Below are 57,671 nucleotides of genomic sequence, written 5' to 3' on the forward strand. Positions count from 1 at the left end.
TCCAATTTCTCTCACTAAAATATTTTGGTGTCAGGCGGGTATAAGCATTAAAAGAATAGATGTAAGTTTTAAATCCATCCAAAATTTTTTCTGCAACCTGAAAATCAATGGTTTTGTCCATTCTTGAGAATAAATTCCTACTGTTTCAGGTCACAAGGTAATACGGATAAAATTTTTTAAGATTTTTTAGAGATTATTTATCCTGATTTTTAGGGGATTAACATAAAAAAAAGGTAGGGAAATAAAATTTTGAAAATCTTTCGCAATCGATTGTTTGGAGGAAATAAAAACATTTTCTACTTTTCGCAAGTATTCATGAATTGAATATCTACAATAGGTTTAATAGGTTTGAGAGCAGGAAAAGGCCAGGATTTTATCCAGGCCTTTTTTGTTTTTTATTGCCGCTAGATTAGTTTCATCTTTTGCTAATAGATTTCCATGAGAGCAAACCATTCTTCCAGCATTTACATTTGTTTGATTTTCGCACTTGCCTTGGCATTTATCTCCTGCGAAAGTTCAGATACTTCCTCAGAAAATCAGGAGGGAACTATCAATGCTTCTGAGGAAGAAGCCAGAAGAATCAAAAGCTTTTTGGAAATGGGCTTAGGTCAGAAATCTGATTGGAAATCTCATTGGGCAGGGGAACTTGGACCTTTTGAAGGAGTGGATTTTACTTTGATACAAACCGATTCCATTGATCCAATGGAAATGCCAGAAACTAATCCGATTCTTCCTGATGATCCTTTGTTCCCATATCAAATAAAGCATCCGGAAGGCAATGGCACGATGGATATTTACAGCTACAAAATAGAAGCTCAAGATGCTGTGGCATCTCCTTTTTTCAATCCCGACTCAGAAGTAATCTGGTATAGGGAAGATGGAATGAGGGAAAGACTTCTTTTTATGGGGCCTTCAGGTATGTTTGAAGAAGGGCTCTGGTTGAATAATGAAACCTTTGTGGTCTTTGGATATTTTCAGGAGGAGGTAGGATACAGACCCATGGCATGGATTATTGATTTGGGAAATCATCTAGTTCATAAATTCCAACACTCCTCCACTTCAAGTACCTACCAGCCTGAGTCTTACATCAATGAAAAGATCAAAAAAGTAGATTTGAGTATGAATGGAGTTTCATAATGCAATTACTATTTTAAAAAATGGGCTTCAAAAGCCTTTACCAGGAGTTGATGCACATCTTGCGATGTCTCCGACTCCATTTGATATGAGGAGGTTTAGTCTAGAGCGACCAAAAAACCACCGGAAAGGGGCAGTACTTCTGATGCTTTATCCAGATGAACAAGGACAGGCATTTTTTCCCTTGATTAAAAGACCGGAATATGATGGAGTCCATAGTGGACAGATAGCTTTACCTGGCGGGAAAATGGAACCGAGTGATCCGGATTTAATTTTCACTGCCCTTAGAGAAGCTTCTGAAGAGGTAGGTGTGAATCCAGATGAGGTCGAAATTCTTGGGCAAATGACGGATTTGTTTATTACTCCAAGTAATTTTTTGGTAACTCCTGTGATTGGTCTGGCCCATTCAAAACCTGATTTTATTCCAGAAGAAAATGAAGTCGATAGAATTATCCTGACCACTATCAGTCATTTGAGTAGACCGGAATTTAAGAAGCGAAAGTTCTTAGAGCTGGGTGAAAATTTTCGATTGGATACACCTTATTTCGAAATTGAGCAAGAAGTAGTCTGGGGTGCCACCGCAATGATTTTGGGAGAGTTTCTTCAGATTATGGAGAACGGAAAATAATCCAGATTACATTTTCTGGACTTTTTATTGGTATTATAGCAATTCACAACGTATTTCGAGCCATGGAAGAACACAGCCCTCTTTTTACCAATGATGCCGTAGTTTTCGGGATTTTGATGGCCATTTTGGCTTTTGTTTTTGCCACCTCGGCAAGTTCAAATTCCTTTTGGAAGAAATTTTACAAAGTGGTTCCGACCGTTCTGCTTTGCTATTTTATTCCCGCATTGTTCAATTCTTTTGGGTTGATTTCTGGTGAAACTTCTGGAATTTATCAAGTCGCAAGCCGGTACTTACTACCTGCTTCTTTGGTTCTTTTTACTATAAGTATAGATCTAAAAAGCATTTTGAAATTAGGGCCAAAGGCATTGACGATGTTTTTGGCAGGTACAATTGGGATCATGTTGGGAGGTCCTTTGGCTTTGGCCACAGTCGGTTTTATCCAACCAGAATTATTGGGTGGAAGTGGGCCAGATGAGGTTTGGAGAGGATTAGCTACTATTGCGGGATCTTGGATTGGTGGTGGAGCAAATCAAACTGCCATGCTTCAAGTATTCGGAGCAAGCACTTCCTTGTTTAGCCAGATGATTGCTGTGGATGTTTTGATCGCCAGTTTATGGATGGCTGTATTGCTTTATTGGGCTGCAAAACCCGAAATCATAGATAATAAATTTAAAGCAGACAGTTCGGCTATCTATGCTCTAAGAGATAAAATTGAAAAGTTTAGGGAAGGAATCATGAGAATTCCCAGCCTTTCTGATACGATGATTATCCTCGGGGTTGGATTTGGGGTTACAGGATTGGCGCACTGGATGGCAGATGGTATTGCACCTTGGATTGGTGAGAATTATCCCAATTTGAGCCAATATTCATTGGATTCAGCCTTTTTCTGGATAGTTGTTATTGCTACCACTGCTGGCTTATTGCTATCATTTACCAAAGCAAGGAATCTAGAAGGAGCTGGAGCATCTCGAATGGGTAGCGTTTTATTATATGTGTTAGTCGCATCCATTGGGATGCAGATGGATTTATTGGCAATTTTTGAATCCCCAATTCTATTCTTGATAGGTATTCTATGGATGTTTTTTCATATACTCATTATGCTTGTGGTAGCATATTTGATCAAAGCCCCTTTCTTCTATGTGGCTGTGGGGTCTCAGGCAAATGTAGGCGGAGCAGCATCTGCTCCAATTGTAGCATCTGCATTTGATCCATCATTGGCTCCAGTAGGTGTGCTTTTAGCGGTCTTGGGTTATGCTGCGGGAACTTATGGTGCCTATCTTTGTGGTTTGATGATGCAGGCAATTTCAGGAGGTTAAATGAATTCTAATCGGAAACTTATATTTATCTGTGGTGGATCGGATTGTAAAAAATGCGGTTCCAAAGAGCTTAGAAAAGAAATTCAAAGAGAAACAAAGACTGGAGAGCTTAAAGGTTCTTGTAAAATCATTCGAACCAAATGCATGGATTTTTGTAAAAGTGGTCCAGTCGTTATAGTAGGGGAGCAAATTATTAAAAAAGCAACAAGCCAAAAGGTATTCACTCAACTAAAAAAGTCCTGATTTCTCAGGACTTTCATTTTATATTTTCGAAATTTTTACTGCGGTTCCGCTTACCGTTACCATTAACATTCCGTCTCGAATCGTCTCATAGTCTAGGTCAATTCCTACTACTGCAGTCGCTCCAAAAGTTCTTGCCTGCATTTCCATTTCTGTCATGGCTGTCGCTTTTGCCTCTCTCAAAACTTGCTCATATGCAGAGGACCTTCCTCCAACAATATCTGTGATACTGGCGAAAAAGTCTTTAAAGACATTAGCTCCAATAATGGTTTCTCCGGAAACAACTCCTAAATAACTGTCAATGCGGTAACCGTCTAGGCTGGGTGTAGTTGAAATAATCATAAAGTGGTTTTTGAATTTTGAATAAATTAATTTCCAAGATATCACGGATTTCATAGAATGATGGTTTTGATTTTCTTTTTTTGGGTCACCAACTTTAGAACTATCGATTAAATTTTATTTTGATGAGTCGGAAATAAGACTTGGTTATTAAAGTTACTTTTGGCCATATTAGCTGTCATTTTATAACTTTAGTGTAAAACATTGGAGTCATAAAAGTGGATTCCCAGCTATGACAAAGTTTCAACAATTCGATATTTCTGATTTCTTCGATCAAATGAGCGAACCGCTTTTTTTGATTGATTCTGAGGAAATACTTTTTTTTAATAAGCACTTCAGGTCGAATTTTGAGCTTTTGGAAGATGATTGGAAGCTTTTTATTGATAATCCCTCTGTGCAGGAAAACATGGAGAGATATTTTAAAGGTGAAGAGCTCAAACAAATATCTTTTTACAAATCATTAAAAACCCATGCTTCAGAATTCCACCTTTTTGAGTGGAGTTTTGTGCCTTTGCCATCAAGCTACTCCGATAGATTTTTAATCCTTAAAGGTGTTAGATCCAAGTTCTATGCAGAATACATGCAGGCTGATCAGCCGGGTAATACCTTAGAGCAAGCAAATTATAACCTAAGGTATTTAGAGAGTATTCTGAATAATACCCATGATTTGATTACTGTCTTAGACAAGGATGGAAATTATAAATTCATCGGTCCATCTGTGGGTCAAAAGCTTGGGTATAAAGTAGAGGATATCGTAGGTAAGAATTTCAAGGATTTTATTCAGGCGGGAATCATAAAAGTTGTAAAAGGTAGTTTTGAGGAGGTCCTGCAAACAGATCAAGAAGTCAATATTGATTTTTGGATCATGAAGGAAAATGGCACCAAATTATACATCGAGTGCTACGCCAAAAATCTACTCAATCACCAGCATATCAAAGGTATAATATTCAGTGCCAGAGATGTTACAGAATATAAGGAAACAGATCTATCGCTACAAAGACGCTATGAGCTTGAGAATTTAATCAATAAAATTTCGTCTCATCTTATTAATGAAAACCCCAAAGAGCTGAAGAAAAACTTGGGAGAGGCATTGTCTTATGTAAGTGGTTTTTTGAATGCGAGTTGGTCAAAGATCTTGATTAGAAGCTCCGAAACTGGAAAGTTTGAAGCTTTAAATGAATGGAAATCTGAATCATTCGAAAAAGGTGATGTTCCAAAATCGGAAAGTTTAGAAACGGCGATTTCTGAAAAATTTGAATCCGATAATTATGAAAAAGTAAAATTGCTTCGATGGTCTGAAGACCTCTCGATTTTGTTTATTCCCATGATTTCTTCCCAGCGACTGAAAGGAGTTGTTTTGTTGGGTATAAAACAAGAGGATTTAAAGCAAGAAGAAAGTCAGTTTCAGGTTTTAAGACAGTTAGGTGATGTTTTGTCTGGTTCTTACCAAGGCAATCAGCTGCTCAGGAAGATTGAACGAAATGAGAATCTTCTGGCTACTACAGAGCTTTTAGCTAAGTCAGGTTCTTGGAGATATAGCCAGCACAGAGGACGTTTTCATTTTTCGGGTGGTCTGGCACATATGTTTGGCTTAGGTTCCAGTCCCACATATGCCAAGTTTTCTACTATGATTTATAGTATAGATAAGCCATTCAGGGCAGAGTTTATACAGAATCTGAAAACCACTATCGCTACTCAGAAATCTACCTCTGGAGAATTCACAATGCTTTCTCCAGATAAAAAGAAAGCGATAATCAGCTATGAAATTGATGCCAGAACTCATTTTTTCAATAAGAGTCTGGAGGTCTTTGGCTTCTGTACGGATATCACCCATAAACGAGCCTCTGAAGAATACTTATTGCTACAATCCCAGATTCTTGCCCAAGTATCTGATCCTATTGCAGTGACTGACTTAGATTTGAATTTTATCTATGTGAACGAGGCTGCAATGAAGCTTTGTAAGATTGATGAAAAGGAAGAATTTCAGGGAAGTATTTATAAGTTTTTTGAATTTGAAAATCTGGAAAGTTCCCTTGAGGAAATTATCCGACATCAGGAAATTGGAGCTTTATGGGAAAAAGAGATTTTCATCAAAATCTGTGGCAATCAGGCAGAGCCATTTGATGTTTCCGTTCAGGCGATTCATTCTGATAAAAATGAGAAGATCGGCTACTCTTTTGTGCTGAGGAATTTAAAGGAAAAATATGCCTCTGAACAATTAGCCAATAGGGCTAAAATGATTGTCGAAAATAGCCCGGCGGTACTTTTCCGGGTGAATCCAAACGAGGATTTTCAAATAGTTTATATTTCTGAAAACATCAGCCGATTTGGATATAATTCAAAAGAACTGATGGAGTCCAAGAAATCATTTTTGGATTTATTATATCCTGAAGATGCCAGAATGATCCGTGAGAAGTCAAAGTTGATTAAGACTTCGCAGGGTGTTCATTCCTTCTCTGGATCCTATCGCATGAGAAAATCAGATGGGACTTATGTGTGGATAGAAGATCAAACCCAAGATGTAAAAGATGAAACCGGCAAAATTATCCTTCATGAAGGATTAATGCAGGATATCAATGACAGGAAAAACCTGGAAGTGATCAATGAAGAACGGGATCGACAGTATAGAATTCTGGCTTCAAATATTCCCGGGACTAACATCTTTTTACTGGACAAAGAGCGAAAGTATATCGTAGCAGAAGGAACCAATTTTGAAAATTGGGGTATGAAACGAGAGGACTTCGAAGGGAAGTTTTTGTGGGAAGTTCATCTAACACCGTACGAAGAAGTTACTCTTTTGCTTGATCGGGTTTATTACGAAAGGGAGATTATTGATTCTGAATTTGAGATCAATGGGAGATATTACTCCAGAACATTCAGGCCTATTGTCATTCAGGATCAGGTAGAGTTTGTGCTAAGTATCATTCGTGATATCACAGATGAACATCAGGCCAAACTTGACTTGCTTCAATCAGAAGCCAAATACAGAACTTTGGTAGAGGAATCTACTGAAATCATATTCTCACTAACGGAGACATTCATTTTACAATATGTTTCTCCAAATGTGCATCAATTTTTAGGGTATCATGCAGAAGATGTAATCGGTAGGAGCATCTTTGAATTTTTGAATCCAGATGATATGGGCGAGTTCCAGAAAATACTGGAAACTACCTCTGATTTCCTTGCGCAAAACCAATTCTTGGAATTTAGACTAATGCATAAGAATGGGGAATATAAAGTGTTTAATTCCAATGGAAAGCTAATCCATGATAATTCTGGTAAAGCAAAATACTACACCGGAATAGCTAGGGATATTTCTAAACTGAAAGAGGCACAGCGGGAATTGCTGAAGGCAAAAGAAAATGCAGAACAAGCGTCTTTGATCAAATCTCAATTCCTATCTGTGATGAGTCATGAGATCCGAACACCGATGAATGCGGTTATTGGTCTTTCTCATTTATTGGTGGAGGAAAATCCTAGGCCGGATCAATTGGAAAACCTGAAAACTTTGCAGTTTTCGGCAGAGAATCTCATGGCTCTGATTAATGATATTTTAGATTATAACAAAATCGATTCGGGTAAGCTTGAATTGGAGTTGCTCCCATTTGATCTGAAGAATGTAATCAATAGAATCGTCCATTCCCATAGCTTCCAGGCCAGTGAAAAATCATTGAAAGTTTCCTGTGAATTTGATCCGAATACACCAAAACTGGTTTTGGGGGATCAGGTCAGATTAGGTCAGATTATCAATAACCTTGTTTCCAATGCTATCAAATTTACTGATAAGGGTTATGTGAAAATCAGCCTTAGCGAGCTGAAAAGGGAAGAGGGTTATTCTACTATGAAATTTGTTTTTGAGGATTCTGGTATCGGAATTCCAGAGGATAAGATCAATAGTATTTTTGAGGCGTTTACCCAAGCTTCCTCATCAACTACTAGAAAATATGGTGGCACAGGTTTGGGACTTGCTATTGTAAAGAGGCTTGTAGAATTGTTTGGTGGAACAATATCAGTTAGACCGAATCCATCAGGTGGAAGTATTTTTGAATTTTCAGTCAAATTCAAAGTTGAGGAGGATGATAAAAAAGCTGAAAAGGGAGTAACCTACGCCTCCTCAAAATCCCTAAAGGATGCCTCAATATTAGTTGCTGAAGACAATTATGTCAATCAGATCCTGATCCAGAAATTCCTTAAGAAATGGCATGCCGGAAATTTGGTCATAGCTTCTGATGGAGAAGAAGCGCTTGAAGCTTTCAAAAATGGATCATTTAATTTGGTTTTGCTTGATTTGCAAATGCCAGTAATGGATGGCTTTTCTGTTGCTAAAATGATCAGGTCGCTTCCGGATAAGAAAAAACGAAAAGTTCCGATTTTGGCTCTGACGGCTACTTCATTGCATGAAATCAAGGAAGAGCTGAAATCCATTGGTTTTGATGATTTTGTGCCCAAGCCTTTTGTCCCGGAGGTACTCTATGATAAATTAATCAAGCACCTTAACAGGAAAGATCACTCTGATATTTCGTTTTAGCATTAATTTTGCCTGCAAGGAAGCTTGTCTGTAGACTGGTTTCAAACAGAGTAAATTCATGCCCTTTTTTTTACGTATTTCTTTCATCACCTTATTTCTAGGCTTCACTTTAAGTCTTTCTGCTCAGCAACTTGTGACCAAAAGGTCTGCATTTTATGTGATGGCTGGAACTTCGGGTGCCAAATTGAGGCAACTTGACCAGCTGCTGGAGGATAGGGGATTGACGGGGTTGAGAAATAAATACCATACGATTGGTTTGGGATATCAGGCCCGTTACAATGATTTTGTAATTGGAATGGAATTGTACCACAACAGGGGATCAAAAAGTGAATTTGATGATTATGCTTTGAACTACAGGACTTCCAGAGCTTTGCTTAATGTGGGGTATGCTTTTATAGAGGAGTCCAAATTCCAATTGATTCATTACATGTCGATTGGAGCAGGTTTTTTGAACTTCCAGATGTTGCCAAAGCATCATACAGACAACTTAGACGCTTTTTTATCAGATCCCGCTGAGGGATTTTTACTTCGGAAAAAAGACATCCAAAAAGGCTCACAATATTATGGCAACCTATTGACCGAAACTGGTTTTCAACTGAGTTACGATTTTGATTTGCCAGGAAGAAAAGAAGCATTGGAAATATTGCTTAAGCTTGGTTATTCTTTCAGTCCTTTTGAGGGAAAATGGAATCTAAATGGAGTTTCATTTGACAATGCCCAAAGTGGAGCTTTTGTCAGAGTTGGAGCTGGTTTGACTTTGCCGGATAGAAATTTCTTTTACAAAGACGCAACAGTTGGTATTTACCTCCTGAGAGGGATCCATTTTACCTCACCAGATCGATTCAATGAGAAATTAGAAGAAGCTGGTTTAAATCCTTTGGATGGATCACCTTCGAATTGGGGATTGAGAATCTTGGGAGAAACCGGGTCCTTTTTATACGGAGCGGATATCTTCAATTTGGCGATGAGTGGTTCTGCCAATAATCTCAGAAACCATTCACTAAATAGCCTTCGTGTTTATGGAAATATGGGGATGAAATTTATCCAGTTTAAAAATATTGCAATCGGTGGATTGGCTGGCTTTGGATATGGAAATATCAGATATACATTGTCGAAAAAAGACAAACCAGATTTTCCAGAATTGTTCGAAGAAAGAAAGTTTGACGGATACCTCAAAAACAGTGGTTTGATGGCTAAACCAGAGCTCTTTGTCGAGTATGGAATCCCAATGGGAAAAAGGAATCTTTTCGATCTGGTTTTAAATACCTCTGTAGGCTACGAACTTCCTTTAGCAAACTATAAATTAGGTGATTTGAGCATGTCAAGTTACATGGCTGCTCCTTATTTAAGTTTTGGAATAGGCTTGAGGCCTTAATACTTTTTTAAGATTAGCTCCTTTTACTTGTCAAATTTGCGCTATCCCACTGTTTTATTGGTAAAATGATATTACCTTTGGTCAGCTTATCGAGAAAGACCGAGGGAAGGGCCCGACGACGTCTTAGCAACCTGAACCAAGGTGCTAATTCCCATCCCGAAATTTCGGGAACAGATGAGCGGATGAGTCTTTGTACTTTTTTCCGTGGTTTGCTCGATAGGTTATAGATTAAAACTGACGATGCAAAACAGAACAGAACTCTTACTTCAGCAAATTTCAAATCGTATCTTGATTCTTGATGGTGCCATGGGTACCATGATTCAGCGATATACGCTGACAGAAGAGGATTTTAGAACTCCAGAGCTTGCCGATCACCCCAAATCCTTGAAGGGAAACAATGATTTGCTGTCTTTGAGCAGACCAGATATAATTCAGGCTATTCATAGAGAGTATTTTGAAGCTGGGGCTGATATTATCGAGACCAATACATTTTCAGGTACTACGATTGCACAGGAAGACTATGGTTTGGCGCATTTGGCGTATGCAATCAATTTTGAGTCGGCTAAACTAGCCAAAGCAGTAGCTGAAGAGTACTCGGCAAAAACTCCTGATAAACCACGTTTTGTAGCAGGTGCTATTGGCCCAACAAATCGAACAGCTTCTCTTTCTCCAGATGTAAATGACCCTGGCTATAGAGCAATTACATTTGATCAATTGGCTACTGCTTATGCAGAGCAGGTGAGAGGTTTGTTGGATGGTGGGTCAGATATTTTATTGGTAGAAACTATTTTCGATACCTTAAATGCAAAAGCGGCCTTGTATGCAATCCAAGATGTTTTTGAAGAAAGAAATATACCTTTAGATCCCAAAGATGGTGGGATTCCAATCATGATTTCCGGGACTATTACGGATGCCTCCGGAAGAACACTTTCCGGACAAACTACAGAAGCTTTCTTGATTTCCATTTCACATGTGCCTTTGCTTTCCGTTGGTTTAAATTGTGCTTTAGGGGCAAAGGAATTAAGACCTTACCTTAAAGTTTTGGCTCAAAAAGCACCATTTTATGTGAGTGCTTATCCTAATGCAGGCCTGCCGAATGAGTTTGGGGCCTACGATCAAGGAGCAAATGAGATGGCGGATCAAGTCAGAGATTTTTTAAAAGAAGGAATGCTGAATATTCTTGGGGGCTGCTGTGGCACCACTCCAGAACATATTTCAGCATTGGCTAAGCTATCCGCAGGTTTTCAGCCAAGAAAAATTAATCAAGAAGAAGTAGAAGAAACACTGGACTGAGGCGATGGAAAATAGAAATTACATGAAATTATCAGGGCTAGAGCCCTTGGTACTGACTCCTGAGATAAATTTTGTCAACATAGGTGAGCGAACCAATATTACTGGTTCCAAAAAATTTGCACGATTGATCCTAAATGGCCAATACGATGAGGCTTTAGAAGTCGCTTTGGATCAAGTTAGAGGGGGAGCACAGGTACTTGATGTCTGCATGGATGAAGGTATGCTTGATGGCGAATTTGCCATGGTCAAGTATCTGAATCTTTTGGCTTCAGAACCTGAGATAAGCAGAATTCCAATTATGATTGATAGCTCCAAATGGGCGATCATTTTGGCAGGTTTGAAATGCATCCAAGGCAAAGGCATCGTGAATTCAATCTCTCTCAAAAACGGAGAAGAGGAATTTATCCATCAGGCAAAAACTATTAAAAAGTTTGGCGCCGCGGTGGTTGTGATGGCTTTTGATGAAGATGGGCAAGCGGATACCTATGAGAGAAGAATAGAAATCTGCGAAAGGAGTTACCGAATTCTGGTTGATGTTGTAAAATTCAATCCACAGGATATCATTTTCGATCCAAATATTTTCCCAGTGGCAACAGGGATGGACGAGCACAAAAAGAATGCACTTGATTTTTTCCTAGCTACAAAATGGATCAAAGAAAATCTTCCTGGAGCCAAAGTTAGTGGAGGTGTAAGTAATGTCAGCTTTTCATTTAGAGGAAACAATCCTGTAAGGGAAGCGATGCATGCAGCATTTTTATACCATGCCATCCATCATGGAATGGACATGGGGATCGTCAATCCAACCATGCTGGAAGTGTATGATGATATCCCAAAAGACTTGCTAGAGCGCGTAGAAGATGTGTTGTTTGATAGGAGAGAGGATGCGACTGAGCGATTACTTGACTTTGCTGAGACGGTAAAATCATCTGGCAAAAAGGAAATTGTCAATGAAGCATGGAGATCCGATCCAGTTTCCAAAAGAATTGAACATGCTTTGGTAAAAGGGATTTTGGATTTTATTGTTGAAGATACCGAAGAAGCCAGACAAGAACTTCAAAACCCTCTGAAGGTGATTGAAGGACCGTTGATGGATGGGATGAATGTGGTGGGGGACCTATTTGGAGAGGGAAAAATGTTTCTTCCTCAAGTGGTGAAGTCTGCCCGGGTGATGAAAAAGGCTGTGGCCTATTTAGAACCATTTATGCCTCTGCCTGAAGAAGGCCAAGAGGAGAGTTCCTTGAAAAAAATCCTGATGGCAACTGTCAAAGGGGATGTTCATGATATTGGAAAAAACATTGTAGGTGTTGTTTTGGCTTGCAATAGTTACCAGATCATTGATTTGGGTGTAATGGTGGATGCTCAGAGAATCATAGATGAAGCCATTAAAAACAAGGTGGATATCATCGGATTGAGTGGTTTGATTACACCGTCATTGGATGAAATGGTCAATGTAGCTTCAGAAATGGAGCGACAGGGATTAAAGATTCCTTTATTGATTGGTGGAGCTACTACTTCCAGAATCCATACTGCGGTAAAAATAGACCCTGTCTATAGTGGAACTGTGGTGCATGTCACTGATGCGAGTAAATCAGTTCCAATTGCCGGAGAGGCAATTTCTGAGGAAACGAAGGAAACTTACCGCTTAAAAATCAAGGAGACTTATGCACAACTTCGAGTTGAACATGAATCCAAGCAGACCTTAAAGCAGCTAGTTTCCTACGAGGAAGCAAAGGCAAATCCTGTATCAATTGACTGGGAGAATTTCACACCTGTGAAACCAAAAACTCTAGGAAATACGGTTTTGGAAAACCTTGATCTCTCAATTTTAAGGAAATACATAGACTGGACTCCATTCTTTAGCACTTGGATGCTAAGTGGGAGATATCCAAAGATTTTAGAAGATCCGATAGTGGGTGGTGAGGCCAAAAAGCTTTTTGATGACGCAAATCAAATGTTAGATCGGCTGATTTCTGAAAAGTGGCTTTCTGCGAATGCAGTTTTTGGAATTTATCCTGTGAAAAGAGTGGAGGATGATGCTATGGTGCTGGATGAAAATGGAAATACCATTGACAAATTCCATTTCCTGCGTCAACAAGGCAAGAAAGGAAAAGGAGTTCCTAACCGATCTTTGGCGGATTATATCCATCCAGAAAAGGTGGACTTTCTTGGATGTTTTGCAGTGACAGCTGGTACTGGAATGGAAGCAAAATTGGCTGAATTCCAAGCTGCAGGAGATGATTACAACGATATTTTGTTTAAAGCTTTGGCAGATAGATTAGCTGAGGCAGCTGCAGAGTATGTTCATGAGATCGTCAGAAAGGATTATTGGGGCTATGCCTCTCAGGAGTCATTGGACAATGATTCATTAATTAGAGAAGAATATCTGGGGATTCGTCCTGCGCCAGGCTATCCTGCTTGCCCAGAACATTCTGAGAAAATCACCATTTCAAAATTATTGGAAATGGAAAAAAATACCGGGATTCAACTTACCTCTAGCTTTGCGATGTATCCGACCTCTTCAGTTTCTGGTTTCTATTTTGCCAACCCTGAAAGTAAATATTTTGGCCTTGGAAAAATCGGAGAAGATCAAGTGGCAAGCTATGCATCCAGAAAAGGCATCTCCTTAAAAGATGCAGAGAAATTGCTATCTCCAAATTTAGCTTATCAGCCCCAAATTAACCTCGCTACTCAACCTATATGAAAATAACTGAACACCTGGAAAACGCGAAAGAAACGCTTTTTTCATTTGAAATTTTGCCTCCTCTAAAGGGACAAAGTCTGAAAGAATTGCTTGAAGGAATTTCTCCTTTAATGGAATTCAAGCCGCCATTTGTGGATGTGACATATCATAGAGAGGAATACATTTACAAAAAACATCCCAACGGGCTTTTAGAGAAAATCAGCACTAAAAAACGACCAGGAACGGTTGGGATCTGTGCTGCGATCATGAATAGGTTTCAGATTGATGCAGTCCCTCATTTGTTATGTGGAGGTTTCACCAAAGAAGAGACTGAAAACGCTTTGATTGACTTGAACTTCATTGGAGTTGAAAATGTATTGGCTTTGAGAGGAGATGCTCCCAAGACTGAAGGAAAGTTTATTCCCGAGCCAGATGGGCATCATTTCGCTAGCGAATTGGTAGAGCAGATCGTCAGGATGAATAATGGAAAGTACCTTCATGAAGAAACTGAGACTAGTTTCCATACAGACTTTTGTGTGGGAGTAGCAGGATATCCAGAAAAACATTTTGAAGCCCCTTCGATGAAGTTTGATCTGAAGAGACTGAAAGAAAAAGTTGACAAAGGAGCGGAATACGTTGTAACCCAAATGTTTTTTGACAATCAAAAGTATTTTGAGTTTGTCGATCAAGTAAGAGAAGCTGGAATCAATGTTCCTATCATTCCAGGAATCAAACCAATCACAACAATTGGACAGATTACGATGTTGCCTAGGACTTTCTTTTTGGATCTTCCGGATGCTTTGATGGATGAGTTGGAAAAATGTAAAACAAATGCAGAAGTAAGAGAAGTGGGGATTGAATGGTCTATCAATCAGTGTAAAGAATTGGTTAAAGCAAAAGTGCCATCCTTACACTTCTATACCATGAGCAAGGCTAGCACTACTTATGCAATTGCCAAGGAAGTATTTTAAAGTCTCCATTGCTTAAAAATAAAGAAACCCACCAAAATTGGCGGGTTTCTTAGTTTAGAGGGGAATATGGTGATTAATCCTTCTCTAACTCTATTCGAATTTCTTCGAATTTTTCTTTTGATTCTTTGTTTAGCTTTTCAAAGTTTTTTTCTAGCCAAGTAATACTTTCTTGGGTGGTTTCTTCAATATCCTCTAAGGTGTTTTTAGTACCTTTCTCGATATCTTCACTGGTTTTTTCCCACCATAGCTCCACATTTTTCATGTGCATGTCAGCAGTTTCCTCAAAAATCTGTTGTTCGTTTTTACCGTTTTCGACAATCATTTCATATCGATTTTCGATCATTTCGATTTTTTCATCGTCGGCATTCAAGTCTTTATAAATTACTTCTGCTTTGGAATCCAAACTATCATAATGCTCATCGATAACAGTCCAATTATGGACAGGAACAATTTTTACTGCTGTTTCAAGGCTGTCTACATAATTCTCAAGATTTGAGGTTACTTCAATTCTGTCCTGCTCACTATATTCTTTTGTTTCGCAGGCAAAAACCGAGACTAAGGCAGCTCCGATTAATAAAGTTGATTTAGTTTTCATAGTCAATTGTGGTTGGTTTGTACTACAACTGTAACAATGAGCTTACCAAAAAAGAACGCATTTAATCAGAAATGGGGAAATGTAGGCTAATAGGCTTTAATCGCAGATTTTTGCAGGAATAATTAGTTGATAAAATAATCTGACTGATGGATCTCTCTATTTTTAGTAGGAATATTCTCCCCATATTATCCATAAAGTTCACAAAATTAACGAGTTGTATAAAAATGAATTGAGTAGGGGAGATACAGTTTTCTTGATTCTAATGTACTTCAAATAAAAGTGAAGGGATGATTCCTTTTCCTTTTGTAATTTCAGGCATGATAAAGTTGATTGAATGTCCGAGGGATGCAATGCAGGGAATTCCCCATTTTATTGATACTGCCATCAAAGCAGCTTATATCAATCAATTATTGGAAGTGGGATTTGATACGATAGATTTTGGGAGTTTTGTAAGTCCAAAAGCAATCCCACAGATGAGAGATACGGAAGAAGTTTTGAGTTTACTGGATCTCCATCATTCCAAATCAAAACTATTAGCGATTGTAGCTAATCGAAGAGGGTCGGAGGATGCCTGCCTTTTTCCGGAAATTGATTATTTGGGTTTTCCGCTTTCAGTATCTGAGACTTTTCAGCAAAGAAATACCAATAAGTCGATCGCAGAAGCATTTGAGCTTGTTGAGGAAATACAAAATCTCTGTGAAGTAAAGGGTAAGACATTGGTTACATACCTCAGCATGGGATTTGGAAATCCTTATGGAGATCCTTATTCACCGGAAATGATTGCTGAATTTGTAGAAAAGCTCAAAGAATTAGGAATTAAAATCATCTCACTTTCAGATACCATTGGAGTTGCAACTCCAGAATTGATTACCGAGTTATTTCAGGTTCAAACCAATTCATTTCCAGAGTTAGAGTTTGGAGCTCATTTGCATAGTACGATTGACACTATTTCTGAGAAAGTAGCAGCAGCAATCAAAGGAGGCTGTAACAGATTCGATGGTGCATTAAAGGGTTTTGGGGGTTGTCCAATGGCTAAAAATGAACTTGTTGGAAACATGGCAACTGAGGTAATGATTGATACACTAGAAAAATCAGGTTATGAATTGGGATTGAATAAAAGAGAATTGAATGAAGCTATGAAACTTACCAATTTCGTATTTTTAGAAAGTTGAAATGAAAAATCCTGTTCAATCAAAAGTCAAAGCTTTAAGGCTCTATCGGATTTTTCACCGCTGGCTGGGAATTCCACTGATCCTGTTTTTTTTCATTATTGGGATTACATCAATTCTATTGGCTTGGAAAAAGAAAGTTGAGCTTTTGCCTCCAACTTCTAAATCTCAGTCTGAATCAAAGGAACAATGGATCTTGCCATCTGAAATGATCCAAGTTGCACAGCATGCCATGGATAGTCTAGGGGAATCAAATGAAGTGGATAGAATAGATATAAGACCAGATAAAGGAATTGCGAAGGTTACCTTTAAAACTCATTTCTCGGAAGTTCAAGTAGATGGCTTTAGCGGTAAAATCCTTTCTATTGACACTCGCCATTCTGATTGGATTGAAAAGGTACACGATGGAAGCATCATTGATTTTTATGTTGATTCTGATGAGACTTCTAAACTTATATATTCATCCTTGACATCCATCGGATTGATTTTGATGAGTATCAGCGGTTTCTATTTATGGTATTTTCCCAAAAAAATCAGGAAGCTCAAGCAATCCTAAGTCAGCAAAGTATATTTTTTCCCAGGAAGTGATTTTACTATTCCTTCGAATTCTAATGATAGTAATTTAGAGGAAAGCAATCCTAAGGGAATGTCAGTTTGAATGGAAATTTGGTCGATTTCTGCCGTTCCTTTCTCAATTAGCAATTGCAAAATTTTTACCTCTTCTGCTTCCCTATTCGATAAATCCAAAGTAGGTTTCTTGATTTTAACCTCACCCGGTTTGCTCCAAAACAAAGCTTCTGCTATGTCATTTGGTCCCGTATAAATGGATGCTTTCATTCGTTTGATCAATTGATTGCACCCTTCACTATATGGTGATTGTAAATTTCCAGGCACTGCAAAAACTTCTTTGTCATAGGAGAAGGCAATTTCAGCTGTGATCAAAGCGCCACCTTTTTCAGCGGCCTCTACTACTATCAAAGCATCTGATAATGCTGCAATAATCCGGTTTCTAGCAGGAAAATTACCTGGAGTCATGCTTGATCCTGGCGCATATTCACTGATTATTGCTCCGTTTGGAAGCATCGCTTCAGCAGTTTTCTTATGGGCAGACGGATAGATTTGACCAATAGGCGAACCCATGATTGCAAGTGTGGGAAGATTTGCTTGGAGTGCAGCTCGATGTGCTTCGATGTCGATGCCATAAGCTAAACCAGAGATGATTGTGGGTTGGTAAATGGCTAAATCCTCAATGATTTTGCGGGTGGCTGCCTTACCGTATGAAGTAGCACTTCTAGTCCCTACAATTCCCACCGTTCTTTCCATTGTGAAATCCGGATTTCCTTGGTAGAAAAGTAGAGCAGGGCTATCTTCTTGAGCTTTTAATCTGCTGGGAAAATTAGGATGAATAGAACTTGTGATTTTATAGCCTTTAGCATCACATAATTCTATCAGTTCATCGGCCTTTCTCAGCAAAGAATCTTTTTGATTTCTTAGCGCTAATAGTTTTTCTCCGACTTTTGGGGTTTTAGCTGCTTTTCCTTTCGGTAGTTCAAAAAATCTTTGGGCTGATCCCGTGTAAGCAATAATAGCTTTGAAAATACCTGGTCCAATTTTAGGAGCCGACCAGAGAGCCACAAAATATCTTAGCTCCTCATGTGTTGGATTTTGCATTGAATTCTTCCCGGATATTGATTAAAAAATCTTTGATCTGCTGAAGTTTCTGAACCGCAGCAACTTTGTCAAAACCTTGTTCTTTTCCGGATTTAATTACATCCTGTGCACCTTGAAGAGTGTATCCTTTTTCTTTGACGAGATGGTAGATGTAGCGAATCTTTTCTATGTCATCTTTTACATAGCGACGATTTCCCTTCTTATCTTTTTTGGGATGAATGATATCAAATTCTCCCTCCCAATAGCGGATTAAAGATGGAGCAACCTTAAACATTTGTGCTACTTCCCCAATGGAATAGTATTTTTTCTCTATTTCTCGTTCTTTGTACGGCACTTTTAAAAATGGTTTAACACTAAATTAATCAATTTGGTAAACAATAAATCAGCTTCTAAGGAAGGTTTAGAAAAAAAACGGAAAATTTAGCGATTTAGTACCTGAAGCATCTGAACAGCTGCAAGACCAGCAGTTTCGGTTCTCAATCTACTCTTTCCAAGGGATACTGGTTTAAAGCCTTTTGAAAGTGCAAGCTCTATTTCCTTAGGATCAAAATCCCCTTCAGGACCGATGAGAATCAGATAATTACCTTTTGGTTTTGCTAAATCTATTAAATGATGATCATGATTTTCATCTACGTAAGCGATGTATTTTTGAAAATCACCAAATACTGGATTGTCTATTAATTCTTTAAAATCAATGGTTTGGTTGATTTTAGGAGTATGAAATTTCAAACTTTGCTTGCAAGCCGAAATCATCTTTTTTTGAAGTCTCTCAGTTTTAAGAAAACTTCTTTCAGAATTTATGGTAGATAGCAAAGTCAATTCATGAAAACCGATTTCGGTTATCTTTTCAATCATCCATTCCATTCGATCAGGACTTTTGGTAGGCGCAATAGCCAGATGAATGTGAAAATCATCTGCTGGAATGCGTTCGCTTGAGATCACCTGGAGTACTGATTTTTTAGGATTGGCATCAGTCAGCCTGCATTCATACAGATTCCCTTCTCCATCAGTAATATGGACGAGATCTCCCTCTGACTTTCTTAGAACCCGAGTTAGATGCTTGGATTCTTCTGGTTCCAGATTGATAGTTGGAGGAATTATACCTTGTTGAAAAAAGAGCTGCATGAGATGCCAAAATTAAAATTTATTCTTTGAGAAAGAACCTAATCTTTCAAAGTTAATCCGATATCAGACCGGTTTTAGGAGATCATGATGTTAATGTAAAAAAGCAAGAAGATTGAATTGAAGAAAAATATTTTCAAATATAATTTACAAATGTGAATGAAATCAATTAGATTCATATTTGTAAATATAATATTTGTGATATGAAAGGATATCATTTAGGCGAGTTGGAAGAGCTGGTTTTATTGATTGTTGGGATTTTGGATCAGGAAGCTTACGGTGTTTCGGTAGCAGAGGAGATCAAAAATCAAATTGGAAGGAAAGTCAATATTAGCGCGATCCATACGGTTTTAAACCGGCTAGAAGAAAAGGGTTTTGTCAAATCTCATATGGGTGGAGCTACAGAAGAAAGAGGGGGTAGAAGAAAGCGTTTGTTTAGTCTTTCGGCAAGTGGTAGAGCTGCTATCAATGAAGTGAAACTGGTCAGAAACCGATTATATGATCAATTGCCACCATTAGCACTGGATTTTTCAAATGGATAAGAAACGCAACTATTATCCGCCCAGACTAGCCGATCGATTTTTGGAGTTTTATTGCCTACCAGAGCGATTGGAGCAGATCCAAGGTGATGCCTACGAGATATTTTACATGGATTTGGAAGAAAGAGGATTGGCCTATGCTCGATTTAGGTTCATTTTCCATGTGTTTAGTTTTTTCAAATGGAGCAATATCGGGTTCAGCAAATTCATGCATTTAAAAAATAATAACGGGGTTATGATTAGAAGTTATTTTAAAATCGGTTGGAGAAATATTCTGAAGCAAAAAGGCACAACCTTTATTTCAGTTTTTGGACTATCATGTGCAGTAGGATGTTGCATTGTTGCTTATTTATTCATAGCAAACATCTGGTTTAAGGGATTAAATCAACCCAATAAAGATGAAATCTATCAGTTAGTTTATACCACCGAAGAGGTAGAGGGGCCAGTAACGTATGGAACTGTGGCAGAACCTGTTGCCGAATTGATTCCTGATAATCTGAACAAAGTAAAGAATCATACAAAGGTTTTGATGGAATTCCCCTTGTTGATCCAAGATAATGAGAGTTATTATGAACGCTCACTTTATGTGGAACCTTCCTATATGGAAATGTTTCAGTACCGGATGGAATTCGGATATCCGGGTGCTTTGAGGGAGACAGATCAAGTCATTTTAACCCATCAACTATCAGAAAAGCTATTTGGAGACATAAATCCTATAGGTCAGGAACTGTCCTTAGTAATCAATGGGGAAGAAAAACTCTACAAAGTCGGAGGGGTTTTACAGGATTTGAAAGACATGGACATGTTCAATTTTGAGCTTCTTGTCAATATTGAGTCTCATCCATATAGAACCACAGATATCCCTTTAAAAGATGCTTGGAGTAATGAGTTGTGGACATTCATCCAGGTAGGAGAAGGGGCTGAAATTGATCAACTAGAGTCGGAATTGGATGTATTTACTCAAATCCAAAACGAGATCAATCCAGATAAGCCATATACCAAAATGGGTCTGATTGCTTACTCGGATATTATTTATAATGTAGGCAAAATTGAAAGAGGAGTAAGGGACTTTTTAGGAATCGGTCCACAGATTCTTTTAGGTACCATTGGGCTCTTTATTCTTCTTTTGGCGGTTTTCAATTATATCAATTTATCGGTATTGATGGCTTCAAAAAGATTAAAAGAGATAGGTGTGCGAAAAGTAATTGGAAGTAAAAGAAGTCAATTGGTTTTCCAGTTTCTAAGTGAAAACCTCTTGGTCTGCTTTTTTGCAATTTTTCTGGGATGCCTTCTAGCTGGTTTTATTTTTCTTCCTGGCTTTAATGACATAGCCTCTAAAAACCTTCAAATCGATTTATTCAGGGATAAAAAGATCTGGATCTTTTTAGGTGCGATGCTATTAATAGTCACTTTGATTACCGGCTTGTATCCAGCTACTTATCTATCCTCATTTAAGCCAATAAGGATACTGAAAGGAAATCAAAAAATTGGAAGCAAAAGTGTTTTTACAAGTGTGTTGTTATCCTTTCAATTTATCCTAGCAATCATCAGTATGGTAGCAGCAATTGCTTTTGTACAGACAAATCACATCAATTCCAACAGAGATTGGGGGTACAGTTCAGCAGATAAGATCATTGTTAATGTTCCGGATTCTAAGGATTATGTTCCCTTAAGAAATAAGCTTTCAGCTCTTTCCTCTGTGATAGAAGTAAGCGGTAGTCAGGACTATGTGGGAAATTGGATAGGAGAAAAGGAAGTGGAAATGGGAGACGAGAAGTACAGTATCAACTTCTTGAGCGCAGAGTCTAATTATCCTGAATTACTTGATTTGGAATTGAGAGAAGGGAGAATGTTTAATCCCGACTTGATTACGGATACACAGGAGTCATTATTGGTGAATCAAACTTTTCTTGACCAGTTTGGTTTGGAATTTCCACTTGACCAAACAGTAACAATTGATAGCGCTGATTACCATGTTATCGGAGTGGTGGAGGATTTTCATACGACATTTTTCAAAAATGCCATAGAACCAATGGCGATCCGCGCTTCTTCTGATTCGGTATTTAATTACTTGACTTTGAAAATGAATCCCGGTTCGGCTGAAAGTTCCATGGAGACAGTCAAAAAAATATGGCATGAAACTGTGCAACTAGGACTATTTGAAGGAAAGTTGCAGACGGAAGTGTTTGAAAATGAAATCGCAGATGTGAATGGGGTTTCAAAGTTAATTTCGTTTTCGGCAACCCTTTCTGTTATCCTGGCGCTTTTGGGCCTTTTCGGCTTAGTGTCCTTGAATATGACTGCTCACATCAAAGATTATTGTATAAGAAAAGTCTTTGGAGCAAACATAGAGGACCTATCTAAAAAATTATTGAAGAGGTATGTGATTATCTGGGGGATAGCTGCTGTGATTGGAAGTGTTTTCTCGGTCTTCTTCATTTCGTCCTTCCTAGACAGCTTTTTTGCTTTCCATTCTGGAGTAGGAATCATACCTCTAGGTTTCGCTTTATTTATTTTATTAGCAGTGGTCATGACTACTGTTGCTTCGCAAATTTGGAAAGTGATCAAAGCAAATCCAGCGGTGATTCTTAAATCTGAGTAGGGTTAGTTTAAAAAATCTTTGAAGAAGTATTTTATAAGAGTTCAAGGTTAAATACTTGGACTCTTTTTGTTTTGGGTAAGGACATAAAAAAAGCACATTTCAAAGATGAAATGTGCTTTAAACCAAATTAACCTTATAACCAATTTATCCTTTAGATATTTCCATGTTAACATTTTTCCCTTTGATGGTATTGTTCTTCATGACTTTGATCACGTGATCTGCGTCTTTCTGAGGAACATCCACAAATGAGAAGTTGTCATAGATATCGATTCCTCCGATAGATCTACCAGGAACGCCTGCTTCTCCAGCAATTGCACCAACGATATCATTTGGACGGATTCTATCTCTTTTGCCAAGGTTGATAAACAATCTTGCCATGTTGGCTTCACGAACTCTTTCTGGTCTTCTGCCTCCGTCTCTTTCACGTCCTCCATCTCTTCCGCCTTCGCGTCTTCCGCCTTTTTCGCCACGGCCGAATCGGTCACTTCCACGGCTTTCACCACGACCGAATCTTTCTCTTCCACCTTCACGTCCACCTTCTCTTCTTCTGTCCCCATAAGATTCCAAGCTGAAATCCTTGTCTCTCATTTCTTTGACAGCATCTCCCATATGAAGTTTCATCAAACCAAGTGCAATCTGTTCGATAGAAAGTCCTTCAGTCAATAATTGACCAACTGTTTCTTCATAAATCTGATTGTCTTCCTCTTTGCTTAAAACTCTATGAACATCTTTCACAAATTGAGCTTTCTTCAACTCAATCAATTCAGACACAGATGGAGGAGTCATCTTGTTGATGGTAGCTTTGGTAAATCTTTCTAAATCACGGATTTTACCAAGATCTCTTCTTCCAGTAACAAAGTTGATAGCGATTCCTGACTTACCTGCACGTCCGGTTCTACCGATTCTATGTACATAAGATTCATCGTCAAGCGGAAGGTCGTAGTTGAATACTGCTTCTACATTATCAACATCAATACCTCTAGCTGCCACATCTGTAGCAACCAATACTGTACAAAGTCCCTTACGGAATTTGTTCATTACTTTATCTCTTTGAGCCTGAGAAAGATCTCCGTGAAGAGCCTCTGCTAGGATTCCTTTAGAACCCAAAGATTCAGTGGCTTCATCTGTCATCCTTTTGGTGTTACAGAATACCACGCTCAAAGCATAGTTATTAACTGTCATCAGTCTAGCCATCAATTCAAGTTTCAAGGAAGGCTTAACTTCATAAAACACCTGCTCGATGCTGTCAACAGTCAATTCTTTTTTAGCAACCTTGATGATTTCAGGATTGTTCTGATATTTCCTTGTAAGATCCAAGATTGGTTTTGCCATTGTTGCGGAGAAGAAAACTGTCTGTCTTTCTTCTGGCATTTCCTGCAAAATTGCTTCGATATCATCTCTGAAGCCCATATCTAGCATTTCATCAGCCTCATCTAATACGATGATACCTGCGCCATCTAGTTTCAAAGTTCCTCTGTTGATGTGATCTTGAACTCTACCTGGTGTACCCACTACAATCTGAACACCTCTTCTAAGGGTTCTGATTTGCTTGTCTATGGATTCGCCACCGTAGATCGCTACAGAATTGATTTTTCTGTGGAACTTGGCTAGTTTTTGAATTTCACCTTCTACTTGAACTGCTAGTTCACGAGTAGGGCAAAGGATGATAGCTTGTGGTTGATTTAGATCTGGATCGACCAAATCAATGATTGGAATCGCAAATGCTGCAGTCTTTCCAGTACCGGTCTGAGCCTGTCCGATGACATCTCTACCTTGCAATACGAAAGGAATAGCTTGTGATTGAATCTGGGAAGGTTGGGTATAGCCCATCTCTTCCACTGACTTAAGAATTTCCGCAGAAATTCCCAAGTCGGAGAACTTGAGTGTATTTTCCATGATGTGTCCTTACTTTTCTTGCCATGTACTCCTAGTGATTATCCCAGACAAGCGACAGTAAGGATTTCACGGCTCAGAAAAATTGTTATTTGTCTTATTGACGGTGCAAAAGTAAAATAAAATATTTTGAAATCAAACTTATTTTCAAAAGTTTCTTAAACTACTGCCTAAAATATGGGGTTTCAGAAGAAAAATATTTGGTTTTTAGATAAATGACTTGTCTTTCGACGCCTCAGTAATCATTTCTTCTGCTAATTCTTTGCCCAAATATTTGTCAATCATACCATGCGCAACATATAAAAGTGGGGTCAAAACCAAAGCCACGGTAAACTTATAGATGTAATTCATGATGCCAACGGCAATAACTTGGCTGATGCTCCAGTTGCCAAAAAGGTAAAAAGCGATACCTAAAACGACAAAAGAATCTATGAACTGGGAAACAAATGTTGATCCGGTAGCCCGAAGCCAAATCATTTTTTCTCCCGTGACTGCTCTAAGCTTTTGGAAGACATATACATCTATCAATTGCCCTAAAAGGAATGCAGTCAAAGAACCGATGATGATTCCTCCTCCTTGACGGAAAATTGTATTGAAGGCGTAATTGATATCAAAGCCATTGCCTGTTGGGGTTTCGGAATTGACATCCAGCCAAAAATCTGCAGGCACCAAATTGGTGACCACACTGATGACCAGAAATACATAAGCAATGAGTCCGGCAGTCAGAAAACTTATTTTACGGACGCCTTTTTTTCCAAAATATTCATTGATAATATCTGTTGTAATGAACACAACAGGCCAGATTATAGCTCCTGCTGTCAGATTAAAATCCAGAACAAATTCTCCAAAGAATACCCAGTTTACCGGTTCAAATCCTAGTGTTTTTTCACCAGAAAAAATCTTAACACCAATGATTTCTGCCAGTATTGCATTGGTCAGAAATATCCCAGCTAAAATAAGGAAGAGGTTTGTTTTACGAGAGCTTTGGCTTTTGTTCAGCATCTTAGTCGATAGGATAGGTGGTACCTTCTTCGCTGAGGATACTAGCAGGAAATATCTCTGTCGCCTCAGATAGCATTAGATCAAGTTCCTTGTATCGGGAAGAAAAGTGTCCTAATAATAAGCGCTTTGCACCGGAAATGGAAGCTATTTCTGCTGCCTGAGCTGCGGTACTATGGAAAGTTTCGGCAGCTCGAGGTCCATCTGCATTCATAAACGTAGATTCATGGTATAGCAAATCAACGCCAGCCAGGTATTTTGCTAAGCTAGGGTCATAGATCGTATCAGAACAAAAGGCATACTTTCTAAGTGGATGAAGAGGGAAAGCATACTCACTGACCCTTACTATTTTTCCGTCTTTTTCCTTAAAATCAACTCCAGACCTAATGGAGTGAATTGCTTCCAATGAAATAGGGTTCTTTTGAAGTTTTTCTTTGATCAAATTCCTTAAACTCGCTTTCTCTTCTATCAAAAAACCCGTGGTCGGCAATCGATGCTTTAAAGGAAAACTTGAAACTTTGAATTTAGGATCCTCAAAAATGACTTGAAATCCATTTGGATCTGTTTGTACAAAAGTGAGAGTGTAAGAAAGTTTTGTGTTGCTCCAACGGAAATTTGTGGTGATGATTTCATCTAATCCTTGCGGGCCAAAAATTGTCAGAGGCTTTTTCCTCTTTGCAAGATTATAGGAAGAGAGCAAGCCTACTAAGCCTAAATAATGATCGCCATGAAGATGGCTTATAAAAATATTGGAGATTCGGGAAGCTTTGATTTTAAATTTTCTCAGCTGAATCTGAGTTCCCTCTCCGCAGTCCAGGAGCAAAAGCTCCTGGCCAAAACGGATAACTTGTGAGGTATGGTTTCTTCCATGAACTGGTATGGAAGAGGTATTTCCTAAAATGGTGACTTCAAAGTCTGAGATCAATCCTCCTCCTCTTCTTCTTCGCCACTTTCAATTTCATACATAAAGATCGCTTCACCAGCTTCCTCCAATGTACTTACCAAGTTTAGCTTTTTATCCAACATGGAGATTTTCAAAAGCTTCATTACATGATCTTGAACGCCTGAAATCACAAAGATTCCGCCGTTTCTACTGAATTCTCTATCACCAACTAGGAGTGCACTTAGACCACTGGAATCTACGTACTTAACCTGGCTCAAATCCAACACCATGTGAGGGTAACCTTCTGCATGGATAGTAAGGATTTCAGATTTCAAAGCTGGGGCAAGAAGCGAGTCTAATTTTTCCTCCATCGGGGAAAAGACTACATATTGTTCTTTTTTATCAATTGAGTATTTCATAACAGTTATATGAGGTTAGCCCAAATGGGCAAGTATTGCATTTTCAATTCGATTAGCAATTTGAGAAGTTTCTGCTTTCTTAAATTGTTCACCGGTAATTTTTTCGAAGAGCTCAATATAGCGATCAGAGATGCTTTCTACAATTTCGTCAGTCATTTCAGGAACAGTTTGTCCGTCTTTTCCCTGGAAACCATTTGCAATCAGCCATTGTCTGACAAACTCCTTCGAAAGTTGTTTTTGAGGAAGCCCCTTGTCCTGATTTTCTTCATATCCATCTGCATAGAAATAACGTGAAGAATCAGGTGTATGGATTTCGTCTATCAAGAGAATTTCGTCTCCAAACTTACCAAATTCATATTTGGTATCCACGAGTATCAATCCCATTTCGGAAGCCATTTCCTGACCTCTTTTGAATAGGGTACGAGTATATTTTTCTAAAACCGCGTAATCTTCCGGGCTGACAATTCCTTGGGAAAGGATTGCCTCTTTAGAAATATCTTCGTCATGTCCTTCAGAAGCTTTGGTAGTAGGGGTAATGATAGGCTCAGGGAAAGGATCGTTTTCACGCATGTTTTCAGGCATTTCAACTCCGCAAAGCATTCTCTTGCCTAATTTGTATTCTCTTGCCGCATGCCCAGCCATATAGCCTCTGATGACCATTTCAACCTTAAATGGTTCACACTTTTTGCCAATGGTCACATTAGGATCAGGAGTAGCAGTGACCCAATTTGGTACAATATCAGATGTTGCAGAAAGGAATTTTGCTGCAATTTGATTTAACACTTGTCCTTTGTATGGGATAGGCTTGGGTAAAACCACATCAAATGCGGAAATTCTATCTGAAGCAACTACGACCAGTTCTTTCTCGAAAATATATACATCCCTTACTTTTCCTTTGTAAAACCCGACTTGACCGGGGAATTGGAATTGAGTTTCTTTTATCGCGTTGCTCATACTAATTCAGTTTTGGCAAAAATAGAAAAAGCTTTGCCTTTCTGCCCTCCACATTTCTAATATTTATAATTTTTGAAATCTTTTTTCAATGGTTTCGACTCGGATCAGATTTCCTTGCTCATCATAAAACTCATGTTTGCCAGATAACTCGCCTTTATTGTAGCGTCGAATTTCTTCAATAGAGCCATCTTCCCGAAAAATTTTGGTTTCTCCTTCCAGCCTACCATTTACATAATGGAGCACAAAATTCACTTGGCCATTTTCGAAGTAGGTAGTTTCATCCACTGCATTTCCCTGGTCATCAAAAGTTCTCTGGACCTTCAATTTTCCAGATTTGTAATATTCTTCGTAAGGAATAACTGCGACACCTTTTTTGAACTCACCTTTTTCCTTCAATTCTCCTGTTTCGTAGAATTCTTTTAGCTCACCCTCTACCAAATCTTTTTTATAGGTACTTCTCAACAATGGTTGGCCGCTTGGATAGTTTCTTTCATAAAGACCATGCAATTCACCTTTCTTGAATTCCCGAATAGCCTCGATTTCTCCATTTGGAAAATAAACAGTTTCTCTACCTTCTAAATCTCCCTCCACATAATTAGCGATAATATGGGGAGATCCATCTTCGTAAAACTCTTCATATGAGCCATCTAAGGTTCCTTCTGTGTAGTTGATTTTTGAAGCTAAAATTCCGTCTTCAAAATATTTTTCACTTAAACCATGAGGTTTATTGTTCTTAAAAACTGTTCTGTCTTGAAGTTGACCATTCTCCCAATAGGTCAAAACCAATCCCTGGATTTGATTGGATTCATAGGTCAGTTCCTGGCGAACTTGACCATTCGGGTAAAAGCTTTTACTCGGACCGGTTCTATCATTATCGACAAACTGGGTGATGCGCGTAGTATCTCCGGTAAAAGGGTTTAAATCATAAAAAAAGCCATCTCTTTTATCGTCTTTCAAATTTCCAATCTGGATTAGATTTCCATCCTCGTCAAATCGACGAACTTGCCCTTGAGCAAGTCCATTTACTTTCACGAAAACTTCTTTCAAAACGGGAAACTCTCCACCATAATAGGTCCGAACAGTGTCTTGGCCTTGGACAGAGCCAAACGAAAGAAGGGAAACTATCAGGAGAAAATAAACTTTCATTTTTGGATAAAAAGAAACCGCAAGACAAAATGTCTTGCGGAATATAAGGATTTGAGATTAAAGTTTTTCGATGACAATCGCGGATGCACCGCCACCACCGTTACAGATTCCAGCGACGCCGATCTGTGCATCTTTTTGGTGAAGGACTGAATTAAGCGTGCTAATAATCCTAGCTCCGGAAGCACCTAGCGGATGCCCCAAGGATACGGCTCCTCCAAATACATTGATTTTATCATTGTCTAGATTCAATTCTTTTTGATTGGCTAGAGCTACTGCTGAAAACGCCTCGTTGATCTCATAGAAATCAATGTCTTCTGTGCTCAAACCAGCATGTTTGATAGCTTTTGGGATGGCTAGAGCAGGAGCTGTTGTGAACCAAAGTGGATCAGTTGCAGCATCTGCAAAGCCTCTGATTTTCGCGAGTGGTTTCAAACCTAACTCTTCTGCTTTTTCCTTACTTACTAGAACTAAGGCAGAAGCACCATCATTCATGGTAGAAGCATTGGCAGCGGTTACAGTTCCTTCCTTGTCAAAAACTGGTCGAAGTGATGGAATTTTGTCGAACATGACATTCTTATACTCCTCATCTTCATCGATTAGGATAGTTTCTCCTTTTCTTCCCTTCATTTCGACAGGGACCACCTCATCTTTGAAATATCCTTTGGCCCAGGCGTCTGCTGATCTTTGATATGATTGGATCGCGTAGGCATCTTGAGCTTCTCGGCTGATGTTCATTTCCTTGGCGGTGTTATCAGCACAATTACCCATTGGGAATTTATAGTAAACCTCAAAAAGTCCATCTTTCACCAGGCCATCCACGAATTCAGCATTACCATATTTATAGCCAAATCTAGCTTTTGGAACATAGAAAGGCACGTTTGACATGCTTTCCATTCCACCTGCCACTACTACATCATTGATGCCTAGCATAATGGATTGTGCTCCGAACATAACGGCTTTCATTCCAGATGCACATACTTTATTTACTGTAGTACAAGGCACTTGATAACCAATTCCTGCTCCAATTGCTGCTTGTCGCGCTGGAGCTTGGCCAAGATTTGCAGAAATTACATTTCCCATGAAAACTTCCTGTACCTCTTCGGCTTTAACGCCACTTTTGGTTAAGGCTCCTTTGATGGCTGTACTTCCTAATTCTACTGCTGTCAATCCAGCTAATTTTCCTCCGAAACTTCCTAGGGGAGTTCTTACAGCTGAAACGATATATACTTCTTTGATCATGTTTATTTGGGTTTAATTCATGTGAGGAGTTATATGTAGCATTTTTTTCATTCGCTACCTGCAGACAATTCAACTCTCACTCTTACCAGTCAGGAATCCCTCTTTTTGGTCTTTGAGTGGGTTTCTTTTTATTCTGCTGAATGTAGCGTAGTTCTGCTGCATTCATACTTTCCAGGATTTGAGCTGCCTGCTCTGGAGTCAAATTCATTGCTTTAAGCTTCTCTTTAAACTCCTCCATTGCTTTTTGACGATCAGCTAAGTTGGCGTCCATTTGATCATTGGCATTTTCGCCAACTTCATCTTGGGTCTGTTCCGAAGGATTTCCTTCCTGACCTTCTTTAGCTTTATCCTCCTCGGTTTTTTCGCCTTGGTCCTTCTGTTGCTGATCTTGCTCAGACTGCTCTCCTTCGCCTTTTTGGTTTTCGTCTTTTTGTTGCTGATCCTGATTTTGCTGTGGATCTTGATTTTGCTGTTGTTTTTCTTGGTCTTCTTCCTGTTCTTTTTCCAGCTTTTCTTTCAAAGCTTGAAGTTTAGCATCGCTAGGATATTTTCCTAAGCCTTCGTTGACTGTATTCAATGCTAAATCTTTTTCAGTTTTGACATAGGATCTGGCTGCCCGATTGAAATAATCACCGGCTGTTTGTGCTTGCACTTGCGTGAAAGCCAGTCCTGTCATGAGACCAAGAAGTATGAGAATTTTATTTTTCATCGATTTCTGTTACTTCTGTTAGACTACTTATAAACTCCTGATAGGCCGCAACAGTTTCATCTTGTTGCAAAGCTTCGTTCATGAGGTTTAAAGCATCTTTAAATCTAAACTGTTCTACCAGTCGATCTGCTTCAGCCTTTTTGCGCTTCGCAAATTCAGATGGTTCAGGTTTATTTTGATCCTGCTCTTTGCGTTCCTTATCTCTTTGCAACCAACGAGCCAACATTTCATAATTGTATCTCGCGACCTCATTTGTTGGGTCTTTGATCAAGGCTGATTGGAATTTACTTAAAGCCGCTTCGTACTCTTGTTTATTTCCCAGCAGTACTCCTGATTGATTATATGCAAAAGAGGAAAGCCTTTTATTAGGTGCAAGGGATGCTTTATCATAAGATGCAGTAGCCTCATCTGGTTTTTCGGCATGATGATAACTCAGGCCTAAATCGAAATCAAACTCGGGGGAAGCATATTGAAAATTTTCGATCAGTGCCAAGTGTTTCTCCACAGCCAATTCATAATTAGCTTGAGCATAACTGTCTTCTGCTTCTTCTATTGCACTGTTGAGCCTGGATACTCTTGTCCAGGAACTTGGGATCAATACAAGTGTTGCTACTAATACTTTGCTCCAACTCATATTATAACTTAATGGTTTTGATTGGTAAAATCATATCCAATAAAGATAAGGCTAAAGCAACAAGGAGAAAATAAAAATACTTGTTGGCGGAAGCTTCTACTACTCTGGAACCAGTGACTCCGCCTTCTAGCCTTTCTAATCTATTGATCAAATCTCCAACTTCTTGAACTTCATCCGATATCTCAAAGTATTGACCATCTGTTTCGGCAGCGATTTGCTGTAATGGCGTCCGCTCCAGGATCGATTTAGCAGGTTGGCCTGTTTGAGGATCAATGACAACTCCATTTCCTCTAGGGATCGTACTTCCAGTTTCTGTACCTATACCTAATGAAAAGACTTTCACTCCGAGATCACTTAATTCAGAACCAATTCCTTCCAGTTCATCTCCGAAATTTTCTCCATCTGAAATCAAAATCACAGACTTGGATTTGATTTCTTGGGATTCATCTTGTTCAAAACGATCCAAAGCGATTCTTAAAGGTGCATTGAGGTCAGTTCCTGAATTTGGCACCAAACCAGTATTTAATCCGTCAATGTAGAGTTGTAAAACGCTTTGGTCGAAAGTCAGCGGACATTGTAAAAAAGCTTCCGAACTGAAAATGATTAATCCAATTCTATCGGAAGGAAAACTTTTGGTGAATTCTTTTAACTCAAACTTAACACGTTGAAGTCGGCTAGGCCCTATGTCAGTTGCGTTCATAGACTGGGAAAGATCCACAGCGATGAAGATATCTTTCCCTTCTTCTTTAATTTCTTTGGTAGAGGTGCCAATAGATGGACCTGCGAAAGCAACTAGAAAAAGCAGAAAATAGGTAATTCGGAGGACCATTTTGGTAAATAGTCTTCTTTTCTCTACTTCAAGGCGCCTATTAATGGACCAATACCTGTAGAGATAAATTATATAGAGCAAGCCAAAAATGCCTGCTAGGAGTAGCGTGAGTTTTACGTCGGGATATGCCCAAATCATAACCTGAAATTATAAAATAAACCTTACTTTAAAAGCAGGATTAAGACGAGTGGGTCAAAGCAGTGTTTGGATTCTGAAGAATTAACAAACATTAATTTTCCTAAACCGTCTAACATTGAAGTTAAATCACCAGTTTATCATAAATGCGTCATTTTTTTAGACCAGTAAATATTTTATTTGTTTGGATTCTATTCGGGATTTCAAACCCAATTTTTGCTCAGGAACCAGCTCTTTTAAGAGGAGTGGTCTTGGACGTTTCCAATTCAGAGCCCTTGATTGGTGCCAATGTCTATTGGGAAGATGACTTGAATTCTGGAGTCGTTACCGACTTGAATGGTCGCTTTCAAATACAATCAAAAGAGTTGCCAGCCAGACTGGTGGTTTCCTATGTGGGTTTTGAAAAATCAATTCGGAATATTTCAAAAAGTGAGGCCGAAAAAGAAATCAGGTTCTTTTTGAAACCATTAGAAATGTCGCTGGATGAAATCATCATTCAAGAAAGAAGACCAGATGAACAAATCCGGAATCTAGAAACGGGAAAGGCAACGATTCCCATGCAGACATTAAAAAACATTCCTGCCTTGTTTGGGGAAGTTGATTTGCTGAGAAGCCTTCAGCTTTTACCAGGAGTCCAAACTGCCGGAGAAGGAACCACTGGTTTATTTGTAAGGGGAGGATCTGCAGATCAAAATCTTGTGCAAGTTGATGGAGCACCCATATTCAATCCATCGCATTTTTTTGGATTCTTTTCGGTTTTCAGTCCAGATGCATTAGACAAGGTTGATTTGTATAAAGGAAATATGCCAGCAAGCTATGGTGGAAGATTGTCAGCCTTGATTGATGTGACTTTGAAAGAAGGAAATAACGAGCAAATTCATGGAGAAGGTGGAATTGGAAGTATTTCTTCCAGATTGATGTTAAATGGTCCTTTGTTTTCCGATAAATCCACTTTCGCTATTTCGGCGAGGAGAACCTATGCAGACCTGTTTTTGAAGCTGTCAAACAATGAGGATGTCAGAAACAATAAATTGAACTTTCATGACTTGAGTGCCAAGTTTGCTTTCCGAATAGGAGAGAAGGACAAAGTTTCGATCAGCAGCTATGAAGGAAGTGATTTTCTGGGTTTGGATGAACAATTTGGACTAGGCTGGAGAAACTGGGTAAGTTCTCTTTATTGGGCACATACGATCTCAGATAATTCATTTTTTGACCTTGAACTTTATAATTCGAGGTATAATTATAAAGTTGAATTCGAGGATCCTAACGCAGGTTTCAAATGGGAAAATAGACTTTCTGAATCAGGAGCCAAAGGTCAATGGACTTGGTTTACATCAGACAAAATCCAATCATATTGGGGTTTCCAAACCCAATATTATCATTTTGCCCCAATCCAACTTGACCCAGCAGCAGGTAGTGCGATCGAATCAATTCAGACCAATCCGAAAAATGGAGTCCTCAATAGTGCTTTTGCAGGGATGACTCTTGAAGTTAATCCACGATTGAGTACTGAAATTGGGCTTCGTTGGGGATTTTACAATCAAGTGGGTAGAGGTGTGGATTATTTCTATGAAGGTGATATTCCAAGTGATGAAGTACCTATTGTGGATACATTGAGTTATGGAGCTTTTGAGTCTATGAACTTTTATCAAGGCTTGGAGCCTCGGGTGGCATTAAGATACTTGATCAACGATGAATTTTCCCTCAAGGCAGCTTACAATAGGAATTTTCAATATGTGCAGATTGCTTCCAATAGCTCTGCAGGATTACCAATCGATAGGTGGATTCTAGCTGGAGAATATGTGTCTCCTTTGCGATCTGATCAGGTTTCTCTCGGACTATTTAGAAACTTCAATGAAAACAGATGGGAGTTTTCAGTAGAAGGGTATGCAAAGGATATTAGGAATGTGATTGATTTGAAAAACGGAGCGTCTGTTCTTTTCACAGATCAGGTGGAAACTGAAATTCTATCAGGAGATGGCTATTCGTATGGACTGGAATTTTTACTTCGAAAAAATGTAGGGAAAACCACCGGATGGCTTTCTTATACCTATTCCAGAACCTGGAGAACGATCCCAGGAATCAGTTTGGGCCAAAAATACAATCCCCGATATGACAGACCTCATGATGTTTCATTGGTTTTGAACCATGAATTTTCAAATGCATGGTCTGCCGGACTGACATTTGTCTATACAACTGGGCAAGCAGTGTCCTTCCCGATCGGTACCTATGAGGTAGATAATCAAGTCTTGCCGCTGTATTCGGAGTTTAGAAATAAAGATCGTTTTCCGGATTACCACCGGATGGATGCCTCGGTGACCTGGAAAAACCCAGATAAAGGAAGAAAATGGAGAGGAAGTTGGAACTTCAGTATTTATAACCTTTATGGAAGAAAGAATCCTTTTGCTTATGAATTTAGAGAAGTACTGAATGGTAAAATCAATTATGATCCGGATGTCGATGGGCCTGTTGTCTCAAGAGAGCAAAGTGTGGTCATGACCTACTTGTTTACATTTTTGCCATCTATTACCTATAATTTTCAATTCTAAGATGAAAAAAGTTTGGCTGCTAGTACTCTGTTTGTGCTTCTTTTCCTGTCAGGAAGAAGTTTCATTGCCTTTAGCTACTATTGATGGTGTGGTACCAGTAATTGAGGCAACTTGGTCAGATGTCCCCTTTTATAATGAAGTAAGAGTGACTTTGGCGCAGAATTATTTTGACCCTTCTGATGTAACTGTTGTTGACAATGCGCTCGTGAGTATCTTGATAGAAGGAACTACAATCAATATCCCTTTTTATTTCAATGATGACACACAGAGTTATAAGCCAGTTCGGGAAAGCAATACGGCAATTGTTGGCGAAACTTATGTGCTTCAGGTTTTTTGGGAAGGAAACTATTATACTTCTCGAGGGGTAATGCTTGCCCCACCAACCGTAGATAGTTTAACTTATTCTTACCAAGAAGAGCGGCTTTTTAGAGATGAGGGATACTATATAAAAGTGTATGGGAAGATACCTTTTGAGGAGGATAACTATTACAGAATCAGAATTATAGAGAATGATACATTAAGAAATGATAGAGAAGATTATTTGTTGTTTGATGATACGTTTGGTCTGAAATTCTTTGAGGAAGGTCTGGAGCTGAACTATGCTTTTCAAAATAAAGACAAGGTACGTTTGGAACTGTATCGTATGAATAAGGATATCTATGATTATTTCACTGAGCTAGTCGGGGTACTTTTTAATGATGGGGGTTTGTTTAGTCCTCCTCCTCAAAACCCAGATACCAATATCATTGTCCGAGAGGGAGAAGGTGATGTCCTTGGCTATTTCATGGTTACTCCGATCCTAACTGAAACAGTTTTTATCAGAAATGAAGATAATTGATAACTTTTTAAAATATTAATCGTAATATTGCGATATAATTATGGGGGTTACCAAAACAGATTTATTTACAGCTGATCAAAATGAGCTGGCTAGACTAGCCAAAGCATTGGCACATCCTGCGAGAATAGCGATCATTCAGTATTTGCTGAAAACAAATAGCTGTGTAAATGGCACTTTGGTTCAGGAGCTAGGATTAGCTCAAGCTACTATTTCTCAACATTTAAAAGAATTGAAGGAAATAGGGCTTATTCAAGGAACCATCGAGGGGGCATCTATTAGTTATTGCATCCATCCGGGCAATTGGGGAGAAACTCAGAAATTACTTAACCAGCTTTTCGATACCTATACCAACCAATCCTGCTCTGGGGGAGGAAACTGCTGCTAAAAAAATTTGAATTTATTTATCGTAATATTACAATCAATATGAAACTATCAGAAATCAAATCAAAATTGCCAAGTTTGGGAGAATTGGTATTTATACTACCCAATGGAGAATCAGTTCCAGCCCATTTTCATGTTACTGAAATCGGTCAAATCAATAAAAAATTCATAGACTGTGGTGGGAAATTAAGAGATGAAAAGGTGATAAATTTTCAGCTTTGGGAAGATGGAGATTTTGACCATCGACTAGGAGCGAATAAACTGCTTCATATCATCGAATTGTCCGAGCGAGTTTTGGAATTAGAAGATTTAGAAGTTGAGGTGGAATATCAATCCGATACGATAGGAAAATATGGATTGGAATTTGGCCAAAATGAATTTCAACTGACTCCAAAAATGACTGCTTGTCTAGCAAAAGAAAGTTGTGGAGCTCCAAGTGCAAAGCAAAAAGTAACTTTGGCTGGTCTTAAAATTAAAGAAGGTACTTCATGTGCCCCAGGAGGAGGATGTTGTTAAATTTGGGTATGCATTTATTTCCAGAAATTGATCACACTTTCAAGAGCTTTAGAAAAAGAGCAATATCAGCAGAAAGGAAGTCTTTGTTGGAGCCAATAATTGAGTATATGGTTACCCAAATCAGCAAAGAGAAAATAGCCAAGCTGAATTTTATTTGCACCCACAACAGCCGGAGAAGTCAGTTTTCCCAGATTTGGGCTCAAGTTGCAGCTTATTATTTCAATTTGCCTGTGGAAAGTTATTCAGGTGGAGTAGAAGTAACTGAGTTCAATGCTCGTGCTGTTGAGGCATTGCAAAGAGCTGGTTTTGAAATCAAATCCACTGGGGATAATAATCCAATTTATGAATTAAGCTTTGCCAAAAAGGAAAAACCTATTGTTGCATTTTCTAAGGTATTTGATGATGAATCAAACCCTAAATCATCTTTCGCAGCAATCATGACTTGTGACCATGCGGATGAAACTTGCCCTTTCATTCCTGGCTGTGAGGCAAGAATTCCATTAAGGTTTGAAGATCCCAAAAAGTTTGATGAGACTCCATTAGAAAGTAAGATGTATTCCGAGCGATCTCAGGAGATAGCATCCGAATTGTTTTTTGCTTTTGAGCAAGTCCAAAAACTTGTAAAAAAATGAACAGGCTTCAACTCAATTAATTTTAATTGAGTTGAAGTTTTTCTTTTAGAAGCTTAAAATCTACAGGCTTGGTCAAAAACTCATCTGCCCCCAAGCTTTTAGCAGTATTGTAATTTTGCTCGTCTCCATAGGCTGAGATCATCATCACAATTGGTTTAGGAACCAATTCTTTTTGTTTGATTTCCTTTAAAAGCTCTAAACCACTCATGCCTGGCATATTAATATCCGAAAGGATCAAAATTGCCTCATGGTCTAGCTTATCGATGTATTGCAAGGCCTCTTTTCCTGAAAAGGCAAATACGAAATCCACTACTTTGGATCGTATTTCCTTCCTGAACCGCTGTTCAAAAAGAGTCTTCACATCTTGTTCGTCATCTACAACTAGGATTTTCATATGTTAATTTTTTGGAATTATTAGTTTGAATTGAGCACCATTGCCCGGTTCTGAATCTACCAGGATTTCTCCTCCATGATATCTAATAATATCATAGCTAAGAGATAGTCCTAGACCTGTACCTTGTCCGGTAGGTTTGGTGGTGAAAAATGGCTGGAAGATCTTTTGCTTTACTGAATCGGGAATTCCGTTTCCATTGTCTTGGATTAGGATTTCGATGTGATCATCCAGATTTTTAGTTGTTACTTTTACTGTTGGATTAAATTCACTTCCATTTAATTTTTGCTTTTTTTCTGAGACTGCGTGGAATGCATTTGTGATCAGGTTCAGAATAACCCTTCCCACATCTTGAGCTACAACGTTGATTTTGGGCATTCCAGCGTCAAAGTCAGTTTCCATACTTGCATTGAAGGATTTGTCTTTAGCTCTCAGTCCATGATAAGAAAGCCTCAGGTATTCATCAGCAAGTGCATTGATATCTGTAGGATCTTTTTGCCCATTACTGGACCTGCTGTGTTGTAGCATTCCCTTGACGATGGCATCGGCTCTTTTTCCATGGAAGCTGATTTTTTCTTCATTGTCAGAAATGTCCTTAGTCAGAGCAATAACTTCATCCAGGTTTCCATTAGCCAGTTCTTCTCGAAGTTCCTCCAAAAGTTCAGCGTTGACTTCAGAAAAATTATTTACAAAATTCAATGGGTTCTGGATTTCATGCGCTATTCCTGCTGTCAACTCACCCAAGGATGCCATCTTTTCAGATTGAATCAATTGAGTTTGCGTATTCTTTAACTCATCGATTTTTTCTTTGAGTTGAAGAGTTCGATGATTTACTTTTTCTTCTAGAATTCGATTTTCTTTCTGAAGCCACTGAGATCTAACATATACTATAATATAAACTAGCGCTGCAAAAAGCGAAGCAAAAAGAAGGTAAGCCCACCAAGTTTGCCACCAAGGAGGGAGAATTGTGAACTTGAATGTTGCTGGTTCACTCCATTTTCCATTAAATCCACTCGTAGCAACCTTAAACTCATAATTGCCAGGAACGAGATTGTAATAGTTTTTAGAACTGTTCTTTGGAGAAGGATCTGTCCATTTTTCATCAGCCCCCTCTAAAATATATCGGTATACGATCTTGTCTCTTCCTTGAATGGATGGATTGATAAAGGTGAAACTGAAGGAATTTAGATCGTAAGGAACTGTCATGCCTATCGGAATAAGGCTAATCATATCCAGACTGTCCCATTTGATTTTATTGTATTCTACCTCACTGGAATCAGCCGGAAAGTTAGATTTTGTATAAAAAGCAGTTTGCTCACTATTCCAAATAGTATCAGACTCGGTCAATTTGTTTTTGATGAAGTCCGCATTTGCGAATTGTGGATTTTGATCCATCACATTCACCTTGGTCAAGGAAATCTGCGGAGTCAGTGTATCCAATTCAGCTTTTTGATTTATCACCGAAAGAATAGGGGCTGCCGACCACCACATAATTCCTTTGGAAGTTATGATAGCTGTAGCTTGGTTGTAATCATTGAAAGGGAAACCTTCCGGTTTGCTGAATCTAGAAAACCTCCAAGGCTGATTCGGATTTCTACTAGTAGGTCTATTCACCTCCACGATTCCATTGTCAGTGCCGATGAAAATATCGTCTTCAACCGTTAGGATGTCATACATAATAGGAGGGTTCATCCCATGCTCAGAAAGCACATTTGTAATTGACATGGAATCCAAATTCAAGATGGAAAAGCCACGATCACCTCCGATAATAATTTCACCATCCTTAGATTGGTCAATCATGGAAACATAATCACTTGGGAGTCCATTAAATTTTCCTAGATAGACAATTTTGTCTTTTTCCTTATTTAGCACATTGATTCCAAGATCATTGCCCAGCCAGATATTTCCTTTTTTATCTTCCTCTACCAACCAAACTCGATTGGAGGCCAATCCTGAGAATTCATTGATAAAGTAAAATGAATTGTCAGAAGGAGTGTATTTGAAGAATCCATCTAGTGAACCGAGCCAAATTGTTCCATCTGCAGTCTGATGGGCTTTCCAAAATATTCTGGAAACTTTCCTGTCAAACTGAAAGATCTCTGCTTCGCCCTTATCCAAATCTATAATTACAAACCCACCCACGCTACCAACAAGTAATCTGTTTTCTGATAAAACGCTGATTGATCGTTGGTTATTCGGATTTAGATTTTCAGGGAATTTTACCAAATAGAGTTTTTCAGTTTTAGGATCATACACATTGATCCCCTCGTATTGAGCCATCCAGATTCTGCCTTCTTTATCCTCCCCAATTCCCCAAGTGTCATTACTGGCAAGTCCGGTTGATTTATCAAAGTGCTGACTTAGCATACCAGTTGGATTAATCAGGAGAACGCCTCTAGATGCTGTTCCAACCCAAATATTACCTTTGGAATCAGTCAGACTTCCGCTTGGTAGGCCTGTCGTTCTAAATTCTGCACCAGAAGGGATTTTTTTCAAAAGCTGCTTTTTCTTGTCAAAAATGGTGATGGTGTCGTTATCTATGACCCAAATCCTGTTTTTTGAATCGAGATTGAATGCTTTTGCTCCATTATGAAATCCCTGATCTGCACCCAGTTTATATTGTGCTTTTTCGGAAAGTGAGATTCCAAATGCATCTTTTTCGGCAAAGCTAGAGAGCCAAATTGTTCCGTCAGGGTCTTCAAAAAAATCATAAATAATGGACTTCAATGTCATGCCTTCATCTTCTCCCAAAATGCGGATTACATTCCTTTGGGGATTAAGTATACCCAAATTGCCATTGTATCCCATCCAGATATTTTTCTGAGAATCCATGAAAATCCCTGCTGAGAAAAACCCTAATTTCTTGTTCAGAGTATTCATGTATTTCATGGATCTTTCCTCAGGATCTAATTGGACGATGCCCTGACTGGTATTAGCAAACCAAAAATTCCCGTTTTCATCTTCGATTCCCCGGGTATAATCACTGCCTATTTTATAGACTTCTACCAGTTTAAGAATTGGGTCCAAAAAATAAACTCCACTGCTATTGGCCACCATCATAAGTTTGCCAGAACTGGTTTCACTGATATCCACGATCGGATCTATGTTCCCATCCGCATTTCTTAAAATGAAACTGTAATTCTGGAATTGATCTCCTGTAAATCTGTGAACACCCTTTTCGCTAGAAAGCCAAATGGAGCCTTTTTCATCATCAAAAATGGAGTAAATCGCATTTCCAATGAGGCCTTCGCTTTGACCTATTCTAATAATTCCTGAAGTAGTCCCAGGACTTTTCGTTAATGGACCGAGGAGTGTAATTTCAGGTTGATGGAGAATAAATTTCAGATAGGGTACATCAATTTTTTTGATAGTATCCAGATCAATCTGAATTTCTTCTGGATCATCCCAATTAATAGGTGTATTGGTAATTGGAGCCTCTAAAGGCTTGAAAGCAAAGGTGCTAAAGTGTTTGGAAGGGTAGTTTTCAAGATTGAACTTGATTTTAGTAATGGTTGGGACGCTGTCTTGCCCAAGTTTTTTCCATTGGATAGGCTTAAATTCAGGGAAAGCAAAATCCTGCGCTTGCGGAGTAGTATAGCCAGAAGGATTTTTGGGGAATGGAGTTTCGGTTTTTGTATGACAAGCAGCCATCATCGCCATCATTAAGATGACCGTAGCCCAACTCGTTAATATTTTTTTTCTAAACTCCATTTGACTTTTTGTTATAGTTTAATAGTAATAGAAGTTCCTTTGCCAACTTCACTATCTACTTTGATACTTCCTCCATGAGCTTTGATAATATCATAACTAAGGCTGAGGCCTAATCCTGTACCCTGACCAGTTTCTTTGGTTGTAAAAAATGGCTGGAAAATCTTATCTCTAACAGCCTCGGGGATGCCGTTTCCATTGTCACTGATACATATTTCAATTCCATCTGCTAGCTTTTTGGTGCTGACTTCTACTACAGGTTGGAAAGTCTCTGGATTTTGAGATTTTTTCTCATTGACGGAGAAAAACGAATTATTAAACATGTTTAAAATCACCCGACCAATGTCTTGTGGCACTACTTCTATATTGGGTAAGCTTGGATCAAAATCAGTTTTGAAATCAGAATTAAATGATTTGTCTTTTGCTCTTAGTCCATGATAGGAGAGGCGCAAGTATTCATCAATCAGATTATTGAGATCAGTCGGTTCTTTTTGGCCAGAGCTCGTTCTAGAATGCTGCAGCATTCCTTTGACAATCGAATCAGCTCTTTTACCATGGTGATTGATTTTTGAGAGATTTTCCTTTAAATCTTCACAAATAGCTTTGACCTCTTCATAATCTCCATTTTCTATTTCTTCCACCATTTCATCCAAAAGTTCATTGCTAACTTCCGAGAAGTTGTTGACAAAATTTAATGGGTTTTGAATTTCATGCGCAATTCCAGCCGTCAATTCTCCCAGCGAAGCCATTTTTTCGGATTGGATCAATTGGGCTTGAGCTTCTTTTAATTCTTTTAAGGTTTCTTCAATTTGTTCTTTGGCCTTTAAAAGTTGCTCGTTTTTCTGTTTTAAATCCTTGGTTTGCGCATCAACTTGCTTTTGTAACTCTTCATTTTTCCTTTTCCATTCAGTGAGGTGCCAAGCATCATTTTCAACATTGACAGGTGTGCTTCCATGCCAATGGACGAGCTTCCACTTGTTTTTCTTCCATTCAAATAATGTACTGAGTCTAAAATCCACAGAATTTGAACCTTGTGGTGTTTCAATATCAAGAACAAAATCACTGATTAATAAGGCTGAATTTTCATCATCGCTTATCCATTGGATTTTAGCATTGTCATTATAGCTGACTGAAATACCCAATACCTTAGATTGCTGATATTGGATGCCTAACACTTCTTTAAAATGTTTAAGTCCAATTATCTTTTCGTCTTTGGTAGTTCCAAATCCCGTGACTTCCTCTATGATAAGCTCATCCATTTGATCAAAAGGGAATTCTTGGGTGAAAGTCACCAGAATAGTCTCATGAGTTTTTTGGAGCAATTGGCTTTTTTCTGAATCCATTATTTTATGTACTCTTAGCTGATCTTCAGCGTATTTTGGGTTCTAAAATTTTATCATTTCTGTTCTTGCAAAAATTGTTGAATCACAAGAGGGTTAAATCCTGGAAATTTTAAATCAGGTATTCATACCCGTCTAAGAGTTGAAAGAACTGCTACTAAAACTTTTATACTCACCCCAGTCCGGACTCTTTTTGTTTGGTAGTATTGAAAAAGAAGAATATCGGTATCTGATGTTTGGCTAGGTGGATAAACCTTTTTTAATCCTAGAAATGTTAAGTTTCTTACTATCAGATAATTTAAGAGAAAAAAGTGGAAATAATATCTTTTTTCGAAAAATGAAATGCAAATATTTAGGTTTGAAATATTTTAATCGGCTTCATTTGTATTTAAAGACAGATTCCAATCTATTTTTTCAGTTGTAATTATCTGATAATGATTCCTAAATCTCTCAAAAGCAGAAAAATATCACTCTTATCAATAATAAAATCGTAGATATATGAAAATTTCGTAGGGTTTTTAAATAATTCATTTTACATTGGGGTTATGAATGAATTGAACCACAACGAAGAACTGATTATGGGCATCTTCTGGAGGCTTGAAAATGCCTTGGTGCGGGATGTCCTAGAAGAATTGCCTGAGCCGAAGCCACCCTATACTACGTTGGCTTCTTCCATTAGACTCTTGGAAAAAAAGGGCTATTTAAGTCATAAGACTTACGGTACTACACATCTCTTTTACCCTGTAATATCACAGGCGGAGTACAGTAAGAAAAGCATCAATCGAATTGTAAAAAATTTCTTTGAAGGCTCTGTGAGTAATTTCTTGTCTTTTATGGTCAAGGAGAAAAATATTTCTGATGATGAAATTCAGGATTTACAGAAACTGATTGATGATTACGATAACCCTGAAAAGAAATGAACGAGCTATTAACCTATCTTCTAGAGGCCAGCATTTGCTTAGCCATCTCTCTACTGTTTTACAAAGTCGTTTTAAGTGACTTGACATTTTTTGGATGGAACAGGGCAATCTTGCTGTCCATGTTGGGATATTCTGTGATTATTCCTTTGCTTTCTTTTCAGGTGACTACGGGGCCTGCAGTAATGCAAGAAGTTTTGCTTCCTGAATTTTTGGTGGGAAAACCAGTAGATCAAGAACCCAATTCTTTTACCGTTTTCCAGATTCTTTTTTCTATTTATTTGATAGGATTGATTTGGACAGCAACTAGGTTGATCTACGGCTTTGTCCAGTCATTCATTTTATTGGGTAAATCAGAACTTCTGTATTATAAGAATCAATATATCGCAGTTCATCCAGAGTTTACTCCAGCATCTTTTTTTCAATACATTTTGCTTCCAAAATTTCACCAAGAAGATGAAGACCAGCAGCGGATTATTCTTCATGAATCTGTGCATGTGAGCAAAAAACATAGCTATGATTTACTTTTTGTTCAGATGGCCAAAGTGGTCTTCTGGTTCAATCCACTCATTTATCTTTTTGAAAATGCTATCCGGGAAGTGCATGAGTTCCAAGCCGATCAAGGCGTAACCAGTTCTTATTCCCAATCTGAATATTCCCGTCTGCTGTTGAGACTTTTGACTGCAGGTAGGGGATGGCAGTTTATGAACAACTTCAACCAATTTCAAACCAAAAAAAGAATTATCATGATGAACAAAACCAAATCCGACCAAAGCCAACTCGTTCGCTTTTTGATGGCTATTCCAGTCATGGGACTGATGTTTTTTGCCTTTTCCTGTGACATTGCCAAAGTAGATGAAGAAATGGAAGGTCCAACCCAAATGGGTGAACAGGCTAAAACAATGAGTCCGGCAGCTTTGAATGCGCGATTAAAAACAGGAAAAGATGGAAATGAGATTTTTGATGTAGTAGAAACTCCTCCAAACCCTCCAGGAGGAATGGTAGGATGGAATGAATATTTGTCTCAAAACTTGACTTATCCAAGCCAAGCAAGGGAAATGGGGGTAGAAGGAACCGTGATTGTGGTGTTTGTAGTTAACTCCGACGGTTCAATTTCTGATGTGGATGTTTTAAGAGGTATTGGGGCAGGTGCTGACGAAGAAGCGATGAGAGTAGTCCGAAATGCGCCTAATTGGACTCCAGGAGAGCAAAGAGGAAGAGCAATCAACACCAGAATGAGATTGCCAATTCGTTTCTTGTTAGGAGGTTCTGAAGTTGCAAAAACTTCAAATCCGGTTTAAACTGATTTTCCTTAAGCAATCGAAATACCTTCTAACTAATTCAATTATTTAGTTAACAATAAATCAAAATGAAAACTCTCTCTAAACCAGCGCTTTTAATTTGCCTAACGGCAATAATGGCCTTTTTTCTTGGAATTCAAGAAGGAATAGCCCAATCAGAACAGGAGACATTCAAAGAAGTAGATCAAATGCCAGAATATCCAGGAGGGCAAACTGCTATGTATCAATTCATGGCAGAAAACCTAAAATATCCTTCTGCTGCTAGAGAAAAAGGCATAGAAGGAACTGTTGTGGTTTCCTATATTGTCAATGTGGATGGGTCCATTTCAAATCCAGAAATCCTTCGAGGAATTGGTGGAGGATGCGATGAAGAAGCAATTAGAATTGTGAAGGCATTCCCAACTTGGAGTCCTGGAATTAAGGATGGTAAAAAAGTAAGAACAGAGATGAGACTACCTATTAGATACAAGCTTTAGTTAATGGTCTTATATTCGAAAAGCCTCTAGAATGATCTGGAGGCTTTTTTTTGTTAAAATTTACGAATATGTCGTGATATTACGAAATATTCGTAGGTTTTGAAATAAATGTTTTCTACATTGGAGCTATGGAAGAACTTACAGCAAACGAGGAGCAGATCATGCGGATTTTCTGGAAATTGGAAAGGGCGATTGTGCGTGATATTTTGGATCAGCTTCCAGAGCCAAAACCACCTTATACTACTTTGGCATCATCGGTTAAAGTATTGGAGAAAAAAGGGTATCTGGGACACAAGTCTTATGGCAAAACCAATGAGTATTTTACTTTGATTGCTGAGAGTGATTATCGTAAAAAGAGCTTTAACTCCTTGGTGAAAAATTTTTTCAATGGATCAGTTGAGAATGTATTGACATTTTTGGTAAAGGAGAAAAAGGTGACTGAAAAAGACCTGGAAGAATTACAGAAAATGATTGATGGATACGAAAACGATAAGAAATGATGCAAGGTGTTTTCACATACCTTTTGGAGAGTAGTTTGGCTTTAGTATTGGTAGCTATTTTCTATAAACTTGTCCTGGAAGATCTAACGTTTTTCGATCTCAGTAGAGCTTTTCTGCTTGTTTTGATTACTTGTGCTGCAGTGTTACCGCTGATTTCTATTGATTTCCAATGGTTGGCTGAAGATTCGGTCAGGAGGGTAAATAACTCCCTGCCTTGGTTGAATGGAATTGAAAATCAAAATTTAATTCTTACAGAAGAAAATAATTTGTCTTGGTATTATGTACCGCTTTTGGTGTACTTGGCAGGGCTCTTTTTTAGGCTGGTGAAATTAGGTTTTGGGATTTACAGAACTTTGGTTTTGATAGCTCAATCACAAAAAATTGAGACTGATTCCCATACCCTCGTTATTAATCCAAAATTCATTCCTGCTTCCTTTTTCAATTTTATTCTACTTCCGACTTATCAAGAGAATAATTCGGATCAGCAACAGATTCTGCTCCATGAATCGGTTCATATCCAAAAAGGACATTCATGGGATGTCTTATTTGTCCAGCTTTTGAAATCAGTTTTCTGGTTTAATCCTGCTATTTACATGCTGGAAAAACAGCTTCGTGAAGTTCATGAGTTTCAGGCTGATCAAGCCGTTACTAGTCAGTATTCCCCAGTTGCATATTCACGGTTATTACTAAGGCAACTTAGACAAGATTGTGGTTTGCAATTCATGAATAATTTCAATCAATTTCAAACAAAAAAAAGAATCATTATGATGAACAAATCAAAGTCAAATGGCTCCTTGAAAAGCAGGTTTCTGCTAGGTGTGCCAATGATAGTATTAATGATAGGCTTATTCTCCTGTGATATGGCCTTCAGTGAAAGTGAATTGACAGGAGTCTGGAAAGGCACCGAATTTAAATTCGAGCAAACAGCAGGTCCTGATTTAGTAGCGATGGTAGAAGGTGGAAGGGACCTTCACATTCAAAGTAGATTGGCTCTGAATGAGGATGGAACTGTACAAATTACTTCAGGTCAAGGTGAAATGAATGGAAGCGGAACTTGGGTTTTAAAAGAGAATCAAATTGTGGTATCCATGGGAGGAGAGGACACTTATTATGAAATTCTTTCTTTAACTGATACAGAATTAATTACAAAGCATGAAGTCGAATTCGAAACTCCAATGGGAAAACTTGCCGGAACGATTACACTAGAGTACGAGCGGTAAAAAATTTATTCTAATCTACGAATAAGTCGTAGATTTTCTTATAGGGTTTCTAAAAAAAAAGCACCATGGATTCCATGATGCCTTTTTCGTTTTACGATTTCTTTTAGTCCATTTGATTCCCAAAGAAAATAGCATTGAGGAAGAGTTTGTTTGTTCCAAACCAAGTACCTCTGAAGTTGGGAGAATCATAAAAGTTGATCACTCTTCCTCTTCCTACCGGTGAAATGATAATGGAGGCAGATTTCTTGATCAGTTCAAGGTTTGAATCAGAAATGTATCCGCCCAGCAAAGGGTTTTCCGTGTAGCGGATCGGTGTGAGGTATTTGTTTTGACTCGGCTGCATGAAAATGGAATTGTTTCTATAAACAGGCAATTGCTCTCTTCTATATCCATAAGTAATTGGATGTGTCAAGTCCATTCTTGCCATGTAAATACTTCCTCCAACTTCCTTAGCTCCTTCAAATGCACTTCTATCCGCAAAAGGAAGTTCTTCCGGATCCGTAGATTCTCCTTGCTCAACAGGAGTTTCTTTAATAATCCCTTTTTGGTTCAAGTAAAGACTTGCAGATTTCATCGCAATGATGGTTCCGCCTCTTTGAGTCCAGTCTTTCAAATGGTTCAATACTGATTCTGGAAAAGAATTATAGTTTCCCGCAGGGAGGATAAGTGTGTTGTAATCAAAAAGATTTACCCGACCCATTTGATCAGAATTTACTTTGGTGATTGGCATGCCAACTTGAGAATCCAATAAATACCAGATTTCCCCAGCTTCGTAACTCGATACACCATCTCCAACTACCATGATCACTTTAGGCTCTGTGACTGCGCCGACTAAATTTGAACCAAGATCAATTCCTTTCAAATTCAAACCTGTTTGAGTCGCATAGACTTGCTGATGGGTCGACTTAGAAAGGTTTTTAAGAACATCCTTCAAATTGTCTTCGCTGAGTTTTTGAAAACCTGTTGGGATCATCAATGTCCCAGCTGCAAAATCCACTGGACCTTTTTGAGTTTGGGAGGTAAAAGGGCGATTGACTATTTCTACATGAACACCAGCTTCCTGCAGATTATAAAGCATTTTTGGAGCATAATAATCTGACCAATCAATCAAATAAGCATAAGCTTTATCGGTAGGGAATTCAAAATCTGCCGGGGAATTATCAGTGACTTCTGCACCTAATTTGACTCCGGCACTTTTGCCAAAAGGCATCCCATAGGTATGAGCCATTGTCCAGGTTGACGCATCATAAAAAACTGAATCAGCAAATTCGGTTACCTCTTCAAACATGGTTCTTACCATTCGGTATTGAGGTTGGGAAGTTGGTACAATCCACGACTTCCCCTTTTTGAAAGAATAATCTCCAAGATTTAAATCGCTTTCGTTTTCATAAACCTTGATTTTATGATCCAACAAAAGCTGAACAAAAAGTCTGCTTCTGCTTTCATCAAATTCATCTCCGAATACATAATTTTTGGCAGCATCTTTTGAACCTTCATTCACGGCAGTTTCAAAAAACTCTCTCAGATATTCATGCATGAAATTTTTATTGTCTAAAGCCGCTTCCATAGTGGCCAAGGAACTTCTCACATGATTCCGAATAGTAAATTCAAATTTGATTTCACCTCTTTGACTGTCTTGCACATGTCCTCGGCTACTTGCTTGCTCAAATACTAAACCCAAACCTCCGTGAATATCCGGATAGGTACTTCCATAGCCGGGGTAGCTATTGTCAAATACTTCTTTGGACCAATATAGGCTGCCGATTTCATCTAAGTATTTGGAGAAATATTTCGCGAAACGGACGTTGATGTCGTCGTAATTTTTTCTTGGAACTACAGGGTTTTCACTTCCATAAGGTTTGGTAGGCTCAAAGAAATACGTGCTATTTGTGCCCATTTCATGAAAGTCAGTAGTCACATTTGGATACCAGGTATGATACCAGGCGATTTTAGCCTGAGTTTCTGGATGTGCCAATGGAAGCCAATCCCGGTTCAGATCAAACCAATAATGGTTGGTTCTCCCTCCTGGCCAAACTTCATTATGCTCCCTATCCAATGGATCAGCAACAGGAGGGAAGCCTTTATTCGTATTTGCCCAATGACTATGACGATCTCTTCCATCTGGATTGACAGTTGGATCAATATGTACTATGGCATTTGCTTTAAGCTCTTGCGCCAATTCTGACTGGGAAGCCAAAAGCCAATAAGCAGTAAGCATAGCAGCCTCAGCAGAAGATGGTTCATTGCCATGGACTCCGTAACCTTGATGGATAATGGCAGGCATAGAACTCACATCTGGCATGGATTGCCTTGGATCTGCAAGCTGTAATTGCTTGAGTCTGATTTCTTCCAATTTCCCCATATTTTCCTCTGAAGCAATAGTCAGAATGATTTTAGGCCGAAGTTCATGGGTATAACCGATTACTTTCAATTCAGCCCGATCCGAAAGCTCATCCAGTGTTTCAAAGTATTTTACGATTAGGTCATATCGTGTATGCCATTCTCCGATTTTATAGCCTAAGAATTCCGAAGGAGATGGAATGGCTGGATCAAATGTTTCTCCGGGAAAGAAGTAGTTTTCTTGCGCCTGACTGTTTAAGCATAAGAAAATCCCGAGTAAGAATGAGAGTAGTGGTTTTTTCATGGATCCAATTTATTCCAAAATCGATTAGAATTTGTGGTAAAATCGGAAAAATCCATCAATGGTTTTTTGTTTGCTGTCAATTTGAAGTAATTTATCCCCGTTAGTATTTATCCTAAAATAATCTATTGTATGAAAAAGACATCGCTGACCCTGGCGCTTACCTTATCTGCTTTTAGTATCAGCTTTTTAGCTTGTGCACAAGAGAAAACCCCGCCTCCGATGAAACCTGAGGCAACCGAATTTTATACTCCAGTACCTCCAAGAGTCACTCCTGGCGCTCACAATACAGCTCCACCATCTGATGCTATTGTTTTGTTTGATGGAACAAGCCTGAATGGATTTGTCAGTGCAAGAGATGGATCAAGCCCTGCGGAATGGACCATCGAAAATGGTGAATTGGTAGTAACCCGAGGCAAAGGCGATATCCAATCCAAATTGGCTTTTGGAGATGCGCAATATCATGTGGAATGGTCTGCACCTACCGAAATTGTAGGAGAGGGTCAAGGTCGTGGAAACTCAGGATTTTTCTTGATGGGATTGTATGAAGTTCAGGTTTTGGATAGCTACGAAAGTAAAACTTATACCAATGGACAAGCTGGAAGTATCTATAAACAACATCCTCCTTTGGCAATGGCTTTGAGACCTCCGGGAGAATGGAATTATTATGACATCATTTTCAAAGCTCCTCGCTTTAATAAAGATGGAATCGTTACTTCCCCAGCGACTGTTACAGTCTTGATGAACGGAGTTTTGGTTCAAAACCACGTTACTTTGAAAGGTCCTACCGAATACATCGGTATTCCAAATTATAAGGCACATCCAGAGGAATTGCCAATCAAATTGCAAGACCATGGAAACCCTGTGAGATTTAGAAATATCTGGATTCGCAAGCTTTAATTACTCATTTGGAAGGAGCAGCATTTTCTATGTTGCTCCTTTTTTTGTCAATACTCAATAAACCTAACAACCATGTCATCAAGAAGACGATTTATTCAAAACTCCATATTTGTAGGCGCAGGATTAAGTATGCCAAATATCTTGACCGCTGCAGATTTTGGAAGATATACCCGAAAAGTAAAACCATCAGATCAACTGAATTACGGTTTGATAGGTGCCAATGGAATGGGTTGGTCCAATATGAACGCGCATTTGAAATTGCCTGAAGTTAATTGCGTGGCAATTGCTGATGTCGATCAAAGCGTATTGGATCGAAGAAGTGAAGATGTATTCAAACTTCGCGGAACCCGTCCAAAGCTTTACAAAGATTATCGAAAGTTGCTAGAGGATCCAGACATAGATATTGTGATTATCGGGACTCCGGATCACTGGCATTGCCTGAATATGGTTGATGCGGTTTCAGCTGGAAAGAATGTCTATGTAGAAAAACCAATTGCCAATACTATTGAGGAATGTCAGCTCATGGTAAAAGCTCAGGAGCGCTACGGAAAAGTAGTTCAAGTAGGCCAATGGCAGCGATCTGGCTCTCAATATGCCCAAGCGATTGATTATGTAAAATCAGGTAAGTTGGGTCAAATAAGATTGGTTAAATGCTGGGCTTATCAAGGTTGGATGAAACCAGTTCCTGTTTTACCAAATGGACCAGCACCGGCGGGAGTGGATTACAAAATGTGGTTAGGTCCTGCACCTGAGCGTCCTTTCAATCCTAATCGATTCCACTTCAATTTCCGTTGGTTTTGGGACTATGCTGGAGGCTTGATGACAGATTGGGGAGTTCATGAGATTGACATTGCGCTATATGCGATGGGAGTTAGCGCTCCAAAATCTGTGATGGCTTCTGGTGGCAAATTTGCTTATCCAGATGATGCTTCCGAGACTCCAGACACCCTGCAAACTGTGTATGAATACGATGGATTCAATATGCTTTGGGAACATGCCACAGGTATCGATGGAGGAAATTATGGTACTACAGAAGGCATTGCTTTTATAGGAAACAATGCAACCTTGGTAGTAAATAGAGGTGGATGGAAAGTAATTCCTGAAACTGAAAACAAGGATGGTCAGCGTGTACCAAAAGTGGCAGAAGTTCCTCATACACCAGGAGTGGGAAATGCCTTAGATCATCATGCTAAAAACTTTATCGAAGCGGTAAAAGCAAATGACCCTAGCTTATTGAATTGTGCTATTCAAACTGGAAGTGTGGCTGCAATCAATGCTCAAATGGGAAATATCGCGTACAAGACCGGTAAAAAAGTCTATTGGGATGCGACCAAAAATCAATTCACTGATGCCGAAGCAAACCAATTAATCAAAGCTCACTATCATAATGGATGGGAGCTTCCGAAAGTATAATATTGAAATACAAATGACGAAATACGAACCCTTCGAAGAAATTTGAAGGGTTTTTCTATTTTTTGTAATTAAACCGGTATCCAAAATTCACTAAAAACTGGCTGTTTTTTGAATCTCCATAGCCGTAACTATTGAATCCCGGATCTTTTGAAAATTGAAAAGTCATGTTGACTAAAAGCCTTCTTTCGATAATAGTTTGACCTTGGATAAATGTTCCTAAATCGCTTACCCCAACTCTCAATTTATTTCCAAATGGTAGTCCAAACCCAGAACCAATTGCTCCTTCAAATCTCATCCCAGGAAAAGGACTTGGAAGACTATTAGAAATACCCCCGTCTAAAAAGAGAATTCTTTCAGGACCAATTCTCATGTAAGTTTGGATATAAACCGGTGAGTTGACAATAAGCGTTGAGGGGTTTGCCGTATCAACCTCCTTTTCTGTGAAGGCATTCCAACCAAGGCTTCCCATATGAAGTCCACCTCCCAATCCTACCCATTTCCAATCTTTTTTGACAAAGGGATTTACTGAGAAAAGCGTTTTTGTATTGGTTGTAATTGGGTCATTATCCAGTTTTTGTTCTGTCAAACTGCCATAGGAAAAATTAAGACCGTAGGTTAAGATTCCATTGTCAGTGATTTTTGACCTACCTAAACCTAGCCCACCTACCGAATAACTGGACTCGAATGCAGAATATTGATAGTTATTTGAACAGCCTGTATTACTGCTTGAAGCACCTTTATAAACGGAAGTGGAAAAATAATCACCGGAGGAATATCCACCAGTTATAAAATCATATCTCTTAACTTGAGTGCTGTCTTGAGGCAAAGTATTCCAAGTTTGGCTCATTAGAAAAATTGGTAGGATCATACTCGCTAAGACGCCCCAGCGAAATTGCGGGACTGTATTTTCCTTGAAATAATGAACAGAAAAAAGTGCAATACTTGGAAAAAGCATCAGGTTCATTGCCAGCATCTCTGCGAAACTCATCCAAAATCTTAGTGACCAAGTCATCACTACTGTAATCCCAAGAAAGATAAATGCTGTTAAGAAGCTAGGAAAATAAGGTGCCTTACTTTTGGCTAAATCCTTGGTTTCTCTTTCTCTTTTCAGGATGATTATGGTGCAAATGATTGAAATGAAAATCAAGATCCATTGCATGGACTTCAAGCCAAAAAACACGGTTCCCCCCATCGCGTGTGCGCTTGGATCCCTAAAAAACTCTGTAAAAAATCTTATAAACGCCCATGTACTTAATGATGCCAAAAACAGATTGCCAGGTGTCTTGATTTTCTTTTTTAAGTAAAGTAAAACCAAGATAACTGCGATTCCATTAAGGACTTCATAGAACTGGAAAGGATGTAAGCTAGGAGTGGGCGAACTTAGTCCCTCTATGAGTTCAAGATTGAAATAATGTGCATGTGGGGGACTATCAAACCCATATTTTACACCCCATGGTAAAGTAGTTGGAGTACCATAACAGCAACCTAGTAGTAGGCAACCAAATCGCTGTAGGGCCAATCCCACTGGAAAAGCATATGCAAATGAATCAATACTTGAAATGGGGATTTTGAAAAGTTTAATCCCGATCAAAAAGCTGATTAATCCCAAAAGCACTCCACCTAATAGTACTTTGCCTTCTGCATCTGGAAGCACCAGGTTTTGGAAAAAATAGGACCACTCTGTTGATCCATAAGAATTGATTTTGGTACCAATTATGAAAAAAAGCCTAGAAAATGCCAGCACGATTAACCAGCTGAAAAGCGGTATTTTTCTTTTGACTCCTTGAATTACTAGGATAACTGTGACTGCTAGGAAGGCGATGATATAAAAAATATTAAAAAATGAGGAGAGGAATTCTCCACCAAGAATTAACTGATTGAATGCTAAAAAAAATGCCTTCCAGCTCCCCATGATTTTGTTTTTATTAAAATTACATCTGAATGGGGTCTTTATTTATACATAACCAAAATTAAATTTTTCAAAAAATGCAAAATCAACTTTTCATTTTGGTAAAAAATAATAATTCTTAAATCCGGATTTGCGATTTAAGTCATTCAGACGTTTTAGAAATTTAAGGTTCCAGGAGGAATTCCATTAAAACAGATTTATCCTCGGACCTTATTGATTATTTTGAGAGCATGTTTGATAGAAAACCAGCATTCATTGTTTTTTTGGTTCTTTTGCTTATTTCCTGCAAATCCACTCCCTTGTGGGAGGGCCAAGGACCTATTCAAATCATTGAAACAGAAGATAAGCCGATCCAGAAGCAGAACCAGCAAGTTTTTGATGCAGGAAATGGGGTCTTTTTTTCAAATCAATTTGACGGCGCAAGATTGAACCAAGTAGAAAGACTAAACGATACGCTGATCCAGATTACTATTTTGCCAGAAAATGAGCCGATCAATCCCAGTCCCTGGTATGGCTTTAAAATTTGGTCTGAAAAATCTGAGGATTTTTGGATTCAGTTTAGTTATGGTGGCATTGGCTTTCATCGTTATTTCCCAAAAACTAGTCTCGATGGGATGAATTTTTCAAATGTAGATTCTGTGAACTTTTTTCAACCTGCTTCCGAAGAAAGAAGACCTGAAATGTCATTTTTGAGGATTGAGACTTCACCAGATACATTGTGGATAGCGGCACAGGATAGAGTTGGTACAAGTCATGTGCAGGATTGGAAAGAAAGTATTTTGGAACATGAATTTGTTGAACTCATCAAAATTGGAGAAAGCAAGGAGGGAAGGGCTTTAGAGATTTTGAAAATCGGAAATGCTGATGATCAGGAAATGCTAATGGTAATTTCAATGCAGCATCCTCCTGAACTAACAGGTTTTTTAGCAATGCAGGCATTTGTTGAGGAACTTTGTAGTGACAGTCCTGCGGCAATCAAATTTAGGAAAAAGTACAATCTCTATGTCATGCCCCAGATGAACCCTGATGGGGTGGCAAATGGACATTGGAGACATAATTCAGGAGGAATAGATCTGAATAGGGATTGGATCAACTTTAACCAGCCTGAGACAAAGGCTTTGTCCCAGTTTATGGAATCCAAAGTCAAGGAATCAGGCGGTAAGTTTGTTTTTGCAGCTGACTTTCATTCGACTTGGGAGGATATTTTTTACACTAACAATGAGGAGCTCGAAGGGAATTTTCCAGGTTTAATCCCAAAAGTCATCAAGAAATCTTCTAAAAGAATTCCGGGCTATGTTCCTAATATTCGTCCGAATGAAGGAGTACAAAGGAGTGTGACTTCCAATTCCTATTTCTTTTTTGTTCACCAAGCAGAATCTATGACTTTCGAAGTAGGGGATAACACGGAACGTGAAATAATCCAGATGAAAGGGCAGTTTCTAGCAGAAGAACTGATGAAAATACTGAATAAGAAAAAGTGGAAATAAAAAAACAGCCATAAAACTTATGGCTGTTTTCCTTTTACATATTGTCAGTTTGGTCAAAAGGCCAGAGCAGCAAGCCCCAATTTGGATTTCAGAGGATTGATGGATTTGAGAATTTGACCAGAATATTTTTTGAACAAATCGCTGCCCATTAAATCTGTCAGAAACTTAGTTCTCTTGTTTTTTAGCCCTAAAAAGCTGGCTTTTTTGTCATCATCTGAAGCTGAGCTATCATTGATTTTCATCAATTCATCCACAAAGCTTTTATTGTTGCTTTCCAGTTTTCCTTTCTGGTCAGAACTCAAATCAAGTCCTTTAGTGTCGTTCAAAATTCCCAGAACTTGAGAAGATAAGTCCATTTTTGGAACTTTTAGGCCTTGCGCCTGAGCTGCAAAACCAATCAGAGATAATGCAAATGCAAAAGTTAAAATTTTTAGAAGTTTCATAAGATCAATGTTGCTAGTTTGTATTTAGTTTTAAAAGGACGGATTTTTCTCTTTATACTTTTTTTGTACTGTTTAGCAGTGTCTTCGCCAAGGATAGAGGAGAAAACACCTGATTGTTTTTTACCCAAGTCTAATAATGATTTCCGTTTATTATCATCACTATCTGAACTACCTGCTATTTTCAAAACCTCGTCTAGAAATTGATTGTTTGATGATTTCAATTCTTCTTTTTTAGAATCATCAATTTTCAAGTCATTTTCTGGAGAAAATACTCCTACCATGTCCTTTTTAAAATTCGGAGATGGAAGAGATATTTTTTGAGCGAAGCCATTCTGTATTGAAATAGCCGAAAGTAAAAAGCAGAAGGCAGCTATGAATAGATGTTTTTTCATCATCTGAGAAGTTTATTTAAAAAAACCTTTTCCCAAATCCATCAAGCCACCAAGGTCCATTCCTCCGTCTTTGCCATTTCCCATCAGAGATCCAAGGAGATCAGTTGGATTTACTTTTCCCGAATTTCCCTGCAAAGCAGCAACTACAGAAGACATAATGTCCTGATTGTCTTGAGGTGCATCGTTGACTCTTTTATTGAAAAAGTTAAGAATCATTGGTAGTGCAGCTGCTGCAATCCCCATAGCCTGTTCTTTACTGATTCCAAGTTTATCCATCAACCCTTCAGAGACATTTCCTTGAAGTTTTGAGATGACAGGCGCTGAAGGAGCTGTTTCATGCCCGGAAAACATTTCCTTGACCCCATCCAACTCACCGGATGAAACTTGCTTTTGTAGACTTGAAAAAATCGTTTCTTTCAAGGCATTGGCTGAAGATTTTGGATTGGATTGATTCATGCCTGAGAGCATTTCCTCCAAAGGGCCTTCAGCCAAACTTAATAATTGATCTAACATGATTTTAAAAGTTTGTATAGGATAAAGTTCATTAAAATCAGTTTATAATCCAATAAATCAATTTCCTTTTGGTCTGAAATACCGAATTGGGGCCTTAGGCTCTGGTTTTAATTCAATGCCTTCGGTCTTCAGCAGTTCCAAAGCAACTTGAATTGCGCGCTCCAATTGAGGGTCTTTTCCTGCGATAACATCCTTAGGCAATTGCTCCACAGGAATATCCGGCGAGATACCAACTCCCTCTACAGCCCATTCTCCATCCGTATCATAAAAACCACCTCGAGGAGCTACCATTCTGCCTCCATCAACAAAAGGAGGCGTATCCCAAGTACCCACTAATCCACCCCAGGTTCTTGTTCCGATCAATGGGCCAATCTCCATTTTATTAAATAAGTAAGGAAGCAAATCACCCCCCGATCCCGCACGTTCATTGATTAGCATGACCTTTGGACCCCAGATTCCAGACATTGGCTGGGTAAATGGTTTATGATCATTTGCTCTGGAATTGAAATAACCTGTCAGTTTTCTATTCATGATATCCACCATATAATCCGCCGCAGATCCTCCTCCGTTGTTTCTCTCATCAATAACAGCACCTTTTTTGTCTTGCTGCGCAAAATAGTAGCGGTTGAAAGACGTATAACCAGGTTGTCCTGTGTTTGGAAGGTAAACGTATGCGAGTTTTCCTTCGGAAAGCTCATCTACTTTTCTGCGATTGCCTTCTATCCAAGCGATGGTTCTGAGTTGATTTTCATTCGATACGGGAAGGACTAAAATGCTTCTTGAACCCTCGAGTCCTGGTTTAGAATTCAAATGAATTTTTGTCGGGACATTCGCCGAGCCTTCAAAGTAAGCATAGAGATTGGTTCCTTTTTCAATTGCTTTTCCATTTACTCCAACTAGGTATTCACCGACATTGGCTTCAGCTCCTACTTGTGCCAAAGGAGCATTTAATCCTGGATTCCAATCTTCACCAGTATAGATTTTCTTGATTTTGAAATTTCCGTTTTCCATTTCAAAATCTGCCCCTAACAATCCAATCGGAACTCGATCGATATCGGGAAAATCGCCTCCTCGAGTATAGCTATGTCCAACAGCCACTTCACCACCGATGATATCGATGATGTAATTCATATCTGTTCTATGTCTCACAGATGCTACCCAA

50 protein-coding genes, 2 pseudogenes and 1 riboswitch (2 of these 53 only partly in view) are annotated in these 57,671 nt (G+C 38.7%); of the genes and pseudogenes, 27 read left to right on the forward strand and 25 right to left on the reverse strand.

The genetic code is table 11. The annotated features are described in order from the left end of the window. Positions 1-121: the 5' portion of a bifunctional isocitrate dehydrogenase kinase/phosphatase gene (gene aceK / locus J0A69_RS10975; RefSeq protein ID WP_206586597.1), read on the reverse strand. It extends 1,607 nt beyond the left edge of the window; only the first 121 of its 1,728 coding nucleotides appear in the window; it begins with the start codon at positions 119-121; the stop codon falls past the left edge of the window. Positions 122-438: 317 nt separating this feature from the next. Between aceK and J0A69_RS10980 the strand changes: the two genes are divergently transcribed. The 4 genes from J0A69_RS10980 (at position 439) to J0A69_RS10995 (ending at position 3,321) form a co-directional block, all read left to right on the forward strand. Further along, positions 439-1,137 (forward strand): hypothetical protein, encoded by a 699-nt coding sequence (locus tag J0A69_RS10980; protein WP_206586598.1) that lies wholly within the window; start codon positions 439-441, stop codon positions 1,135-1,137. After that, positions 1,124-1,762, forward strand: coding sequence for an NUDIX hydrolase (locus J0A69_RS10985; protein WP_206586599.1), 639 nt, complete (start codon positions 1,124-1,126; stop codon positions 1,760-1,762). Before J0A69_RS10980 ends, J0A69_RS10985 begins: the two co-directional genes overlap by 14 nt. Before the next feature lie 62 nt (positions 1,763-1,824). Then, positions 1,825-3,078 carry a DUF819 family protein gene (locus tag J0A69_RS10990; protein ID WP_206586600.1) on the forward strand — a complete coding sequence of 418 codons (1,254 nt, stop codon included), beginning with the start codon at positions 1,825-1,827 and terminating at the stop codon, positions 3,076-3,078. Beyond that, positions 3,079-3,321: a (2Fe-2S) ferredoxin domain-containing protein gene (locus tag J0A69_RS10995; protein ID WP_206586601.1), complete on the forward strand. Its 243-nt coding sequence runs from the start codon at positions 3,079-3,081 to the stop codon at positions 3,319-3,321. 18 nt (positions 3,322-3,339) lie between these two features. Here the strand turns inward: J0A69_RS10995 and J0A69_RS11000 are convergent, their stop codons facing one another. Beyond that, complete coding sequence (locus tag J0A69_RS11000; RefSeq protein ID WP_206586939.1) at positions 3,340-3,660, reverse strand: YbjQ family protein; 321 nt, start codon at positions 3,658-3,660, stop codon at positions 3,340-3,342. A gap of 229 nt (positions 3,661-3,889) precedes the next feature. Here J0A69_RS11000 and J0A69_RS11005 point away from each other — a divergent pair, with 229 nt between their 5' ends. The 5 genes from J0A69_RS11005 to metF all read left to right on the forward strand — a co-directional run bounded on the left by J0A69_RS11005 (position 3,890) and on the right by metF (position 14,504). Next, positions 3,890-8,185, forward strand: coding sequence for a PAS domain S-box protein (locus J0A69_RS11005; protein WP_206586602.1), 4,296 nt, complete (start codon positions 3,890-3,892; stop codon positions 8,183-8,185). Positions 8,186-8,243: 58 nt separating this feature from the next. Next, a complete protein-coding gene (locus tag J0A69_RS11010; protein ID WP_236032802.1) occupies positions 8,244-9,560 on the forward strand; it encodes a hypothetical protein in 1,317 nt (438 codons plus the stop codon). An 83-nt stretch (positions 9,561-9,643) separates the two neighbouring features. Beyond that, positions 9,644-9,741: riboswitch (SAM riboswitch) on the forward strand. Between the two features lie 59 nt (positions 9,742-9,800). Next, complete coding sequence (locus J0A69_RS11015) at positions 9,801-10,853, forward strand: homocysteine S-methyltransferase family protein (protein ID WP_206586603.1); 1,053 nt, start codon at positions 9,801-9,803, stop codon at positions 10,851-10,853. 4 nt (positions 10,854-10,857) lie between these two features. Next, complete coding sequence (metH, locus tag J0A69_RS11020) at positions 10,858-13,554, forward strand: methionine synthase (RefSeq protein ID WP_206586604.1); 2,697 nt, start codon at positions 10,858-10,860, stop codon at positions 13,552-13,554. Continuing rightward, the gene (metF, locus tag J0A69_RS11025; protein ID WP_206586605.1) at positions 13,551-14,504 is read left to right on the forward strand and encodes a methylenetetrahydrofolate reductase [NAD(P)H]; all 954 of its coding nucleotides are present in this window, start codon (positions 13,551-13,553) and stop codon (positions 14,502-14,504) included. The genes metH and metF overlap by 4 nt, the downstream gene beginning before the upstream one ends. Positions 14,505-14,577: 73 nt before the next feature. Here metF and J0A69_RS11030 read toward each other — a convergent pair whose 3' ends face one another. Then, positions 14,578-15,099: a hypothetical protein gene (locus J0A69_RS11030; protein ID WP_206586606.1), complete on the reverse strand. Its 522-nt coding sequence runs from the start codon at positions 15,097-15,099 to the stop codon at positions 14,578-14,580. A 317-nt stretch (positions 15,100-15,416) separates the two neighbouring features. On the opposite strand from J0A69_RS11030, the gene J0A69_RS11035 reads away from it, so the two are divergent. Continuing rightward, a complete protein-coding gene (locus J0A69_RS11035) occupies positions 15,417-16,271 on the forward strand; it encodes a hydroxymethylglutaryl-CoA lyase (protein WP_206586607.1) in 855 nt (284 codons plus the stop codon). 1 nt (position 16,272) lies between these two features. After that, positions 16,273-16,824 carry a PepSY-associated TM helix domain-containing protein gene (locus J0A69_RS11040; protein WP_206586608.1) on the forward strand — a complete coding sequence of 184 codons (552 nt, stop codon included), beginning with the start codon at positions 16,273-16,275 and terminating at the stop codon, positions 16,822-16,824. Here the strand turns inward: J0A69_RS11040 and dprA are convergent. The 3 genes from dprA to J0A69_RS11055 all read right to left on the reverse strand — a co-directional run bounded on the left by dprA (position 16,821) and on the right by J0A69_RS11055 (position 19,064). Then, positions 16,821-17,939, reverse strand: a complete 1,119-nt coding sequence (gene dprA, locus J0A69_RS11045; protein WP_206586609.1) for a DNA-processing protein DprA — start codon at positions 17,937-17,939, stop codon at positions 16,821-16,823. The two genes, J0A69_RS11040 and dprA, sit on opposite strands and share 4 nt — an antisense overlap. Next, positions 17,920-18,273: a MerR family transcriptional regulator gene (locus J0A69_RS11050; protein WP_206586610.1), complete on the reverse strand. Its 354-nt coding sequence runs from the start codon at positions 18,271-18,273 to the stop codon at positions 17,920-17,922. The genes dprA and J0A69_RS11050 overlap by 20 nt, the downstream gene beginning before the upstream one ends. 86 nt (positions 18,274-18,359) lie before the next feature. Continuing rightward, entirely contained in the window at positions 18,360-19,064 is a 705-nt protein-coding gene (locus J0A69_RS11055; protein ID WP_206586611.1) for a 16S rRNA (uracil(1498)-N(3))-methyltransferase, read from the reverse strand. 200 nt (positions 19,065-19,264) lie between these two features. Between J0A69_RS11055 and J0A69_RS11060 the strand changes: the two genes are divergently transcribed. After that, the gene (locus J0A69_RS11060; protein ID WP_206586612.1) at positions 19,265-19,603 is read left to right on the forward strand and encodes a PadR family transcriptional regulator; all 339 of its coding nucleotides are present in this window, start codon (positions 19,265-19,267) and stop codon (positions 19,601-19,603) included. Next, positions 19,596-22,202, forward strand: a complete 2,607-nt coding sequence (locus tag J0A69_RS11065; RefSeq protein WP_206586613.1) for an FtsX-like permease family protein — start codon at positions 19,596-19,598, stop codon at positions 22,200-22,202. The genes J0A69_RS11060 and J0A69_RS11065 overlap by 8 nt, the downstream gene beginning before the upstream one ends. 144 nt (positions 22,203-22,346) lie before the next feature. Here the strand turns inward: J0A69_RS11065 and J0A69_RS11070 are convergent, their stop codons facing one another. The 10 genes from J0A69_RS11070 to J0A69_RS11115 form a co-directional block, all read right to left on the reverse strand. Continuing rightward, positions 22,347-24,098 carry a DEAD/DEAH box helicase gene (locus J0A69_RS11070; protein ID WP_206586614.1) on the reverse strand — a complete coding sequence of 584 codons (1,752 nt, stop codon included), beginning with the start codon at positions 24,096-24,098 and terminating at the stop codon, positions 22,347-22,349. 204 nt (positions 24,099-24,302) lie between these two features. Beyond that, a complete protein-coding gene (locus J0A69_RS11075) occupies positions 24,303-25,097 on the reverse strand; it encodes a queuosine precursor transporter (RefSeq protein WP_206586615.1) in 795 nt (264 codons plus the stop codon). Position 25,098: 1 nt separating this feature from the next. Further along, positions 25,099-26,019 (reverse strand): ribonuclease Z, encoded by a 921-nt coding sequence (locus J0A69_RS11080; protein ID WP_206586616.1) that lies wholly within the window; start codon positions 26,017-26,019, stop codon positions 25,099-25,101. Beyond that, positions 26,016-26,396 (reverse strand): STAS domain-containing protein, encoded by a 381-nt coding sequence (locus J0A69_RS11085; protein ID WP_206586617.1) that lies wholly within the window; start codon positions 26,394-26,396, stop codon positions 26,016-26,018. Before J0A69_RS11085 ends, J0A69_RS11080 begins: the two co-directional genes overlap by 4 nt. Positions 26,397-26,411: 15 nt before the next feature. Further along, a complete protein-coding gene (locus tag J0A69_RS11090; protein ID WP_206586618.1) occupies positions 26,412-27,350 on the reverse strand; it encodes a phosphoribosylaminoimidazolesuccinocarboxamide synthase in 939 nt (312 codons plus the stop codon). A gap of 63 nt (positions 27,351-27,413) precedes the next feature. Further along, entirely contained in the window at positions 27,414-28,496 is a 1,083-nt protein-coding gene (locus tag J0A69_RS11095) for a toxin-antitoxin system YwqK family antitoxin (RefSeq protein ID WP_206586619.1), read from the reverse strand. 57 nt (positions 28,497-28,553) lie between these two features. After that, the gene (locus J0A69_RS11100; protein ID WP_206586941.1) at positions 28,554-29,732 is read right to left on the reverse strand and encodes an acetyl-CoA C-acyltransferase; all 1,179 of its coding nucleotides are present in this window, start codon (positions 29,730-29,732) and stop codon (positions 28,554-28,556) included. 85 nt (positions 29,733-29,817) lie between these two features. After that, positions 29,818-30,444 (reverse strand): hypothetical protein, encoded by a 627-nt coding sequence (locus tag J0A69_RS11105; RefSeq protein ID WP_206586620.1) that lies wholly within the window; start codon positions 30,442-30,444, stop codon positions 29,818-29,820. Continuing rightward, positions 30,434-31,078: a hypothetical protein gene (locus J0A69_RS11110; RefSeq protein ID WP_206586621.1), complete on the reverse strand. Its 645-nt coding sequence runs from the start codon at positions 31,076-31,078 to the stop codon at positions 30,434-30,436. The genes J0A69_RS11105 and J0A69_RS11110 overlap by 11 nt, the downstream gene beginning before the upstream one ends. 1 nt (position 31,079) lies before the next feature. Then, entirely contained in the window at positions 31,080-32,045 is a 966-nt protein-coding gene (locus J0A69_RS11115) for a VWA domain-containing protein (protein WP_206586622.1), read from the reverse strand. A gap of 143 nt (positions 32,046-32,188) precedes the next feature. Here J0A69_RS11115 and J0A69_RS11120 point away from each other — a divergent pair, with 143 nt between their 5' ends. Genes J0A69_RS11120 through J0A69_RS11140 form a run of 5 tightly spaced genes read left to right on the forward strand, consistent with a single transcriptional unit; the run spans position 32,189 to position 36,958 of the window. Further along, entirely contained in the window at positions 32,189-34,591 is a 2,403-nt protein-coding gene (locus tag J0A69_RS11120) for a TonB-dependent receptor (protein WP_206586623.1), read from the forward strand. 1 nt (position 34,592) lies between these two features. After that, positions 34,593-35,429 carry a DUF4249 family protein gene (locus tag J0A69_RS11125; RefSeq protein ID WP_206586624.1) on the forward strand — a complete coding sequence of 279 codons (837 nt, stop codon included), beginning with the start codon at positions 34,593-34,595 and terminating at the stop codon, positions 35,427-35,429. 40 nt (positions 35,430-35,469) lie between these two features. Next, positions 35,470-35,814, forward strand: a complete 345-nt coding sequence (locus J0A69_RS11130; protein ID WP_206586625.1) for an ArsR/SmtB family transcription factor — start codon at positions 35,470-35,472, stop codon at positions 35,812-35,814. A gap of 38 nt (positions 35,815-35,852) precedes the next feature. Then, a complete protein-coding gene (locus J0A69_RS11135) occupies positions 35,853-36,326 on the forward strand; it encodes a DUF6428 family protein (protein ID WP_206586626.1) in 474 nt (157 codons plus the stop codon). 8 nt (positions 36,327-36,334) lie between these two features. After that, positions 36,335-36,958 carry a low molecular weight phosphatase family protein gene (locus J0A69_RS11140; protein ID WP_206586627.1) on the forward strand — a complete coding sequence of 208 codons (624 nt, stop codon included), beginning with the start codon at positions 36,335-36,337 and terminating at the stop codon, positions 36,956-36,958. 22 nt (positions 36,959-36,980) lie between these two features. On the opposite strand, the gene J0A69_RS11150 is transcribed toward J0A69_RS11140, so the two are convergent. The 3 genes from J0A69_RS11150 to J0A69_RS11160 are packed head-to-tail and all read right to left on the reverse strand — an operon-like array spanning position 36,981 to position 42,400. Further along, the gene (locus J0A69_RS11150) at positions 36,981-37,352 is read right to left on the reverse strand and encodes a response regulator (RefSeq protein WP_206586628.1); all 372 of its coding nucleotides are present in this window, start codon (positions 37,350-37,352) and stop codon (positions 36,981-36,983) included. Between the two features lie 3 nt (positions 37,353-37,355). Continuing rightward, positions 37,356-41,060, reverse strand: coding sequence for an ATP-binding protein (locus tag J0A69_RS11155; protein WP_206586629.1), 3,705 nt, complete (start codon positions 41,058-41,060; stop codon positions 37,356-37,358). An 11-nt stretch (positions 41,061-41,071) separates the two neighbouring features. Continuing rightward, positions 41,072-42,400 (reverse strand): ATP-binding protein, encoded by a 1,329-nt coding sequence (locus J0A69_RS11160; protein ID WP_236032808.1) that lies wholly within the window; start codon positions 42,398-42,400, stop codon positions 41,072-41,074. Between the two features lie 542 nt (positions 42,401-42,942). On the opposite strand from J0A69_RS11160, the gene J0A69_RS11165 reads away from it, so the two are divergent. From J0A69_RS11165 to J0A69_RS11185, 6 genes and pseudogenes are all read left to right on the forward strand, one after another. Continuing rightward, on the forward strand, positions 42,943-43,317 hold the full coding sequence (locus J0A69_RS11165) for a BlaI/MecI/CopY family transcriptional regulator (RefSeq protein ID WP_206586630.1): 375 nt from the start codon (positions 42,943-42,945) through the stop codon (positions 43,315-43,317). Positions 43,318-43,499: 182 nt separating this feature from the next. Beyond that, positions 43,500-44,051: pseudogene (locus tag J0A69_RS22725) on the forward strand (M56 family metallopeptidase); the annotation flags it as partial. A 213-nt stretch (positions 44,052-44,264) separates the two neighbouring features. Then, positions 44,265-44,615: pseudogene (locus tag J0A69_RS22730) on the forward strand (energy transducer TonB); the annotation flags it as partial. 68 nt (positions 44,616-44,683) lie between these two features. Further along, positions 44,684-45,091 carry an energy transducer TonB gene (locus J0A69_RS11175; protein WP_206586631.1) on the forward strand — a complete coding sequence of 136 codons (408 nt, stop codon included), beginning with the start codon at positions 44,684-44,686 and terminating at the stop codon, positions 45,089-45,091. A gap of 128 nt (positions 45,092-45,219) precedes the next feature. Further along, complete coding sequence (locus J0A69_RS11180; RefSeq protein ID WP_206586632.1) at positions 45,220-45,591, forward strand: BlaI/MecI/CopY family transcriptional regulator; 372 nt, start codon at positions 45,220-45,222, stop codon at positions 45,589-45,591. Next, positions 45,588-46,811, forward strand: a complete 1,224-nt coding sequence (locus J0A69_RS11185) for a M56 family metallopeptidase (RefSeq protein WP_206586633.1) — start codon at positions 45,588-45,590, stop codon at positions 46,809-46,811. Before J0A69_RS11180 ends, J0A69_RS11185 begins: the two co-directional genes overlap by 4 nt. A 103-nt stretch (positions 46,812-46,914) precedes the next feature. On the opposite strand, the gene J0A69_RS11190 is transcribed toward J0A69_RS11185, so the two are convergent. Continuing rightward, complete coding sequence (locus tag J0A69_RS11190) at positions 46,915-49,455, reverse strand: M14 family metallopeptidase (protein WP_206586634.1); 2,541 nt, start codon at positions 49,453-49,455, stop codon at positions 46,915-46,917. Positions 49,456-49,584: 129 nt separating this feature from the next. On the opposite strand from J0A69_RS11190, the gene J0A69_RS11195 reads away from it, so the two are divergent. Together J0A69_RS11195 and J0A69_RS11200 are read left to right on the forward strand one after the other, a co-directional pair. Further along, entirely contained in the window at positions 49,585-50,352 is a 768-nt protein-coding gene (locus J0A69_RS11195; RefSeq protein ID WP_206586635.1) for a 3-keto-disaccharide hydrolase, read from the forward strand. A 72-nt stretch (positions 50,353-50,424) separates the two neighbouring features. Beyond that, positions 50,425-51,765: a Gfo/Idh/MocA family protein gene (locus J0A69_RS11200; protein WP_206586636.1), complete on the forward strand. Its 1,341-nt coding sequence runs from the start codon at positions 50,425-50,427 to the stop codon at positions 51,763-51,765. Positions 51,766-51,820: 55 nt separating this feature from the next. Here the strand turns inward: J0A69_RS11200 and J0A69_RS11205 are convergent, their stop codons facing one another. Continuing rightward, a complete protein-coding gene (locus J0A69_RS11205; RefSeq protein ID WP_206586637.1) occupies positions 51,821-53,677 on the reverse strand; it encodes a prolipoprotein diacylglyceryl transferase in 1,857 nt (618 codons plus the stop codon). A gap of 227 nt (positions 53,678-53,904) precedes the next feature. Between J0A69_RS11205 and J0A69_RS11210 the strand changes: the two genes are divergently transcribed. Next, a complete protein-coding gene (locus J0A69_RS11210; protein ID WP_206586638.1) occupies positions 53,905-55,161 on the forward strand; it encodes a M14 family metallopeptidase in 1,257 nt (418 codons plus the stop codon). A 53-nt stretch (positions 55,162-55,214) separates the two neighbouring features. Here J0A69_RS11210 and J0A69_RS11215 read toward each other — a convergent pair whose 3' ends face one another. The 4 genes in view from J0A69_RS11215 to J0A69_RS11230 are tightly spaced (at most 57 nt apart) and all read right to left on the reverse strand, a layout consistent with a single transcriptional unit that may run on beyond the window. Then, positions 55,215-55,604, reverse strand: a complete 390-nt coding sequence (locus J0A69_RS11215; RefSeq protein WP_206586639.1) for a hypothetical protein — start codon at positions 55,602-55,604, stop codon at positions 55,215-55,217. Next, complete coding sequence (locus tag J0A69_RS11220; protein ID WP_206586640.1) at positions 55,601-55,996, reverse strand: hypothetical protein; 396 nt, start codon at positions 55,994-55,996, stop codon at positions 55,601-55,603. The genes J0A69_RS11215 and J0A69_RS11220 overlap by 4 nt, the downstream gene beginning before the upstream one ends. Before the next feature lie 12 nt (positions 55,997-56,008). Continuing rightward, positions 56,009-56,509 carry a DUF937 domain-containing protein gene (locus J0A69_RS11225; protein ID WP_206586641.1) on the reverse strand — a complete coding sequence of 167 codons (501 nt, stop codon included), beginning with the start codon at positions 56,507-56,509 and terminating at the stop codon, positions 56,009-56,011. Between the two features lie 57 nt (positions 56,510-56,566). Continuing rightward, positions 56,567-57,671, reverse strand: the 3' end of a protein-coding gene (locus tag J0A69_RS11230; RefSeq protein WP_206586642.1) for a S41 family peptidase. The gene runs 2,117 nt beyond the window's last position; the window shows 1,105 of its 3,222 coding nt (coding positions 2,118-3,222); the start codon falls outside the window, past its right edge — the gene reads right to left on this strand; its stop codon occupies positions 56,567-56,569.

Origin of the sequence: Algoriphagus pacificus (assembly GCF_017254845.1) — a bacterium.
In the GTDB taxonomy this organism is placed as follows: Bacteria; Bacteroidota; Bacteroidia; order Cytophagales; family Cyclobacteriaceae; genus Algoriphagus; species Algoriphagus pacificus.

Coding starts and splice junctions, on each gene's coding strand:
- J0A69_RS10980 (WP_206586598.1), top strand. CDS start 439: ATGAGAGCAAACCATTCTTCCAGCATTTACATTTGTTTGATTTTCGCA.
- J0A69_RS10985 (WP_206586599.1), top strand. CDS start 1,124: ATGGAGTTTCATAATGCAATTACTATTTTAAAAAATGGGCTTCAAAAG.
- J0A69_RS10990 (WP_206586600.1), top strand. CDS start 1,825: ATGGAAGAACACAGCCCTCTTTTTACCAATGATGCCGTAGTTTTCGGG.
- J0A69_RS10995 (WP_206586601.1), top strand. CDS start 3,079: ATGAATTCTAATCGGAAACTTATATTTATCTGTGGTGGATCGGATTGT.
- J0A69_RS11000 (WP_206586939.1), bottom strand. CDS start 3,660: ATGATTATTTCAACTACACCCAGCCTAGACGGTTACCGCATTGACAGT.
- J0A69_RS11005 (WP_206586602.1), top strand. CDS start 3,890: ATGACAAAGTTTCAACAATTCGATATTTCTGATTTCTTCGATCAAATG.
- J0A69_RS11010 (WP_236032802.1), top strand. CDS start 8,244: ATGCCCTTTTTTTTACGTATTTCTTTCATCACCTTATTTCTAGGCTTC.
- J0A69_RS11015 (WP_206586603.1), top strand. CDS start 9,801: ATGCAAAACAGAACAGAACTCTTACTTCAGCAAATTTCAAATCGTATC.
- metH (WP_206586604.1), top strand. CDS start 10,858: ATGGAAAATAGAAATTACATGAAATTATCAGGGCTAGAGCCCTTGGTA.
- metF (WP_206586605.1), top strand. CDS start 13,551: ATGAAAATAACTGAACACCTGGAAAACGCGAAAGAAACGCTTTTTTCA.
- J0A69_RS11030 (WP_206586606.1), bottom strand. CDS start 15,099: ATGAAAACTAAATCAACTTTATTAATCGGAGCTGCCTTAGTCTCGGTT.
- J0A69_RS11035 (WP_206586607.1), top strand. CDS start 15,417: ATGATAAAGTTGATTGAATGTCCGAGGGATGCAATGCAGGGAATTCCC.
- J0A69_RS11040 (WP_206586608.1), top strand. CDS start 16,273: ATGAAAAATCCTGTTCAATCAAAAGTCAAAGCTTTAAGGCTCTATCGG.
- dprA (WP_206586609.1), bottom strand. CDS start 17,939: ATGCAAAATCCAACACATGAGGAGCTAAGATATTTTGTGGCTCTCTGG.
- J0A69_RS11055 (WP_206586611.1), bottom strand. CDS start 19,064: ATGCAGCTCTTTTTTCAACAAGGTATAATTCCTCCAACTATCAATCTG.
- J0A69_RS11060 (WP_206586612.1), top strand. CDS start 19,265: ATGAAAGGATATCATTTAGGCGAGTTGGAAGAGCTGGTTTTATTGATT.
- J0A69_RS11065 (WP_206586613.1), top strand. CDS start 19,596: ATGGATAAGAAACGCAACTATTATCCGCCCAGACTAGCCGATCGATTT.
- J0A69_RS11070 (WP_206586614.1), bottom strand. CDS start 24,098: ATGGAAAATACACTCAAGTTCTCCGACTTGGGAATTTCTGCGGAAATT.
- J0A69_RS11075 (WP_206586615.1), bottom strand. CDS start 25,097: ATGCTGAACAAAAGCCAAAGCTCTCGTAAAACAAACCTCTTCCTTATT.
- J0A69_RS11085 (WP_206586617.1), bottom strand. CDS start 26,396: ATGAAATACTCAATTGATAAAAAAGAACAATATGTAGTCTTTTCCCCG.
- J0A69_RS11090 (WP_206586618.1), bottom strand. CDS start 27,350: ATGAGCAACGCGATAAAAGAAACTCAATTCCAATTCCCCGGTCAAGTC.
- J0A69_RS11095 (WP_206586619.1), bottom strand. CDS start 28,496: ATGAAAGTTTATTTTCTCCTGATAGTTTCCCTTCTTTCGTTTGGCTCT.
- J0A69_RS11105 (WP_206586620.1), bottom strand. CDS start 30,444: ATGAAAAATAAAATTCTCATACTTCTTGGTCTCATGACAGGACTGGCT.
- J0A69_RS11110 (WP_206586621.1), bottom strand. CDS start 31,078: ATGAGTTGGAGCAAAGTATTAGTAGCAACACTTGTATTGATCCCAAGT.
- J0A69_RS11115 (WP_206586622.1), bottom strand. CDS start 32,045: ATGATTTGGGCATATCCCGACGTAAAACTCACGCTACTCCTAGCAGGC.
- J0A69_RS11120 (WP_206586623.1), top strand. CDS start 32,189: ATGCGTCATTTTTTTAGACCAGTAAATATTTTATTTGTTTGGATTCTA.
- J0A69_RS11125 (WP_206586624.1), top strand. CDS start 34,593: ATGAAAAAAGTTTGGCTGCTAGTACTCTGTTTGTGCTTCTTTTCCTGT.
- J0A69_RS11130 (WP_206586625.1), top strand. CDS start 35,470: ATGGGGGTTACCAAAACAGATTTATTTACAGCTGATCAAAATGAGCTG.
- J0A69_RS11135 (WP_206586626.1), top strand. CDS start 35,853: ATGAAACTATCAGAAATCAAATCAAAATTGCCAAGTTTGGGAGAATTG.
- J0A69_RS11140 (WP_206586627.1), top strand. CDS start 36,335: ATGCATTTATTTCCAGAAATTGATCACACTTTCAAGAGCTTTAGAAAA.
- J0A69_RS11150 (WP_206586628.1), bottom strand. CDS start 37,352: ATGAAAATCCTAGTTGTAGATGACGAACAAGATGTGAAGACTCTTTTT.
- J0A69_RS11155 (WP_206586629.1), bottom strand. CDS start 41,060: ATGGAGTTTAGAAAAAAAATATTAACGAGTTGGGCTACGGTCATCTTA.
- J0A69_RS11160 (WP_236032808.1), bottom strand. CDS start 42,400: ATGGATTCAGAAAAAAGCCAATTGCTCCAAAAAACTCATGAGACTATT.
- J0A69_RS11165 (WP_206586630.1), top strand. CDS start 42,943: ATGAATGAATTGAACCACAACGAAGAACTGATTATGGGCATCTTCTGG.
- J0A69_RS11175 (WP_206586631.1), top strand. CDS start 44,684: ATGAAAACTCTCTCTAAACCAGCGCTTTTAATTTGCCTAACGGCAATA.
- J0A69_RS11180 (WP_206586632.1), top strand. CDS start 45,220: ATGGAAGAACTTACAGCAAACGAGGAGCAGATCATGCGGATTTTCTGG.
- J0A69_RS11185 (WP_206586633.1), top strand. CDS start 45,588: ATGATGCAAGGTGTTTTCACATACCTTTTGGAGAGTAGTTTGGCTTTA.
- J0A69_RS11190 (WP_206586634.1), bottom strand. CDS start 49,455: ATGAAAAAACCACTACTCTCATTCTTACTCGGGATTTTCTTATGCTTA.
- J0A69_RS11195 (WP_206586635.1), top strand. CDS start 49,585: ATGAAAAAGACATCGCTGACCCTGGCGCTTACCTTATCTGCTTTTAGT.
- J0A69_RS11200 (WP_206586636.1), top strand. CDS start 50,425: ATGTCATCAAGAAGACGATTTATTCAAAACTCCATATTTGTAGGCGCA.
- J0A69_RS11205 (WP_206586637.1), bottom strand. CDS start 53,677: ATGGGGAGCTGGAAGGCATTTTTTTTAGCATTCAATCAGTTAATTCTT.
- J0A69_RS11210 (WP_206586638.1), top strand. CDS start 53,905: ATGTTTGATAGAAAACCAGCATTCATTGTTTTTTTGGTTCTTTTGCTT.
- J0A69_RS11215 (WP_206586639.1), bottom strand. CDS start 55,604: ATGAAACTTCTAAAAATTTTAACTTTTGCATTTGCATTATCTCTGATT.
- J0A69_RS11220 (WP_206586640.1), bottom strand. CDS start 55,996: ATGAAAAAACATCTATTCATAGCTGCCTTCTGCTTTTTACTTTCGGCT.
- J0A69_RS11225 (WP_206586641.1), bottom strand. CDS start 56,509: ATGTTAGATCAATTATTAAGTTTGGCTGAAGGCCCTTTGGAGGAAATG.